The sequence below is a fragment of the Aeromicrobium sp. genome, from assembly GCF_014378035.1.
Classification (GTDB): domain Bacteria; phylum Actinomycetota; class Actinomycetes; order Propionibacteriales; family Nocardioidaceae; genus Aeromicrobium.
This window is the reverse complement of record NZ_JACMOM010000291.1, coordinates 1-55,744: the sequence shown is the minus strand read 5'-3', so window position 1 is coordinate 55,744 and position 55,744 is coordinate 1. Positions and strand designations below refer to the sequence as shown.

The window sequence follows — 55,744 nt, the reverse complement described above, 5'->3', positions numbered from 1 at the left end:
ACGGCTTGCCGACGGTGCGCGCGACGTGGCCAGGCTCGCCGCGATGGCCCGCGAGAGCATCCCTGAGCTGACCGTCGATGTGGCGCTCCTGATGAACGAGCTGCGGTCGGTCGGGGCAGTGTTCGACGCGTCACGGTGGAGCGCCCCCGGTCGTCGCGGCGTCGAGCCGGAGGCACGACACACCGATGTCGGCGGCAACGACCCCGCGCTGCTGCTTCCTCGCGCGACGTTCAGAGTGGCCATCCATCATGACGCTGCCAGCCGGCCCATCGTCGAGGCCGCACAATCGATCCTCACCATGGCGGGTGTCGTCGACCTCGACTCGACAGACCCGCAGCTGTTGGTCATCGCCTCCTGCGGTGAGCCCGCACGCACCGTGTTCGAGCGTCCGATCCTCCACGGTGTCGACCACTTGCCGCTCGTCATCGACGAGGACCGCGTGCGCCTGGGGCCCTTCGTACGCCCCGGCCGCACACCCTGCATCACGTGCCACGACCTGCACCGGACTGACTGGGACCGAGCCTGGCCCGCGATACTCAGCCAGCTCGCCCGACACACCCTCACCATGACTCCCCCGGCCATCAGCGCCACCACGGCCCACGCCGCGGCCCTCGAGCTGGCGGTCGAGGTGCTGGCCCACGTCGATGGTCTGGCGCCGCGCACGCTGGGCCGCTGTCTCGCGGTGGGTCCGGGGCCCGACGACCGCGCCTCATGGCCGATCGCTTTCCATCACCGGTGCACGTGCGATCTGCTCAACGCGGCTTGATCGAGGATCCGGACTATCCTGAAGGGGTGTCCGACACCCCTGAAAAGCCGCCCGCCAAGGCCCGACCGCTCAACGGCAGCGCCTTCCTGCGCACGGCGCGGTTGGCATCGTTGCCGGTCGGATTTGCCGGACGTACGACCCTCGGGCTCGGCAAGCGGATGGTTGGCGCACCCGCCAACGCCGTCATGAGCGAGGTGCAGAAGCGCACGGCAGACCAGATCTTCAGCGTGCTCGGGCAGCTCAAGGGTGGCGCCATGAAGTTCGGCCAGGCCATGAGCATCTTCGAGGCGGCCCTGCCCGAGGAGTTCATCGCCCCCTACCGCGAAACCCTCGTCAGGCTGCAGGACTCTGCGCCGCCCATGCCTGCCGGCACTGTCCACCGGGTGCTGGCCGAGGAGTTCGGTCACGACTGGCGCCAGAAGTTCACCACCTTCGATGACAAGCCCGCCGCCGCAGCGTCCATCGGCCAGGTTCATCGCGCCACGTGGGTCGACGGAACCGAGGTGGCAGTCAAACTTCAGTACCCCGGAGCCGCGAAGGCATTGACGTCCGACCTCAAGCAGATCGCCAGGCTGGCAAGGCTGTTCGGCGTCGTCGCACCCGGCCTTGACGTCAAGCCGCTCGTCCGCGAGCTGCAGGACCGGGTTGCTGAGGAGCTCGACTACTCGCTGGAGGCCGGTGCGCAGAGCGTCTTCGCCACCGAGTTCGACGGTGACCCGGAGATCGTCGTCCCTCATCCCCTTGCCCATACCGAGCACGCGTTGGTCTCGACGTGGCTGGAGAGCGACCACTCTCTCGCGCAGATCATCACCGACGGCACGCAGGAGGAGCGCGACCGCTACGGCGAGGCGTACGTCCGATTTCTGTTCGCTGGTCCGACGCGGGCGGGCATGCTGCACGCCGACCCGCACCCCGGCAACTTCCGCATCATGCCCGACGGGCGCCTCGGTGTCGTCGACTTCGGCGCAGTCGCGCGGCTTCCCGAAGGCCTGCCCGCCTCGATGGGACGGCTTCTCCGTCATGCGGTCGATGGCGATTTCGAAAGCGTGCGCGACGGACTCCGCGAGGAAGGCTTCCTCAAGCGGGGTACCGATCTCGACCCCAACACCATCGAGCGCTACATCGGCCCTTTCGTCGAGCCGGCACGGGTCGAGCGATTCACGTTCAGCCGCGAGTGGATGCGTGAACAGACGTTGCGCGTCAGTGCCCCGACCGCCGAGGGCATGGGCACCGCGATGAAGATCAACCTCCCGCCCCAGTACATGCTGATCCACCGCGTGTGGATCGGGGGCATCGGCGTGCTGAGCCAGCTCGGCGCCACGGCCCCGTTCCGCGAGATCCTGCAGGAGTCGCTGCCGGGGTTCGCCGACCAGCTCGAACACTGAGGCCTGCGCCACGCGTGGACATCGTGCCCCTCGCGACGCTCTGGACGGAGATCTGCTCACGCCCGCCCGTCGACGGTGTACGACTCGTCGGCATCGACGGGGCCGGTGGGTCGGGCAAGAGCACGCTGGCCCGACGCTTGGCGGCGATCGGCGGGGCGCCCATCATCAAGGTCGACGACTTCGTGTCGTGGGGCGACCTCGAGACCTGGTGGCCGCGCTGGGAGGACGAGGTGCTGCGGCCGCTCTCACGAGGGCTGGCCGCCCGGCACGGGGTGCGCGACTGGGCCGGTGACGACCTCGGCTCGTCGGTGCGCGGGGCACGGACGACGCCGTGGGCACCGGTCGTCCTGCTCGAGGGCGTCACCTGCACCCGGGCCGCGGCGACCGAACGGCTGGCTCACCGCATCTGGGTCCAGGCCCCCACCGAGCGACGCCTCGAGCGCAGCATCGCACGCGACGGCGAGTCACACCGGGACCTCTGTTTGCAGTGGATGGACATGGAGAACGAATTCTTTGCCCGCGACGGAACGCGCGATCGAGCCGACCTGATTGTCGACGGTGCTCCGCAGGTGGAGCACGACCGACAGACGTCAGTCGTGACGGTGCGGCCTCGCCCTACGGTCTAGGCCCGGACTATCGCCAGCACCGAGTCGGCGTACTTCTCCATCTTGGCCGGGCCGATGCCAGGCACCCGCGCAAGCGCGTCGGAGTCGGACGGCTTGACCTCAGCGATCGACTGCAGGGTGGCGTCGGTGAAGATGACGTAGGCGGGCTTGCCCTGCTCGGTGGCCTGCTCTGTGCGCCAAGCGCGGAGAGTCTCGTAGAGCTCTTCGTCGTAGGTGGCGGGACAGTCTTCGCACCTGCCTCGCTTGCGGTCGACGACGGCGAGGACGGTGTGGCAGACCCGGCACTTGGCGACCTTGCGTTGGCGTGGCTGCCCGGCGGTCTCACGCGCTTCATGGCCCGCGGGGAGCAGGGAGTCGAGGAACCTGGTGGGCCTGCGATGGCCGCGGCCCCCGCGGTTGCGGGTGACGGCCCACGAGATCATCAGGTCGTGGCGCGCACGGGTGATACCGACGTAGAACAGGCGCAGCTCCTCCTCGACGGCCTTCGGAGTGTCGGCGTGGACGCTGGGCATCATGCCCTCGTGCATGCCGATGCAGAAGACCGCGTCCCACTCCAGACCCTTCGCGGAGTGCAGCGTCGCGAGCGTGACGCCGTCGGCGGCGGGTGCATGGGCCTGGTCGGAGCGCCGGTCGAGATCGGCCACCAGCGCTGTGAGATCGGCCGCCGGGTTCTCGAGCACGAGGTCGGCGGCCATCGACACGATGGCGTGCAACGACTCCCAACGATCGCGGACTGCTCCGGCCCCGGTCGGCGGGGTGTCGCTGTGCGCCATGCTGGCGAAGATCGAGCGCACCTCGGCGACAAGCTCACCTCCACCCTCGCCACCGCGGGCGGCGCCGCGCAGCAACGCGACGGCCTGGCGCACCTCGGCTCGGCGGAAGAACCCCTCTACCCCACGCAGGACGTAGGGAATTCCGTGCTCTCCGAGCGCCTCCTCGAAGGCTTCGGACTGGGCGTTGATGCGGAACAGGATGGCCATCTCCTTGTAGGAGACGCCTCGCCGGCGAAGCAGTGCGATCTCGCTGGCCACGGCGTTGGCCTCGGCCTGCTCGTCGGGGTAACCCGTGTAGCTGACCGGGTCGCCGGGCTCCTGCTGCGACTGCAGGCGGACACCGTCGGTGGGCCCGACCTTGCTGAAGACCGCGTTGGCCGCGGCGACGATCTGCGGGGTGGAGCGGTAGTTGCGCACCAGCTCGTAGCGCTCGGCACCCTCGTGGCGGCGTGCGAACGACGTGAGGATCTCGGGCGAGGCTCCGGCGAACGAGTAGATGGTCTGGCGGGGGTCGCCCACGACGCAGATGTCGTTGCGGCCGCCCAGCCACAGCTCGAGCAGGGTCGACTGCAGCGGGTTGACATCCTGGAACTCATCGACGACGAACCAGCGGTACTGCTGGCGCACCTGGGCAGCCACCCGCTCGTCGTCGGCGAGGATCGCAGCGGTGACCAGGAGGATGTCCTCCATGTCGATGCGGCCGCGGTCGCGCTTGACGTCTTCGTAGGCCGTCATGAGCGTGGCCACGGTCGAGTGGTCGAGATCGGTCACCTCGCGACGCGCGGGACCGGCTGCCGCGGCGTACTGGGACGGACGGATGTTGGAGACTTTGGCCCACTCGATCTCGGACGAGAGGTCGCGCAGCAGGGGCGTGTCGGTGCGGAGGCCGAGCCGACGGGCCGCCTCGGCGACGAGGCCGAACTTCGACGCTGTGACCTCGGGGAACTCGCCACCGTAGACCTGCGGCCAGAAGTAGCGTGCCTGCCGGAGAGCGGCCGAGTGGAAGGTGCGGGCCTGGACCCCCTCGGCCCCCAGCTGGCGCAGCCGGGTGCGCATCTCGCCGGCCGCCCGGGTCGTGAACGTCACGGCCAGCACCTCGGTGGGCTTGTAGACCCCGGTGGCCACGCCGTAGGCCATGCGGTGCGTGATGGCGCGCGTCTTGCCGGTGCCTGCTCCCGCGACGACGCTGACCGGCCCGCGCAGAGCCTGCGCGACCTCACGCTGCTCGGGGTCGAGTCCGGTCAGCAGGTCGTCGGCGTCGGGCACACGCGCTCCTCGAAGGAAAGGGGGTGGTGGAATGAGCGGATCAAGCGTGATGTTGAGATGATCAAGACTAGTCGTCGAAGGAGACACTCCATGTCCGGCACGTTCACGATGTACTCCACCCCTTGGTGTGGCTACTGCCACCGCCTCAAAGGTCAGCTCAAGCGCGAGGGCATCGACTTCGAGGAGGTCGACATCGAGGCGCAGCCCGAGGCCGCGCTGATCGTCGAGAAGGCCAATGGTGGCAGCCAGACTGTCCCGACCCTGGTCTTCGCCGACGGCACTGCGTTGACCAACCCGTCAGTCGCGCAGGTCAAGGCGCAGCTCGCCTCGTAGGCGCTCGGCAAGGGTACGTCGCGCATGAACCTCCCCACCGTGCTCCGGTCCGGATCGCACAGCATCAGCCCAACGGCGCACTACACCGGCTATGTCTGGGCGCGTCACGCGTTCGGTCCGCCCGAGCTGGCGACGCCGGCAGGCCATGTCATGTTCCATGCGCTCCGCCCGTTGATGGCGGCCGGAAGGGCCCTCGGACCCGGCTCCCTCGAGGACGTCCTGCTCGCCCGTCACCGGCTGATCGACGCGCATCTCACCTCCGCCATCGAGACGGGCCGGGTGTCGCAGGTCGTGGAGATCGCGGCGGGCATGTCGCCGCGTGGGTTGCGTTACGCACGGATGCACGGCGACCGGATCACGTACATCGAGGCCGACCTTCCAGGCATGGCCCGTCGCAAGCGGTCGGCACTCGCGTCGATGGATGCCCTCGGGCCGCACCACCGGGTCGTCGACATCGACGCCCTCAGTGAGGTCGGCCCGCAGTCCCTGGCCTCTGTCGTGAGCGATCTCGATGCCACCAAAGGTGTCGCCATCATCACCGAGGGCCTCCTCAACTATTTGTCACGCGCGGACGTCGAGGGGCTCTGGGCACGCATCGCGGAGGCGATCGGCACGTTCGACGCCGGTGGGGTCTACCTCTCCGACCTGCACCTCGCGAGCGAGAACGACGGTGCAGTCGAACGGCTCGCGATGGCCTTGGTTGCACCGTTCGTGCGTGGTCGCATCCATCTGCACTTCGCCGATGCTGTCGAGGCCACCCAGGCCCTACAGACCGCCGGGTTCGACACCGTTGCGCTGCACCGACCGCCGGGGTTCCCCGGCGTGCGTGTCGTCGAAGCCCTCATCGCCGGCAGGTGATGAGCCAGACTGCTGAGCCAAGCCGATGAGCTAGGCCCAGGTGCCGTGGATCGTCCCGCCATGCCACTGCTGCAGCAACCACCGCGAGATGGAGACGTTGGGCGGCAGCAGGAGCTCGCTCGACGCCGTCATCTCCGTGACCTCCTCGCGCGTGAACCAGTGGGCCTCCGCGATCTCGTCCTGGTCGACGGTGATGTCGGAGGTCAACGCTTTGCCGAAGAACCCGAGCATCAGGCTCGACGGGAACGGCCAGGGTTGGCTTCCGGCGTACTCCACCTCGCCCACCTGCAGGCCGACCTCCTCCATGACCTCACGGCGCACCGCGTCGTCAAGGGTCTCGCCCGGCTCGACGAAACCGGCGAGGGTGGAGAAACGACCCTCGGGCCAGCTCGGCTGTCGGCCCAGCACGGCGCGGTCCTGGTCGTCGGTGATGAGCATGATGACGGCCGGGTCCGTACGGGGGAAGTGGTGCGCCCCGCAGACCGGGCAGAGGCGCTGGTGGCCGGCCTCGACGATGTTGGTGACGGATCCGCACCTCGCGCAGTGCCGGTGGATCTGGTGCCAGCGCGCGATGCCGACGGCATGCACCGCGAGGGACGCCTCGTCGGGCGTGATCGACGGGCCGAGGACCCGCAGGCTGACGGGCTCGAGCTCCGGAGCCACGGTCTGCACCACCACCGCGGCATATCGCACGTCGTGCTTGATGCCGAGGAAGATCCAGTCGCCTTCAGGGGCTTCGGACATCGTGACCCAGCGCAGACCCTGACCGCCGACGGTCGCCACGTGCTCCCCACCGATGACAAGCACCCGGGTGTCAACGTCGGCGGCACGCCAGGCGTCGTCCTTGCGGAGGTGCGCAGCTCGGTCGTGCTGGGCGTGATCGAAGGCGTAGTCCACCACGTCAGGCTAGTCCGAGTCGCCGCTCAAGCTCGGCTCGGCCGGGCAGCTGGCCGAACCGCTTCACGTCGCCGAGTCGAACGTAGTAGAACGCGCCGGTGACCTGTGCCGGGTCGAGGTCGTTGAGCTCTGCCCAGGCCAGTCGGTAGATCGCCAGCTGCAGCGGGTCAGCGTTGGCCTGCTGGTTGGTCTTCCAGTCGACGACCTCGAACGTGTGACGCCCGTCGGCGGAGGTCGTGCGATAGACCGCATCGATGCGTCCGATGACCTGCTGCCCACCGAGGACTATCGAGAAAGGCGCTTCGACCGCAAACGGTGAGCTGCCGCCGTAGGGCCCGTCGACGAAGCTCTGCTTGAGGGCCTCGAGCTCTGGGTCGGACTCGATGCCAACGACGTCGCGGTCGCCGGAACCGGGCAGGTCGGTGGGATCGAACAAGCCACGCTGACCGAAGTGCTCCTCGACCCAGGCGTGGAACCTGGTGCCGAAGCGCGCGGCTGTCGAGGGCCGGCGCGGCACAGGTCGGGCGAGCTCTCGTATGAACGCGTCCCGGTCGTTGGCCAGAGCCATGGCGTTGGTGGCCGACAGCGTGCCGGGCAGCCGGACGACGCGCGTGTTCACGGCAGCCACAGCAGCCTCCAGGAGCAGGTCGTCGATCTCGGTGGAGATGGCACCGAGACGGTCGAGTCCGGCCTGCTCGTCGGCCTGTGCCGCCTCCGTGTCGGCCGGCGGCGGCGTGGCCGGGTCTGCGCCGAAACGCAGGGCACGCACTAGTGCCGCGACCTCCCGGCGGCGGTCGAGACCTGTGAGGGGCGCCGGCCACGGCACCACGTCGAGGAGTGCCGCGTAGGGATTGGTGTCGTCGAGCGGCTCGGGGGCCCAGACGAGGGGCAGCCGATCACGGACGGCGAGCCACGAGGTGACCGTCAGGAGGAACTCCGACTCCTCGCGGGGCTTCTTCTGGGTACGGCCCCAGCGATGGCCGCTGACGTGGAGGCCGTGCCGGGCTCGGGTGAAGGCCACATAGGCAAGGCGACGCTCTTCCATGAGCGCCTCGTCGGCGGTGGCCTGCTTGTAGGCCGCAAGGCCTGCGGACGTCCAGTCGTCGATGTCTGCCAGCCCTTCGCGGTCGCCGCGCAGTGACACCGGTAACGCTGACGCCACCGACACCCAGCGTGATCTGCCCTTCGCGTCGGGGAAGATGCCCTTGGCAAGGAACGGGACGAACACCTCGTCCCACTCCAACCCCTTGGACTTGTGCGCCGTGAGCAGCTTGACCGAGTCTGCCTCCGACGGCGCCGAGACCTCCATGCCCTTGTTGTACTGCTCCTCGGCACCGAGGTAGGCCAGCAGCCCCGACAGGGAAGCGAAGCGGTCATTCTCGGCGTAGCCTGCGATGGCCTCGAAGAGCAACCCGAGATTGTCCATACCGCTCGGCGACGAGCCGGACTGCAGCTCGAGGTCGAGGTCGAGGGTCGTCATGGCGCGTCGGGCGAGAGTGTGCAGCGGCTCGCCCACGTGGCGCCGCACCGACGCCAGGATGCCCGCGAGCTCGCCGAACCGGTGCCGCGCGTCGGCGGAGTAGGGCAGAGATCCGAGATCGTCGAGGGCGTCGGCGAGCGACACGATCTCGGTGGGATCGGTGCCCGCCACGGCTCGCTCGAGCTCGCCTTCGAGGGTGACCTCGGTGCCCGTGTCGTGATGCCCGCCGCTGAGGGTGGAGGCGCGTCGCCCGAGGAGGGCGAGGTCGCGCGGACCGATGCGCCAGCGCGGACCGGTCAGGAGCCTCAGCAGGGACGGGTTGGCCGTGACGTCCTCAACGACCTCGAGCAGCGCCAGCAGGTCGCGCACCTCGGGCTGTTCGAGGAGCCCGTTGAGGCCGACGACCTCGACCGGCACCTCCATGTCGCGCAGCGCCGTGACGATGGCCCCGTTCTCGGCACCGATGCGCACGAGGATCGCGATCTCCTTCCATGGTGTGCCAGCAGCATGAACCTCGAGCACTCCGTGCACGATCGCGTCGATCTCGTCGCCGACGGTGAGGTGGAGGGCAGCGTCGACGTGGCCGGGGCCATTTTCCGCGGCCGCACGGAGTGGACGGACGACCGTCGATGTCGCGTAGTAGGGCGAGGCGACCTCGTTGGCGATGTCGATGATGTCAGCTCCGCACCGCCGGCTGACGTCGAGCGAGTGCGGCTCGCCGGGCGGGCCGACGGCGGGCGGGAAGTCGTGCAGGAAGTCGGCGAGGTTGCTGGCGGCAGCACCTCGCCACCCGTAGATGCCCTGCGCCGGGTCGCCGACCGCCGTGACGCTGTGCCCGCGTCCTGACTCCGGATCGGGGCCCGAGAAGAGGTTGGCCAGCAGGTCGCGCTGGGCGACAGAGGTGTCTTGGTACTCGTCGAGAAGGACCACCTTGAATCGTTCGCGCAGTGCCGCCCCGACCCCGGGCACCATGGCGATGCTGGCACCCCACGCCATCTGGTCGGAGAAGTCCATGACCCCCGCCTCGACCTTGGCCTGGCGGTAGCGGTCGACGAGATGGCTGAGCTCGGTGCGCTTGCGGGCCGTCGCGATGGCGTCGACGTGCATCTTGCGAAGCGTGGGGCCGCTCTCGAGCTCGACGATGTGGGCGAGGTCGAACTCGCGGAGGGCCTCCGTGGTGATGAGGTGCTCGGACAGCTGGCCGTCGAGCGCCATGACGTCCTTGACGAGCGTCGGCACATGGGTGCTCACCTCGACGAGGGGAAGGTCGTAGACGGAGATTGTGCGGGCGAGCAGCTGGAACCGGGTGGCATCGGACAGGATGCGCAGGTCGGGCTCGATGCCGATGCGCAGACCGTGCTCGGCGATCAGCGAGCCGGCGAACGCGTGGTACGTCGAGACGGTGGGCTCGCCCTGCTCCGACCAGTCGCCCACCAGTGCGAGCGAGTCGCGCACCTTGACGCCGAGCTCTGCCGCCGCCTTGTTGGTGAAGGTCAGGCCGAGGACCGTGGCTGGGTCGACCTTCTCGTGGCCGGCCAGCCACACCACCCGGGCGGCCATGACGGTGGTCTTGCCCGATCCGGCTCCGGCGATGATCGACTGCGGGGCGGTCATCGGTGCGGTGATTGCAGCGAGCTGATCGTCGCTGAACGGCACCTTCAGCACTTCGCAGAGGCGCTCGACGTCAGGAATGAGCGGCACGTGGCTCACTGCCCACCACCGACGACGGCCGCACCGGCGGGCCTGGCCGGGCACGCCTGGGCGAACTCGCAGTAGCCGCAGGCGGTCGGGCTCGGAGTGGCCGGGAACTGCTCACCGCGGATGACCGTGACCGACTGCCTGATCTGCTCGAGGGCGAAGAACGGCTCGACCCCGTCGGGTGGGGCCTGGGACTGGACCTTGGGGTCGTCAGGATTGCGCGCACCGGCCGGTTTGCGTAGCTGGACCAGCTCGGCGCCGCCCGACAGGGCGCCGGGTGCAAGGTCGGCGGTGGCGCCCTGGTCGACCGCCACCTGGTAGAAGCCGAGCTGGGCGTGCTCGGCAATGCCCGCGAAGGAGGGCACGGTCTTGCTGGTCTTGAGGTCGACCACGTGCACGAGGCCGTCGACGTCGAGCTCGACGCGGTCCATCGACCCGCGGAGGATGGTCTTGACGCCGTCGATCTCGAGCTCGGTGACGAACGAGTGCTCTGCGGCAAGCGTCTGACGACCGTGGGTGGCGTGCCAGCGCGCGAAGCGCTCGAGAGCCCGGTGGGCCTCGACCCGCTCGCGTTCACCCACCCATCGGGCCGGGAACTCCAGCCGCCGCCACACCTCGTCGAGGCGGGCTCCCATGGCCACAGGGTCGGCGTCGGCGTCGCGACGGACGACGTCGGCGGCCAGTGCGTGCACGATCGAGCCGAAGCCTTGCGCCGAGGTGGTGCCCGAGGGCCCGTTGGCCTCATGAGACAGGAACCAGCTGAGCGGGCAGCTGACGATGGAGCTCACCCTGCTGCCGGAGAGGCGCACCGGCGCGTCGGGGTCGGTGATCGGCTGCTCAGCCTCGGACAGCTCGGCGACCCCCCACCACGTGCCGGGGTCGGCGCCCCTGGTGCCCCAGAGATCGCGGGCGGCGAGTGCTGCCAGCATGCGCGATGCCTGCAGGCGCACGCGCGGGCTGGTGGTCGACTCGGCCAACGAGCGCAGCTCGGCCACCGTGCCTCGCAATGACATGGGCCGAGGTGGACGTGTGCGCCGCCTGACGTTCGGGACGGTGGCATGGCGTGCCAGCTCGATGACGAACCTCGACGGCTGGTCGCCGCTCTCCGACCCGCTCTCGACGGCGGTGACGACAAGCTGATGGGTCGCCCTGGTGCAGGCGACGTAGAAGAGGCGACGTTCCTCGGCGGCCAGGCTCGCCGGCGAGGCTGGCGGACGAACGCCGTCCGGACCGAGACGGTCGGACTGCAGCAACGATCCGCGGTAGCGGACGTCGGGCCACGCACCATCCTGCACCCCGGCGACCACCACGATGCGCCACTCGAGGCCCTTGGACCGGTGAGCTGTCATGAGCCGCACGGCCTCGCCACGCACGCCGGTGTCGGCCAGGGTGTCACCGGGGATCTGTTGTGACTCCAGATCGGCGACGAAGCTGGCGATCGTGCGATGACCCTGCTGTTCCTCGGTGCGCGCCGCCCGTTGGAAGAGGGCGCACAGCGCATCGAGGTCGTGGTCGGCGCCCGGAGCGCTCTCACCACCTGACTCCCACTCCGCTCGCAGGCGGGAGGGCCAGTCGGTGCCCGTCCAGAGTGTCCAGAGCACCTGTTCGGGCGCTTCGCGCCCGACGATCTGCACTGCCGCGCGGGCGAGGAGGGCCGCCACGTCGGCCGTGCGCCTGATGGCCTCGGCGGTCGCGGGGTCGTGACCCTCGGGAGCGGGCAGCTCGATGGGCGCGGTCAGCGCAGTGGCGATGAGCTCGGCGGAAGGCTTGGGGCCTCCCTCACGATCGGCGTCGGCGCGCCGCAGCGCGCGTCCGAGCCGCCGAAGTGCCGGGGCGTCGAGGCGTCCGAGTGGGCCGGACAGCACCGCGATGGACTGCTCGACGTCGATGGGGGTGCCCTGGCTGACTCGCTCGGCGACCCACAGCGCTGACAGCAGGGTGCGCACGGCTGGCTCTGCAGCGAGCGGGACCTCGTCGCCGGCGACCTCGACCGGCACGCCGGAGGCCGACAGCGTGCGCTGAAGCCTGGCGAGGGCGGCGCTGGACCGCACGAGCACCGCCATCTGGTTCCACGGCACCTTGTCGCCCGTGACGGGGTCGCCAGTGAGGTGCGCTTCTCGCAGACGCAAGGCGATGTGCTCGGCCTCGGCGGCCGCCGTCGCGTAGGTCTCGACCACCACCTCGCCGTCGATGTCGGACTCGGACGCGACGTGACGGAACGCCTCGAAGGCGACACGGTCGAGACTGCCGACGACGCCGATGCGGTCGATGATGGACCTCGTCGCTTCGAGGATGTTCTTGCCGAACCGGCGGGTCGACCCCAGCGCCAACGTCGGCGCAGGCCCGGCCGGGGTCGCGAACCGGCGCGGGAAGTCGAGGATGCCCGAGACATCGGCACCACGGAAGGCGTAGATGGACTGGTCGGGGTCGCCAACCACGATGAGGTCGCGACCGTTGCCGGCGATCGCCGCCAGCAGCTGCACCTGGAGCGGGTCGGTGTCCTGGTACTCATCGACGACGACGAGGCGGTAACGCCCTCGCAGGACGTCGCCATGCTCAGGGTCTGAGGCGATGCCGAGCGCCTGGAACACCAGATCGGCATAGTCAATGGTGTTGGCGAGGGCGCTGGCGCCGATGTACTGGTCGAAGAACCGCGCTGCCGCGAGCCAGTCGGGGCGGGCGGCCCGTCGCGCCACGGCGTCGAGGTCGACGGCGTCCATGCCGAGGGAGCGCGCCGTGGCCATGATCTGCTGCAGCTCACGGGCAAAACCGCGCGTACGGAGGCCGGCGTGCAGTGCCGCCGGCCACTCGTCGACGCCGGTGCCCTTGACGAGCTCGGCGATCGTGGCGTCCTGCTCGGGCGCGCTCAGCAGCTGCACCGGCCGGGCATAGGACTCGGGGTCGGCGAACTCGCGCACCAGCCCGTAGCAGAAGGAGTGGAAGGTCATGGCGGACGAGACCGCGCTGGCGCGCGTCAGCCGGCGTGCGATGCGCGAGCGGATCTCGTCGGCGGCCTTGCGGCTGAACGTGAGGACGAGAACCTCCTCGGGCCGGTAGCCGTGGTTGTCGATGCGACCGACGACCACTTCGACGAGCGTCGTGGTCTTGCCGGTGCCGGGGCCCGCGAGGACGAGCAGGGGGCCTGAAGCGTGATCGACGACGGCCTGCTGGCTGGGGTCGAGCACGGGAGCGACGAGGGGTTCGGCGCTTGGCTTTTCCAGGAGGTACTCGACGGGCATGACCCCATCCCACCAGAGAGGGGTGACAGTCAGGCGCTGAAGTCCCACAGAGCCGCCGGCATGTCGACGGCGGAGCCGCGCGAGCGCATCGGTGTGCCCTCGTCGACGTAGTGCTCCTGCGCTCCGACGCCGTGCGCAGCCGTCAGGCTTCCGTCCGCCCGCACGACGCGCCACCACGGCACACCGCCTCCCTCGAGCGCCATGACGCGACCCACCTGTCGTGGCCCACCAGCGCCGAGGAACTCAGCGATGACGCCGTAGGACAGCACTTTCCCCGGTGGGATGCGCTCCACCAGGGAGAGCACCTGTTCGGCGAAGACGTCGTCCACGCGTCGCTCCTTCGTCCAGCCCTGCTCCCCCACCTCGCCCCCGCGCCGTGACAGACGTGGGGGTGAGCTGGGTTCTCGTCAGTAGGTGGGCTGGCTGGGGTCGATCTGGTTGACCCAGGCCACCACGCCACCGCCGACGTGCACCGAGTCCTTGTAGCCCGCACCCTTGAGCACCGCGAGCGCCTCCGCCGAGCGGACGCCCGACTTGCAGTGCAACACGATCTGCTGGTCGTCGGGCAGCTGCCCGAGCGCCTTGCCGTTGAGGAACTCGCCCTTGGGAATCAGGATCGATCCGGGGATCTTGTTGATCTCGTACTCGTTGGGCTCCCGGACGTCGACCAGGACGAAGTCGCGTCCACCGTCAGCACGCTCCTTGAGCCAGCCATCGAGCGTCGCGACTGAGATCGTCGAGCCGGCTGCCGCATCGGCCGCATCCTCGCTGATCGCGCCACAGAACGCCTCGTAGTCGTCCATCAGCGCCGTGATCGGCTCACCGGTGGGGTCGCGACGGATGTTGAGGGTCGAGTAGCGCATCTCGAGTGCGTCGTAGACCATCAGTCGGCCGATCAACGGGTCACCGATGCCGGTGATGAGCTTGATGGCCTCGGTCACCATGATCGAGCCGATCGATGCGCAGAGCACACCGAGAACACCGCCCTCGGCGCACGACGGGACCATCCCGGCCGGCGGCGGCTCGGGGTAGAGGTCGCGGTACTGCGGCCCTTCCTGCGCCCAGAACACCGACACCTGGCCCTCGAACCGGTAGATCGAACCCCACACGTAGGGCTTGCCGAGCAGGACTGCCGCGTCGTTGACGAGGTAGCGCGTCGCGAAGTTGTCGGTGCCGTCGACGATCAGGTCGTAGTCGGCGAAGATCTCGAGGACGTTGTCGGTGTCGAGGCGCACGTTGTGGACGATCGTCCTGACGTGCGGGTTGATCTCGGCGACCGACGCGGCGGCCGACTCAGCCTTGGGCTTGTCGATGTCGTACTGCCCGTGGATGTCCTGGCGCAGCAAGTTGGGCTCATCGGCCACGTCGTCGTCGATGATGCCGAGCGTGCCGACTCCTGCTGCCGCCAGGTAGAGCAGCGCTGGGCTGCCCAGACCGCCGGCTCCGATCACGAGCACCTTGGCATTCTTGAGGCGCTTCTGACCTGACATGCCGATGTCGGGGATGATGAGGTGGCGGCTGTAGCGGCGCACCTCGTCGATCGTGAGTTCTGCGGCGGGTTCCACGAGTGGGGCGACCACGGGTTCTCCTTTGGTGCGGTTCTTTGTCTGCAGTCCGAACGGGGACGGTGGCATAACAACGCGCCCGGCTCCCATTGTTCCCGCTGGGGGCCGTCGCCGCGCCGCCCGTCCGCATGTCGGGCACGACCTACTAGGATTCAGGGTGTGACTGAAGCCATCCCGCTACGACCGCGTACGAGCCGCCTGCCGCGGACCGCGCGTCGAGCCCAGCTTCTCGACGTCGCGCTCGAGGTCTTCGTCGAGCAGGGCTACCACTCCGCCTCGATGGACGAGATCGCCGAGCGGGCCGGAGTCTCCAAGCCAGTGCTCTACCAGCACTTCCCCGGCAAGCTCGACCTCTACCTCGCGTTGCTCGAGACGTCCTGCGACACCGTCATCGCCGGGGTCAAGACGGCGCTGGCCAGCACCAACGACAACCGCAAGCGCGTCCGGGCCACGATGGAGCTGTGGTACGACTATGTCGCCGACCAGGGCGCGGCGTTCCGGTTGGTCTTCGAGTCTGACCTCACCAGCGACCCGTCGGTTCGCGAGCAGATCGACCGCGTCATCGAGGAGTCGGCCGCCGCCATCGCCGAGGTCATCCATGAGGACACCGGCCTGCCCAGTGCCTCGTCGCACCTCCTGGCCGTGAGCCTTGTCGGCATGGGTCATGTCGGCGCCCGCAACTGGCTGTCGCAGGACTCGACCCTCACCCGCAGCGAAGCTGTCCAGCTCGTCGCCGGCCTCGCGTGGCGAGGCATCGGCGGTTTTCCCCGAGACAAAGATGACGACAACATTCAAGGAGATGAGTGACCGTGGAGGTCAAGATTGGCGTGCAGTACGCCGCCCGTGAGCTGTCAGTGGCAACCGAGGCCGAGCCTCAGGCTGTGCTCGACGCCCTGAGCAAGGCCCTCAAGGACGACTCGGTGTTCATCCTCACCGATGACAAGGGACGCACCGTCGCGGTGCCGGCTGCGAGGGTCGCCTACCTCGACTTCACGTCCGACTCCGAGCGCAAGGTCGGCTTCGGTCTCAACGCTGCTGCCGCGAAGTAACCCCAACCCTGCGGCGGCGATCCACCGCCCACGGGGGGTTAGGCGGCGAGGCCGAGCTTGGCCATGCGTTTGGCATGGGCCTCGGTGATGCGGGTGAACATCCGCCCGATGCCGGCGAGGTCCATGCCCGGGTGGTCGACACCGCCGACCAGCACGACGCTCAGTGCGTCGCGTTCGGCGACGACCATCTGCGCCTGGCTCAGCGCCTCGCCCATCAACCTGCGACCCCACAGCGCCAGCCTCCCGCCGACCCGCGGCTCAGAAGCGATGGCGCCGCACACGGCGCCGACCACGAAGTCGGAGTTGCCGGTACCACTCAGCGTGTCGAGCACCAGGGCGCGTGTCTCCGCGTCGAGGTAGGCGGCGATCTCGCGGTAGAAGTCTGCGGCCAGGCCGTCGCCGACGTAGGCCTTGACGAGTCCCTCCAGCCAGTCGGACGGCGCGGTCTGCCGGTGGAAACGCTCGAACGTCGCAGCAAACGGAGCCATCGACTCGTACGGGTCCTCGCCCAGCTCAGACAACCGGTCGCGCAGAAGCAGGAAGTGGCCGAACTCGCCCGTGGCCATCGCCACGATCTCGACCTTGGTCGGCAGGTCGGGTGCCATCTTGGCATCCTCCGAGAGCCGCTCGAAGGCGCTCATCTCTCCGTAGGCGAGCAACCCGAGCAGCTCGATGACCCCGGTCCGGTAGACCGGATCGTCGATGGTGAATGGTGTGGATCTGCCCTTGGAAGCCATGACTCCGCAGCGTAGCGCGGGAGCGGCAGGTGCAGACGTTAGAATGAGACCGGTACATCCACGAATCTGAAGAATTCGAGAAGACCCTGACTACGTTCAAAGATCTGGGCGTCATGCCCGAGATCGCCGACGCATTGATTGACGTTGGCATCGAGAACCCGTTCCCGATCCAGGAGATGACCCTCTCCGTGGCACTGATGGGCACTGACCTCATCGGTCAGGCGCGCACCGGAACCGGCAAGACACTTGCCTTCGGCATCCCGGTCATCCAACGCACCGTCGCCCCGCACGACGCCGACTACGACCAGGTCGTCGCCGGCAAGCCGCAGGCCCTCATCGTCGCGCCGACCCGAGAGCTCGCGATCCAGGTCGCCAGTGACATCGCCGTCGCCTCCAAGCGACGCGGCACCCGCAACCTCACGATCTACGGCGGCGTCCCCTACGAGTCACAGCTCGACGCACTCGAGTCCGGAGTCGACATCGTCGTCGGCACCCCCGGTCGGCTGCTCGATCTGGCCAATCGCGGCGCGCTCGACCTCTCGCACGTCAAGTCGCTGGTGCTCGACGAGGCCGATGAGATGCTCGATCTGGGCTTCCTGCCCGACGTCGAGTCGATCCTCGCCAAGACGCCCGAGACCCGCCAGACGATGCTGTTCTCGGCGACCATGCCGGGCGCGATCGTCGGGCTGGCCCGCAAGCACATGCGCCACCCCATGAACATCCGTGCCGAGTCCGGCGAGGACACCCAGATGGTGCCGGCCACGGCACAGTTCGTCTGGCAGGCACATGAGATGGACAAGGCCGAGATCGTCGGTCGCATCCTGCAGGCCGACGACGTCGGCAAGGTCCTGGTGTTCACGCGGACCAAGCGCACCGCCCAGCGCGTCGCCGACGAGCTCATCGACCGCGGATTCCCTGCGTCTCCGCTGCACGGGGACATGGCGCAGCCTGCCCGCGAGAAGGCGCTCACCCGATTCCGCGAGGGCAAGATCAACATTCTCGTCGCGACCGACGTCGCGGCTCGCGGCATCGATGTCGCCGGCATCTCGCACGTCATCAACTACAACTGCCCCGAGGACGACAAGACCTACGTCCACCGCATCGGCCGCACGGGCCGCGCGGGCGCCACCGGCATCGCCGTGACGTTCGTCGACTGGGCCGACCTCGCGCGCTGGAAGATGATCAACACCGCTCTCGGCCTTCCGTTCGACGAGCCGCTGGAGACCTACTCGACATCCGACCACCTGTTCCACGACCTCGGCATCAGCCGCGACGACAAGGGTCGGCCCAAGGCGGCATCACCCCGCGAGCCCCGCAAGGACGACGACCGTGGAGGCCGTGGCCGCTCCGGCGGCGGCAGCGGAAACAGCGGTGGCCGCGGCGGCGACCGTGCGGGCCGTGGCGGCGAGCAGAAGTCAGCGCAGTCCGGCGGTGGAGACGGCAACAGCGCCGGGTCGGGCGACAAGGGCAGCGAGTCTGCACAGCGTCCGCGTCGCAACCGCAGCCGCACACGCTCACGCGGCGGGGCCCCGGTCGCCAAGAACGACTGACCTCCCCCAGCCGTGCTGATGGCGGCCTTGCAGGCCGGTGGTTCTAGTCCGTGACGACGACGGTGGTGCCCACCGGCGCGAAGTCCCACAGGGCTATCGCGTCGGGTCTCCATTGCCGGACGCAGCCAGCCGACAGCGGTGTGCCGAGCTGGGCCTTCGTCTGCTCGAGGGTGCCGGCGTTGTCGCGAGGCACCGCGTGGAAACCGATCGGCGCGGAGACGCCGGTGGCGAATCGGACGAAGTACTCGAGGCTGCCCGAGTAGTCGTACGAGACAGCGTGGCGGCTGCGCGACTGCACCGAGAACATACCCGGACGCAGATTGTCGAATCGGCTGCCCGAGACCCGGTAGGTGCGCTTGACGACGCCGCCGCTGCCGACGAGCCACACGCGCTGGTCACTCTGGTCGAACACGATCCGTCGGCCGCTGCCGGAGCCGTCGGGGAGGGCAGCGACCTTCGTCGCGCTCATGGCAGCGCGCGGTGATGTTGTCGCCTCCGTGGGCGTGGAGCCCTGGGGCTTCGCCCTGGGCACTGCGATGGCGTCGAGCGTTGCCGTCTCGATCGAGGCGGGACTCGCGGCCGACACGGTGTCGGCCGGCGCCCGGGCGGCCTTCCGCTGTGGCCGGGGGCGGGACGCCCCGGCCCCCCCCGCCGGCCGCGGCCCCGCACGCCCGGTCGGCCTTCAGCTGTGGCAGGGCGCCGATCGCCGTGCCACCCACGGCGATCGTGACCCCGAAAGCCAGCGCGAGCACACCGATGCGGCCGCGACTGCGGACCTGTTCTAGGAGCGGGCGGTGCCTGGCCATGCCAGCCATCTTAACGGCGACCGCTCCACCGTCTGGTGATCTCGCCATTGCGTTCGGGCAGTTCTACGGTGATGCAGGTGAACGACTCCGCTGGCGAGATTGCGTTCGAGGCGAGGCGTGCCGCGGATCAGCGCCCGCTACTTCTTTCGGGACGTCGCGCTGGCCGCCAGGATTCCGGCGGCCACCTGTCGGTAGGCCTCGGCGCCCTTGTGGTTCTTGGCGGTGGACAACACCGATCGGCCGATCGCCGGCGCCTCGGCGAACCGAATCGTCTTGGGGATCGGCGGCGTCACGATCGGCAGGTCGTACGTGTCGCGGATCGCCTGCAGGACGTTCTGGGCGTGCTTGGTGCGGCCGTCATACATCGTGGGCAGCACCCCCATGATCTCCAGCGAGGAGTTGATGAACTGGCGCACGTCATAGATCGTGTCGAGCAGCTGGCCCACGCCCCGGTGCGACAGCGTCTCGGCCTGCAGCGGGATGAGCACCTTCTGCGCCGCCGAGAGGGCGCCGACCGTGAGCACACCGAGCGTCGGCGGGCAGTCGATCAGGATCCAGTCGTAGTCGTCGGCGACCTTGTCGAGCGCCACGCGCAGGCGCTGCTCCCGACCGGTGCGACCCACGAGGCTCTCTTCGGCCTGGGTGAGGGTGATGTTGGCGGGCAGCAGGTGCATTCCATCATCGGTGATGACGATCGCGTCGTCGGGGCGCGCGGTGCCCAGCAGCACCTCGGCGATGGTGATCTCGAGGTCTTCGGGGTCGATGCCGAGTGAGAATGTGAGGCTGCCCTGTGGGTCGACGTCGACCAGCAGGACCCGCTGCTTCAGCTCGGCGAGCGCTGCTCCGAGCGACACCACGGTGGTCGTCTTGGCGACTCCGCCCTTTTGGTTGGCCACCGCAATCGTCGTCGTCACGGGGCCTATTGTGCCATTGACCTGCGGTTCACCTGTTCGCCCGACCGACCCCCGTCCCCGGTTGTTTGGCATGCTTGGGCCATGACACGTCGCGCGCTGGTGACCGGGGCAACCTCAGGGATCGGCAATGCGTTCGCGAGGGAGCTCGCGAAGCGCGGTTTCGACCTGGTCATCGTGGCTCGTACGACCGACCGGCTGGAGTCTGTGGCGGCACAGATCCGCAGCAAGCACGACGTCACCGTCGACGTCCTCACGGCCGACCTCGCGGCTCCCGAGGGCGTCCGAGCGGCGGTCAACGTCGTCACCGACACGACTCGACCCGTCGATCTCCTCGTCAACAACGCCGGGGCCTCGCTGGCCGGCTGGTTCGGCACCACGGACGTCGCCGCCGAGGACGGCCAGCTCGACCTCCTGGTGCGCGCGCCGATGCACCTGATGGACGCGGCGATCAAGACGATGGCCGGGCGCAAGGGCGGGCAGATCATCAATGTCGCCAGCGTCGCGGCATTCACGCCCCGCGGGGCCTACTCCGCGCACAAGGCGTGGCTCGTCAACATCTCGCGCTGGGCCAACATCCACTACGCCGACGTCAACATCTCGGTGCAGGCCCTCTGTCCGGGCTTCGTGCGCACCGAGTTCCACCAGCGGGGTGAGATGGACGTCTCGGGTGTACCCAGGTGGATGTGGCTCGACGCCGACAATGTCGTCAAGGCCTCTCTCAAGGATCTCGACAAGCGCAAGTCCGTCTCCATCCCGTCGCTCCGCTACAAGGTGCTCGCCGGCCTCGCCCAGTACCTCCCCAAGACCTTGGTGACCCGGGTCGCCAGGCGCGGCCGCTGATGAGCGTCCCACGGTCCCTCGAGCTGCCTCCCGGCGTCGAGGCCACCACGATCCAGACGTCGCGAGGACCGTTCGCCGCGCACGTCATCCGCGCCGACGACGCTTCGGGCCACGTCCTGCTGGTGCCCGGCTGGACCGGCAGCAAGGAAGACCTCACCCCAGTCCTCCCCCTCCTGGCTGCGGCCGGGCTCGATGCGACCGCATATGACCAGCGCGGACAGTTCGAGACCTCCGGCACCGCCGAGGACGATTACTCCCTGGCCGGCTTCGCTGCCGACGCGCTCGCGGTGCGAGCCACATCCCGTTTCGCCGTATCGCACCTCCTCGGGCACTCCTTCGGGGGGCTCGTGGCGCAGCGCGCGGTGCTCGACTCCCGGGAGTGGTGGACCTCCTTGAGCTTGCTGTGCAGTGGTCCTGGCGCGCTCGGTGACACGCCCACCCGTCCCCTCAGGCGCATCGCGTCCGCGATCGGCAAGGTCCCGCTGCTGCAGATCCACCAGCTTCGCGAACAAGGTGTCAAGCGACCCGCACAGATCACCCGGTTTCTCGCTCACCGCTTCACCAGCAACTCCGCCGCCTCGCTGAAGGCCATGACCCTTCTCCTGCTCGATGCCCCCGACGTCATCGACGATGTGGGGGCTCTCGGCCTGCCGTGCTGGGTGGGTCGAGGGGTTGACGACGACGCGTGGCCCCATGACCTGCAGGCTTCCATGGCACGCCTGCTCGGTACCGAGATTCACCTTGTTCCCGACGCAGCGCACTCCCCTGCCGTCGAGAACACGCAGGGCCTGATGGACGCCTGGCTCCCCTTCCTCCTCACTCACACCCAGGAGCGTTGATGCCGGGCTTCACCCGCGGGTTCACCGGTGGCGCCCGCCGCGGCGGCGACGACCGTCTGGCGCCCGGGCAGTACGACACCGGCAGCGGCTGGCCGGTCCTGTCGGCCGAGCTCACCCCGGTCGTCGACATCGACACGTGGTCGCTCACCGTCGACGGCTTGGTGCAGACTCCCACCACCTGGGACTGGCGCGGCATCCACGCCCTCCCCGCATCGAGCTACCACGGTGACATCCACTGCGTCACGACCTGGTCCAAGTTCGACACGACGTTCACGGGGGTCAGCGTCGACACGCTGCTCGCCCTGGCGCAACCGAAGTCCGAGGCGACGCACGTCCTGGCGACGTCAACGACCGGCTACACGACCAACCTGCCGATCGACGACGTCCGCGACGGCAAGGCATGGGTCGTGTGGGAGTTCGACGGCTCACCGCTCACGGCCGAGCATGGCGGACCTGTGCGGATGCTGGTTCCGCACCTGTACTTCTGGAAGTCGGCCAAGTGGATCACCCGGATCCAGCTGCTCGACCACGACGAGCAGGGGTTCTGGGAGCGCAACGGCTACCACGACCGCGGTGACCCGTGGCTCGAGCAGCGCTACCAGGGCGACGCGTGACCACAGCGTCCGACGCCGCCGCCCCGGCCGGCGGCTGGACCACCGGCATCGTCCGCGAGATCTCGCGACCAACCGGCTCCCTCGTCATGATCCGCCTGGAGGTCGCCGACCGGGTCGCCCACCTGCCGGGGCAGCACTACGTCGTCCGCCTGCGCGCACCCGACGGGTACACCGCCCAACGGTCGTACTCGATCGCCTCCGATCCTGACGACCCACTGCTCGAGCTGATGATCGAGTGCCTGCCGCGTGGTGAGGTTTCCGGCTTCCTGCACGACGTCGCCGACGTGGGCGATGAGCTCGAGCTGCGCGGGCCCATCGGCGGATGGTTCGTCTGGGACGGGCAGGTGCCGTCGATCTGCGTCGCTGGCGGCTCGGGCGTCGTGCCGTTCATCTCGATGATGCGGTTCGCCCGGCGCACCGGTGCGACCCCGCTGCTCACGGTTGTCGCGTCGGCGCAGACCCGTGCCAAGCTTCCGTACGTCGACGAGCTCGAGGAGTATGGCGCCTTCATCGCGCTGACCCGCGAGAACCAGCCTCAACCAGACGGCACCGAGCGCGTCGCGGCGCACATCTACCCCGACGAGCTGGCCGAGCTCGCCGTCGGCACCGAGCGGGCGTACGTCTGCGGTTCGGTCGGCTTCGTGAGCTTCGTCGGACGCATCCTCGGTGAGGCGGGGGTACGCAGCGACACGGTCCGCGTGGAGCAGTTCGGCCCCTCCGCCTAGCCCCTCCGCCTAGCCCCCACGCGATCGCCTCATCAGGAATTGGCGCCCGGGGCACTCGATTTCTCGAGATCTGGTCACCGTCAGGTGAGACACGCGCCGAATGGTGGGGGTCAGCGGCTGAGGAGTCTCTCGAACTGGTCGCGTGCGGTGGTGTGGCATCCGAGGCTGAACCTCGCCGACTTGCCCGTGCCGTGGTAGTCGCTCGAGCCCGTGTGGACGAGGCCGAGCTCGCGGGCCAGCTGGCCGAGGCGCGCACGGGCCTCGAGCCCGTGGTCGTTGTGGTCGACCTCGAGACCGTCGAGCCCGAGGTCAGCGAGCTCCGCGATGCGGGCCGGGGTCAACACCCGATCACTCCCGCGCGACCACGGGTGCGCCAGCACCGTCTTGCCACCGGCGGCCTTCAGGAGCCTGATGGTGTCGGGCAGGTCTGCGGCGTAGCGGTGCACATAGCCCGGACGTCCGGGCATGAGGTAGAGGTCGAACGCCTCGTCGCGGTCAACGACCACCCGCTTGTCGACCAGGACGTCGGCCACGTGCGGACGACCCGATGCCTTGGCGTTGCTGGCCTTCGCGTCGACCTCGGCGGCCGTGATGTCGATGCCGATCGCGTTGAGGTTGGCGATGATCCCGGGAAGCCTGCTGTTGCGCCCCGTGAGCACCCGGTCGAGCTCGGCGAGCAGCGGCACGTCGGTGGGGTCGAACTCGTAACCGAGAAGGTGGATGCTCTTGCCGTCGAGCTTGGTCGACACTTCGATGCCCCGCACCAGCTCGATGCGCCCGACGTCCATCGCCGCCTGCTCGGCCTCCTCCCACCCGGCAGTGGAGTCGTGATCGGTGAGAGCCACCACGTCGAGTCCCGCGGACACGGCCTTGGAGACCAGCTCGGACGGGCTGTCGGTGCCATCCGAGCGGTTGGAGTGGGTGTGGAGGTCGATACGCACGCGATCAGGCTAGTCGGTCGACGTGGCGTTCCAGAGACGGATGACGGGCGTCCCCCTGTCGACCGCGAGAACGGAGATCGTCGCGGTGTCGAGGAGGAAGATCCTGCCGTCCGGCACCGGCAGCCCGAGCCACCGCGCTGCAAGCACTCGCAGCGAGTGACCGTGCGCGAACACGAGGGTCTTGCCGTCCTCGGCCCTCGCTCGGGTCACGATCCGGTCGAGCCTGGCGCCAATCTGGTCCGCCGTCTCGCCTCCCGGGCTGGGGTGCGTCCAGACTGACCAGCCGGGCACGGTCTCCCTGATCTCGGGGGTCGTCAACCCCTCGTAGTCACCGTAGGCCCACTCGGCAAGATCGTCGTCGGGCTCAGCCTCGGGGAAGCCGGCGAGTGCGGCGGTGTCGCGCGCCCTACGCCGCGGACTCGTCAGGACCTGGACGAAGTCGACGCGGGCGAGGCGCTCGGTGAGCGACCGCGCCGACGTCTCACCGTCGACCGTCAGCGCGAGGTCGGTGGTCGACGTGTGCTGCCCGCGCGCACTCCACTCAGTCTCGCCGTGGCGGACGATCCACAGCTCGTCGCCATCTCTTGAAGCGGCTGCTGTCCCCGCCGGGCTCATGCCTGCGGGCCGGCCCAGTTCTTGTCCGGCACCGGCACCGGTCGGCCCGGCTGCTCCCCGCCACGCTCGGTCAGGTAGCTGTCCTTGGGGACCATGACCTTACGACGGAAGACGCAGACGATCGTCCCGTCCTGGTTGTACCCGATCGTCTCGACGTAGACGATGCCCCGGTCGTCCTTGCTCCTGCTCTCGGTCTTCTCGAGCACCGTGGTCTCGCCGTAGAGGGTGTCGCCGTGGAACGTGGGGGCGACGTGGCGCAGCGACTCGACCTCGGGGTTCGCGATGGCCTTGCCGGAGACGTCGGCGACGCTCATGCCGAGCAGGATCGAGTAGACGTAGTTGCCGACCACGACGTTCTTGCCGAACTGGGTGGTCTTCTCGGCGTAGTTCGCGTCGAGGTGAAGGGGGTGGTGGTTCATCGTCAGCAAGCAGAAGAGATGGTCGTCGTACTCGGTGACGGTCTTGCCGGGCCAGTGCTTGTAGGTGGCGCCGACCTCGAACTCTTCGTAGCTACGACCGAACTGCATGGGGGCTCCTCGGGAGGCGGGGTTGATCGCCCACCATCATGTCCGACGCGAACCCCGGCCGGCTTCGAGGGTCAGCTGACGAGAGGGCCCTCACCGGGCATCGTGGCGAGCATGTCCTGGCCGGCGGCGAGGTGCTTGTGCTCGACCAGCACCTCGTACTTCGTCGCGACCACCTTCTGCACCGAGCTGAAGTCGCGCTGGCCGCGCGTGGCGGCGTAGCCGACCAGTGACCACACCACGCCGAACACCAGCCCGATGGCCATCGTGCTCAGGACCGTCGACAGCCAGGCGTTCTCCTCGGCGAAGAGGCCGAACAAGATGCCGATGAACAGGCCCATCCACAGGCCCGACATGGCGCCCGCCGCAGCGACCCGGCCATTCGTGAGACGACCCGTGACACGCTCGATCTGCTTGAGCTCGGTGCCGACGATCAGGACGTTCTGCACGGGAAAGTCATTGTCCGACAGGTAGTCGACGGCCTTCTGCGCCTGCGCATACTTGTCGAAGACGCCGAGCGACTGCGGGTATTCCAACGAGAAGATCTCTGCCATGCCTCGACCCTATCCCGCACCTCCCCGGCGCCGTGTCGACAACTCAGAGCTTGTAGTCCTTGAGCAGGCTACGACCGATGATCATCTTCTGGATGTCAGCTGTGCCCTCACCGATCAGGAGGAACGCGGCCTCGCGGTAGAGGCGCTCGATCTCGTACTCCTTGGAGTAGCCGTAGCCGCCGTGGATGCGGAACGAGTCGGCCACGACCTCGTTGCAGAACTCCGCGGCGATGTACTTGGCCATGCCGGCCTCGACGTCATTGCGCACGCCGGAATCCTTGAGCCGTGCAGCCTTGACGACCATGGCGTGAGCGGTCTCGACCTTGGTGCCCATCTCGGCCAGACGGAACAGGATGGCCTGGTGCTCGGCGATCTTCTTGCCGAACGTCTCGCGCTGCTGCGCGTAGGCGATGCCGAGCTCGAAGGCGCGGTTGGCCACGCCGACGGCACGGGCGGCGACGTTGACGCGACCCACCTCGACGCCGTCCATCATCTGGTAGAAGCCCTTGCCCGGCTCGCCACCCAGGATCTGGTCGGCCGAGATCTTGGCGCCCTCGAAGATCAGCTCGGTGGTGTCGACACCCTTGTAGCCCATCTTCTCGATCTTGCCGGGGATGGTGACCCCCTGGGCGGTCTCGCCGAAGCCGACCTCCTTGTCCACCAGGAACGCCGTCATGTTCTTGTAGACCGAGTCGTTGCCCTCGTCGGTCTTGACCAGCACGGCGACCAGGTTGGACGAGCCACCGTTGGTCAGCCACATCTTCTGGCCGTTGATCGTGTAGTCACCGTCGTCGCCCTTGACCGCCTTGGTCTTGATGGCGGCAACGTCAGATCCCAGTGACGGCTCCGACATCGAGAACGAGCCGCGGATCTCGCCGGTGGCCATCTTGGGGAGATACTTCTGCTTCTGCTCCTCCGTGCCGTGGTGCATCAGCATGTAGGCCACGATGAAGTGCGTGTTGATGACGCCCGACACGCTCATCCAGCCGCGAGCGATCTCCTCGACCACGAGCACGTACGTGAGGAGAGACTCGCCCAGACCCCCGTACTCCTCGGGGATCATGATGCCGAAGATGCCGAGGTCCTTGAGGCCCTCGACGATGTCAGTCGGGTACTCGTCCTTGTGCTCGAGCTCCGTCGCGACCGGAAGAATCTCCTTCTCGACGAACGTGCGGACCGTCTTCAGGATCTCTTCCTGGATGTCGGTCAAGCCTTCGGTGGAAACAAGACGACCCATCATGGGCTCCTCAACGGTTGCTGCGGGGGTGACCTCCTGACTCTACCGAGAGGTAACCACGACGTCTTGTCGAGGCCCTGGTGACCGACCTCTCACTCCGCGAGGACGACGTCCGGTGCCGGGCGTCGAACCACGACCACGACCAGCCCGGACAGGATCAGCGCGAGGCCGAGGTAGATGCCCGCTGGCGGGGTCTGGTCGAGGAAGATTCCGGCCAGCAGGGCCGCGCCCGGCACCTCGAGGAGCAGCAGGAGGGAAATCAGACCGGGGCTCATCACGGCGAGCAGGTGGTTGAGCAGTGAGTGGCCCAACAGCTGGGCGCTGACCGTCACGGCGGCGATGAGCAGCCACGTCTTCGTCGAGAACCCGCCGAGCCCGACGCCGCCGACGAGGCACACCAGGGCCAGCAGGACTGCGCAGACGCCGTAGCAGGTGAATGTGTAGGCCGTCGTCGACCACGACTCGCGGATCTCGCTGCCTGCCATCAGGTAGAGCGCCGCGAACAGTCCTCCGGCAATCGCCAGGAGGTCACCCGTCAGGGCACGGGTCGAGATGGTGAAATCGACCCCGGAGATGACGAAAACCCCTGCGACCGAGAGCGCCATCCCGAGCAGCACGGATCGCGTCGTGCGGATGCCGCGCAGCCGGTCGATGAGCACGACCCACACGAGCTGCGTCGTCACCAGCGCAGTGGCGGCCGCGACAGTGGTGAGCTTGAGCGCGCTGACCCAGGTGGCAAAGTGTGCGGCCAACATGGCCCCTGCGAAAGCAGTCGTGAGCCAGCCGCGCCGCGTCTGGGTAAACAGCTCGCCGCGGTTGCGGGTCAGTGCGAACGGAGCGAGCACCAGGGTCCCGGCGGCATTGCGCCAGAACGCGATGGCCAGGGCAGGGGCGGCCGTGCCGGCCATCAGCGGCCCCGAGGCCGAGACGCCGAGGATGGCCACGACGGCAAGGAAGGCGTTCACCCCGACAGTGTGCCGGTCGTCAAACCTCCCGTCCGCGCTGGGAGTGACGCTCTTGTGGCGACGCGCGGCGCATTTCCTCAAGAGCGTCCCTGCCAGCGGGGGCGCTGGAGCGCGGACGCTGGGAGGGGTCAGCCCCAGGCGGTCTCGAGCTCGGCCAACGAGGACTCGAGGTGGATCAGCAGCCGTTGCAGGTGCGGGACGCTGCGGCGACAGCCAATCAAACCGAAGTCGAGGTACTTGTCACGGCTGGTGAGAGTGATGTTGAGGGCCTGTCCGTCGAGCACGATCGAGACCGGGTACATGCCGTCGAGGCGGGAGCCGTTGAAGTACATCGGTTTTTTCGGCCCCGGCACGTTCGACACGACGACGTTGAACGGCGGGCGGGTGAACCGGACGAAGCCGGGCACCGGCGTCAGCGCGATGGGCAGCATCTGCAGCGCGGAGAAGGCCAGGATCTGCGTCGGCGACAGGTCTCCCATGATCTTCTTGGCCTGCCGCGAGGAGTAGGCGATCTCCTCCAGACGAGTCGGTCCGCTCTCGCGGTCGGTGGCGAGGTTGACCACGATCGCTCCGACCGAGTTGCCCCCGCCGCTCTCGGTGCCGGCTGACTCTGCGCGCAGAGCGAGTGACACCGGCACCATCGCCGTCATCGGTTCATCGGGAAGCGCGTGCTGCTCCAGGAGGTACGCGCGCAGGGCCCCGGACACCATCGCCAGCACGACGTCGTTGAGGGTCGTGGCCGACGACTTGGCGACCCGCTGGATGCGCTCGATCTCCCACGACTGAGCGGCGAAGCGACGCGCGCCGCCGACCGGACCGTTGAGAATCGTCTTGGGCGCCCGGGGCAGCGTGATGTCACCATCGCGGATGATCTGGTTGGCGATCTTGAACGACGCCGGCACGAGACCCGCGATGTCTCCCGCGGCACCGGCTCCGGCGCGGATCAGGCCCCACGGGTCGAAACCGCCGCCACCACCCGCCGTCTTCGCCGACGGCAGCGCCCACGGGGGGACGCAGTCGCGTGCCTCCGGGTCTTCGCTGAGCGCTCGCTGCATCAGCCGCAGGGCCGACACTCCGTCGACCATCGAGTGGTGCACCTTGGTGTAGACCGCGACGCGCCCGTCTGCGAGCCCTTCGACGATGTGGGCCTCCCACAGCGGCCGATGGCGGTCGAGCAGAGAGCCGTGCCAGCGCGACGTCAGCTGGAGCAGCTCGCGGATGCGACCGGGCTGCGGCACGGCCGAGTGCCTCACGTGGTGGTCGTAGTCGATCGTCTCGTCGGTCTTCCACCACGTGTTGCCGAGCGACCCGACCGGATCGGCCGGACGCCTGCGGAACAGCGGCGAGACATTGTCTGTGTGACGGAACGCCTGGATCATGTCGCGCACGAACTCGGGCCCCACACCCTCGGGCGGGACGAACAGCTGGAGGCCACCGACATGCATCGGATGCTCCCGGGACTCGGCGAGCAAGAACATCGAGTCCGTGGGTGGCATGAACGACATCGGCAATTCCTTCAGCGCTGGGGGGATGCTGGCAGTACGCTAACGCCCACATGTGGCGCACGTCACTCTAGGTGAAACACTGGCAAATGATCGTCGCACCGTGCAAGGAGGGGACCACCATGGCGTCACACCTGACACTGGCCGCCGAGCCGCGGTACTTCCGCGGCGCGAGCATCCAGTCGCGTCTTCTGGGTTTCGGCCTCCGTCACACCGTGCGGCCGCTGCTCGGTGCCTGGGCGCACCTGCCCTTTGACATCTTTCCTCCCAACGTCATCGAGCATGCGGCTCGGCTGCTGCCTGTCCACGAGGGCACGATGTGGCGCTCGATCGAGCTCGCAACCTCCTCCAGCGAGTGGCTGCAGGCCAAGGGCGTCTCCGACATCCACGGTGGCAACGACGGCGCGATCCTGTACTTCCACGGGGGCGCATTCCTCACCTGCGGCCTCAACACCCACCGCCGCCTGGTCTCGCGCATCTCGTTCGCCGCGAAGCAGCCCGTCCTGAACGTCGGCTACCGCCAGATGCCGTACGAGCCGATCTCCGAGTCGGTCGCTGACGGCGTCGATGCATTCCGCTGGCTCCTCGACCAGGGCTATCGTCCCGAGAACATCACCATTGCGGGCGATTCGGCCGGGGGCTACCTCGCCTTCAGCGTCGCGCGTGCCGTCATGGACAAGCACTGGGGACAGCCCGCCGGCGTCGTGGCCATCTCACCGCTGCTCGACTTCGACTCCACCAACAAGCAGGAGCACCGCAACGCCGACCGTTGCCAGACGTTCCCGATCCACGCGCTCGCCAAGCTCACTGACGTCTCGCTGCGCATGGACACCCGCCGTGGCGTCGAGGGCACCCGCGTCTGCCCGGTCAACATGCCATTGGCCGACATGCCCCCGGCACTGATCCACGTCGGTTCGCGCGAGGTGCTGATGGCCGACGCCGAGCTGATGGCCAACCGCCTCGTCGCCGCCGGCGTCGCGTGCGAGCTGCAGGTGTGGGATCGCCAGGTGCACGTCTTCCAGGCCGCGGCCGCATGGGTGCCCGAGGCCCGCGCGGCCATCGAGGAGATCGGGTCGTTCGTCCGCGGTCTTGCTGCGCGGGAGGCTGCGGCCACGCCGCCGGTCGCCGCGCCGGCTCGGTCGTCACACCGCCCCCGGGCAACCAACGTCACGGCAGCCCAGCTCTGAACGGATCCGGCGGTGACGCCGCCACTGCCCTGATCGCCGAGCTTGCCAAGAAGTCCGGCCTCGTCTGGGTGTCGTACGCCGGCCACACCCAGCCCCTGTGGCACGAGTGGGTCGGCGACGCGGTGTGCTTGGTCACGGGTGGCACCGAGCAGCCACTGCCCGGTATCACCGACCAGCACGTTGTCACGCTGATGCTGCGCAGCAAGTCGACCCGAGCCCTCGTCGCCGAGGCGGAAGCACTTGTGGAGGTCGTCGCCCCGGGCTCGGAGCACTGGGACTCCGTCACGACGGCGCTCAGGACGGGACGCCTCAACCTCGGCGACAAGGACCATGCCGTCGAGAGATGGAGTCGCGAGTGCATCGTCATTCGCCTGGTGCCCACCGGTCAGGTGACGGTGGCGGGCGCCATCGACAGCAGCATCGGCCACACCGCACCCCTGCTCTCCTCCTGAGTGGGCCGCCGCAAAATGCGTCCGGCGCCCGACCGGGCAAGAATGAGGGATGACGAGGAGAATCGGATAATGGCCAAGAACACGGACGAACGCGAGCTCGAGGTGCACGAGCCCAAGAACGCTGCGGCAGGCGTCACCGCCGTAGGGGTGTCCATGAAGCGTGCCATCACGCAGATGGGCGTGAAGAACACCGCCAAGACGCTGCTCAAGCTCAACCAGGCCGATGGCTTCGACTGCATGTCGTGCGCCTGGCCCGATCCGGACCCCGAGAACCGTCAGACCGCGGAGTTCTGCGAGAACGGTGCCAAGGCCGTGGCCGAGGAGGCCACCAAGAAGCGCGCCACACCGGCATTCTTCGCCCGTTACAGCATTGCCGAGCTCGAGGCGCACGACGAGTACTGGCTCGGCCAGCAGGGCCGCATCACGCACCCGCTCGTCAAGCGTCCCGGTGGCACGCACTACGAGGAGATCGAGTGGGACGACGCCTTCGCAATGATCGCGGAGCATCTCAACGGCCTCGACTCCCCCGACGAGGCGATCTTCTACACGTCCGGTCGCGCCTCGAACGAGTCGGCGTTCGCCTACCAGCTGTTCGTCCGCGCGTTCGGCACCAACAACATGCCCGACTGCTCGAACATGTGCCATGAGTCAACGAGCATTGCCCTGCAGGAGTCGATCGGCATCGGCAAGGCCAGCATCACGATGCGCGACATCTACGAGGCTGACGTCATCCTGATTGCGGGACAGAACCCCGGCACGAACCATCCCCGCATGCTGTCGGCGCTCGAGATCGCGAAGCGTCGCGGCGCGAAGATCATCGCCGTCAACCCGTTGCGCGAGGCCGGGCTGCACAACTTCCGCAACCCCCAGCTGCCCCGCGGCATCGTCGGCAAGGGCACCGACATCGCCGACCTGCACCTGCCGATCAAGCTCAACGGCGACCTCGCACTGTTCCAGGCTCTCGGCTCGCTCTTCGTGGAGTGGGACGCCCTCGACCACGACTTCATCGACACGCACACCACCGGCTTCGAGGAGTGGGCCAGGCACGTCAGCGACGTCGACTGGGCGCAGGTCGAGAAGGCCACTGGCCTGAGCCGCGCACTGATCACCGAGGCCGCTGAGATGATCCGCGGCTCGAGCAAGACGGTCTACTGCTGGGCGATGGGCCTGACGCAGCACCGCAACTCCGTCGCCACGATCAAGGAGGTCTGCAACCTGGCCTTCGCGCGCGGCGACATCGGCAAGATCGGTGCCGGGCTGTTCCCCATCCGCGGTCACTCCAACGTGCAGGGCGACAGGACGATGGGCATCTGGGAGCGACCGCCCGCGCACTTCCTCGACGCCATGCAGAAGGAGTTCGGATTCGACCCGCCGCGCGAGCACGGTCTCGACACCGTCGACTCGATCCGTGCGCTTCGCGACGGCAAAGCCTCCTTCTTCATGGGGCTCGGCGGCAACTTCGTCCACGCCTCCCCCGACACCGACGTGACGTCCAAGGCCATGCGTCGGGCGGCGCTGACGGTGCAGGTCTCGACCAAGCTCAACCGCTCGCACCTCGTCTGCGGCGAGGCAGCGCTGATCCTGCCGACCCTCGGACGCACCGAGCAGGACATCCGCGGCGGCAAGGAGCAGTTCGTCTCGGTCGAGGACTCGGTGTGCGCCGTGCACGCGTCACGAGGCCCGCTCGACCCCGCCAGTCCGCACCTTCGCTCCGAGACCGCGATCGTCGCAGGCATCGCCGAGGCGACTCTCGGTGACCGCCACGGCATCCGGTGGGCTGCGATGCGCGACGACTACGACATCATCCGCGACCACATCTCGCGGGTCGTTGCCGGTTGCGAGGACTACACCGCCAAGGTCGATCGGCCCGGCGGTTTCGTCCTCGCCCACCCGCCACGCGACTCGCGGACGTTCAAGACCAAGTCGGGCAGGGCCGAGTTCGTGGCTGTGCCGATGGAGGTGCTGCACGTGCCGGAAGGCCACCTCGTGCTGCAGACGTTGCGCAGCCACGACCAGTTCAACACCACGATCTACGGGCTGAGCGACCGTTACCGCGGCATCAAGGACGGGAGGCGTGTCGTATTCGTCCATCCGGACGACATCACCGCCCTCGGCTTCCACGACGCCGACCACGTCGACCTGGTGGCGAAGTGGGACGACGACGACGTCGACCGGGTTGCCGAGAACTTCCGCATCGTCGCCTACGACACGCCTCGAGGGTCGGCAGCTGCCTACTACCCCGAGACCAACCCGTTGGTGCCGCTGGACTCGACCGCGACGGGGAGCAACACCCCGACGTCGAAGTCAGTCATCATCAAGCTCGTACCACTCGGCACAGGTCGTTCCGCGCCTGGTGGCGGTCAAGATGGCGTGGGAGCCGACGACGAGCACAAGAAGCACCCCCAGCCGAAGCACCTGTCCTGACCAGCCTTCTCGCCACCTGACGGCGCCAGGTCCGTGAGTCAGAACAGGTTGGCCGCCTTCACGACCGTCTCGTACACCCCGTACGCCAGCGGTATGCCCACGACGATCCACGCGACGAACATCAGCGCTCCGAGCTTGACCGGCTCGACATCGTGCTCGGCAACGGCCTGCGAGGAAGTGCCAGACATGGTGCCGGACGAGGTGCCGGCGGTCGGCGTCCCCTCCTCATGGAAGCGGTCGGCAACCGGACGGATCAGCAGGTTGGCAACGAAACCGACAGCCAGGATCACGACCATCGTGAGGAGCGCCGGACGGTAGTCGGACGCCGTCAGCTTGCCGGGGGTGCCCTTCGAGTCCAGGATCCGGTTGACGATCAACGGCCCAGCGACGCCCGCGGCCGCCCACGCGGTGAGCAGACGCCCGTGGATGGCGCCGACCTGGTACGTCCCGAACAGATCGCGGAGGTAGGCCGGGGCGGTCGCGAAACCACCGCCGTAGAAGCTCAGGATGACGCCGGCGACCAGTGCGAACAGTGTTGTCGAGGTCGACCCCTTGTAGGCGAGGACGACGTAGAGGATCAGACCGACGCCGAGGTACACGACATAGATGTTCTTGCGGCCCACGACATCGGAGGTCGTTGACCACAGGAAGCGTCCGGCCAGGTTGAACAGCGACAACAGACCGACGAAACCGGCCGCCGAAGCAACCGTGACCGTCGACGTCGAGCCCTCGCGGAAGAAGTCCTGAATCATCGGCGAGGCCTGCTCGAGGATGCCGATGCCGGCGGTGACGTTGCAGAACAGCACGACCCACAACATCCAGAACTGCGGCGTCTTGATGGCGTTGGCGGCCGACACGTTCCCGGTGGTCACCAGCGCCTTGACCTTGACCTTCGACGGGTCGAAGCCGCGAGGCTTCCAGCCGTCAGCAGGCACCCTGATGAGCCACGCGCCGAACAACATCACGACGAGATAGATGACCCCGAGGGTCACGAAGAGCTTGGCGACAGCCGATCCCGAGGCAATGCCGGTGGCGGTGTCGTAGGAGTCGTCGAACATGCCGAGGAGCTTGGAGGAGAGCGGGCTCGCGATCATCGCGCCGCCGCCGAAGCCCATGATCGCCATGCCCGTCGCCAGGCCGGGTCGGTCGGGGAACCATTTGATCAGCGTCGACACAGGCGAGATGTAACCGATGCCGAGGCCGATGCCGCCGACGAAGCCGTAGCCGAAGTAGACGAGCCACAGCTGGTCGGTGGCGATACCGGCCGCCCCGATCATGAATCCGCTCGCCCAGAAGAGTGCCGCGGTGAACATTGCCCGGCGTGGTCCGCCCGAATCGACCCACGTGCCGAAGATCGCGGCCGACACCCCGAGCATCACGATGGCGATCGAGAAGATCACGCCCACCTTTGTCAGGCTCGAGTCGAAGTTCTGGACGAGCGACGTCTTGTAGACGCTGGTCGCGTACACCTGTCCGATGCACAGGTGGACGGCAAGCGCGGCCGGCGGGATGAGCCAGCGGTTGAACCCCGGCTTCGCGATGGTGTGCTGCCGGTCGAGTAGTGCGATGGTCATGTTGCCCCTTGAAAACGGTGTGTGATTCACGTCTCACGGTAGGGCGATCAGGTCCCGTTTGCACGCTGGATGTGACTGTAGAGTTCGACCGTGAGCGTCACCCCGAGCCGTGTCTTCCTGTCCCGCATCGTCGGTCAGGCGGTCTTCGATCCCGCGGGCGACCAGGTCGGAAAGTTGCGCGACGTCGTCGTCGCCGTGCGCTCGCCCACCCAACGACCACGTGTTCTGGGCATCGTCGTCGAAGTGCTCGGACGCCGCCGCGTCTTCCTCCCGATCACCCGCGTCACCTCGCTCGACTCGGGCCAGATCATCACCACCGGCGTCCTGAACGTTCGCAAGTTCGTGCAGCGACGCACAGAGACCCTCGCCATCCACGAGCTGCTGGATCGCACCGTGACGCTGCCCGACGGGTCGCCCGGCACGGTCTACGACCTCGCCATGGAGCAGAACCCGCGCCACGACTGGTTCATCAGCGATCTCGCGGTGCAGGGCGGCGGCAAGCGCTTCGGACGTCGCGGACCACACCAGGTGCTCGAGTGGGACCAGGTCACGGGTCTCACGTCCGAGGAGACAGGCCAGGGCGCCACCCACCTGCTTGCCACGATGGACGAGATGCGGGCTGCCGACCTCGCCAACGCGCTGCGCGACCTCACCCCGAAGCGTCGCATGGAGGTCGTCACCGAGCTCGACGACGAGCGTCTGGCCGACGTCCTCGAGGAGCTGCCGGAGAAGAACCAGGTCGAGATCCTCGGGGTGCTCGACCCCGACCGCGCCGCCGACGTCCTCGAGGAGATGAATCCTGACGACGCTGCCGACCTGCTCGCCGAGCTGCCACCGGCCACCGCCGAACAGCTGCTCGCCCTGATGGAGCCCGAGGACGCCGAGGACGTCCGCCGGCTTCTCACCTACGAAGAGCGCACCGCCGGCGGCATGATGACCACCGAGCCGATCGTGCTGTCCGCCGATGCAACGCTGGCGGAGGCTCTCGCCCGCGTGCGGGAGCCCGAGATCATTCCGGCGCTGGCCTCCATGGTCTACGTGTGCCGCTCGCCGCTCGAGACGCCGACCGGCAAGTTCTTGGGTGTCGTGCACTTCCAGGCGTTGCTGCGCGAACCGCCCTCGACCTTGGTCGGCACGATCGTCGACAACGACATCGACTGGCCTCGTCCCGACGCGAGCCTCGAGCACGTGGCCAACCTGCTCGCCGCCTACAACATGGTGGCGCTGCCGGTCGTCGACGAGAACGCCCACCTCCTTGGGGCGGTGACCATCGACGACGTGCTCGACCACCTGCTTCCTGAGGGCTGGCGCGAGCAGGACAGGGAACAGCAGCCGGGAGACGACACGGCGGGGGTGGTCGCCCATGGCTGAACGCGCACGCCTCGACCAGCCGCGCGAGGTCCGGCGCGGCATCCGCACCCGTCCCCGGCGGGAGCCCGACCCCGAACGGTTCGGACGATTCGCTGAGTCCACCGCTCGATTCCTGGGCACGGCCACGTTCATCGCGTGGATGACGGTCTTCGTCGTGATCTGGGTCGGTTGGAACGCATCCTTTGGCCCGGACCGGCCGCGTTGGGACGCCTATCCATTCATCTTCCTCACGCTGATCCTGTCGCTCCAGGCCTCGTACGCCGCGCCGCTCATCCTGCTCGCGCAGAACCGGCAGGAAGCCCGCGACCGGGTCACGCAGGAGCAGGAACGCGACGCCACCGCGCAGGCCAATGCCGACATGGAGTTCCTCTCCCGCGAAGTGGCGAGCCTGCGCATGGGCCTCGGCGAGGTCGCCACGCGCGACTTCATCCGTTCCGAGCTCCGCAACCTCGTTCAGGAGCTGAACCCCGACTCCGACAAGACCTGACCCCCCCCTCGGCGGTGGGTCAACGGGCGCGATCGACCCGCGGTTCGTCCCACACGGGCTCGTCGGTCTCGCGGAGGATGCCGTCGGCACCGAACACCAGAAAGCGGTCGAAGCCTCGGGCGAACCATCTGTCGTGGGTCACGGCGACGACGGTGCCCTCGAACCGTGCAAGAGCATCCTCGAGCGCCTCGGCGGACTCCAGATCGAGGTTGTCGGTCGGCTCGTCGAGCAGCAGCATCGTCGCGTGTGACAGCTCGAGCAGCAGGATCTGGAATCGCGCCTGCTGCCCACCCGACAGCTGCTCGAAGACTTGGTCGCCGGCCTTGGCCAGGCCGTATCGGTCCAGGGCCTTGGCCGAGCCCTCGTGTCCCATTCCCCGACGATGCCCGTCACCGTGGTGCAGGATGTCGAGCAGCGTCCGCCCCAGCAGCGACGGGTGCTCGTGGGTCTGGGCGAACCAGCCCGGACGGACGCGCGACCCCAGCCGGGCCATTCCTGTGTGGTCGACAGGGGGCGGCACGACGTCGCCGACCGGCTCGTGCTCGAGGTCAGGACGCGACCCGCCCGCTGCCAGCAGCCGCAGGAAGTGCGACTTGCCCGAGCCGTTGCTGCCGAGCACCGCGACCCGTTCACCGAACCAGATCTCGAGGTCGAACGGCTGCATCAGCCCGCTCAGCTCGACGTGCTCGGCGACGACGGCGCGCTTGGCCGTGCGGCCGCCCTCGAGCTTCATCCGCAGGTTCTGCGCAAGCGGCACGGCCTCGGGCGGGCCCTCCCGCTCAAAGCGTTCGAGTCGGGTCTGCGCAGCCTGGTAGCGCGCCGACATGTCAGAGTTGTAGGCAGCCTTCTGCCGGTACATCAGGACCAGCGCCTTGAGCTTGGCGCGCTCCTCGTCCCAGCGGAGGCGACGTTCCTCGAGCTTCGCGTTGCGATCGATGCGCGCCTGGAGGTACGTCGAGAATCGTCCCGGGTGCACCCACAGGCTGCTGCCGGCCGCGCCGGGCTCGAGCGTCGCGATCCGCCCGGCAACTCGCTCGATGAGCTCGCGGTCGTGGCTCACGAAGAGGACGGTCTTGCTGGTGTCGACGAGCTGCTGCTCGAGCCATCGCTTCGCCGGGACGTCGAGATAGTTGTCGGGCTCATCGAGCAGCAGCACCTGTTCGGGTCCCCGGAGCAGCGCCTCGAGGACAAGCCGTTTCTGCTCCCCACCCGACAGCGTCGTGACCTGCCGCCACTGGGCCTGCTGGAACGGGATCCCCAGAGCCGAGACGGTGCACATGTCCCACATCGCCTCGTGCTCGTAGCCACCGGCGTCACCCCAGTCGACGAGCGCCTGCGCGTACGCCATCTGGTCGCGTTCCTCGTCGCGCTCCATCATCAGCTGTTCGGTGCGGTCGACCTCTGACGCCGCCGCGCGCACCGGCTGAGGCGCCACCGACACGAGAAGGTCACGGACCGTCGTCTCGTCACGCACCGACCCGATGAACTGCCGCATCACCCCGAGCCCACCGCTGACGGTCACCGCCCCAGCGTGGGGGTCGAGGTCGCCCACCGCGATACGGGTCAACGTCGTCTTGCCGCTGCCGTTGGGCCCGATCAGCGCGACCTTCGCTCCCTCGCCGACCCGGAGGCTGACGTCGTCGAGCACGGGTCGTCCGTCGGACAGGACGTAGCCGATCGTGTTCAGGTCGAGGTGTCCCACCCGGACATCCTTCCACCCCTCCAGAACCGTCAGACAGACTGCCATCGTGGCGCGGCACCCCGTCTCATCCTCGTTCGCGAAGATGCCTGACTCTGGCGGAGCAGCTGCGCACCGACCGCGACGACACGGTGCTGCGCCAGCACCGTGAACCACCGCTTCGTACGCGATCGACGATGTTGGCCCAGGGGTTGGCGCCCTCCACACCGTGAGGCAGCACCGTCGGGCCCCACTCCGGGCGCTGCGCACAGACCACCCGCGTACGATGAAGGCATGGCAGTGGTAACCGAAGAACAGATCCGCGAAGCACTTGGCACGGTCAACGATCCAGAGATCAAGCGACCCATCACCGAGCTCGGCATGGTCGACGTCATCACGATCGAGGAAGCGCAGATCACGGTCCGTCTTCTGCTCACCGTCTCGGGATGCCCGCTCAAGGACACTCTCACCCGCGACATCACCGCCGCAGTCGCGACCGTCGCTCCGGCCCACGCCGTCGTCGTCGACATGGGCGTCATGACCGACGAACAGCGCAAGAGCATGCAAGAGCTGCTGCGCGGCGGGCGCACCGAGCGGGAGGTCCCCTTCGCACAGGCCGGCTCGCTCACCAAGGTCTTCGCCATCGCCTCGGGCAAGGGCGGGGTCGGCAAGTCGACTGTCACCGTCAACCTCGGCTTGGCCATGGCCAAGCGCGGGCTCAAGGTCGGTATCGTCGACGCCGACATCTACGGCCATTCCATCCCTGACATGCTCGGCGTCGGCGACCTCCGCCCCACCCAGGTCGAGGACATGATCATGCCCGTCCCGGTCAAGGGCATGAAGGTCATCAGCATCGGCATGCTCAAGCCCCGTCGCGACCAGGTTGTCGCGTGGCGCGGGCCGATGCTCGACCGTGCGCTCGTCCAGATGCTGAGCGACGTCTACTGGGGCGACCTCGACGTCCTGCTGCTCGACCTGCCGCCCGGCACCGGCGACATGGCCATCAGCCTCGGCCAACACCTGCCCAACGCCGAGGTCCTCGTCGTCACGACACCGCAGCCCGCCGCCGCGATCATTGCCGAGCGTGCCGGCACGATGGCCTCGATGATGCATCAGCGTGTCGTCGGCGTCCTCGAGAACATGTCGTACCTCCAGGTCCCCGGCGGGGAGCGCATGGAGATCTTCGGATCGGGCGGAGCTGCCAAGGTTGCCGAGACGCTGACGGCCCGCTTCGGTTACGACGTCCCGATGCTCGGCCAGATCCCCCTCGACGAACACCTGCGTGAGGGCGGAGACTCCGGCGATCCGATCGTCGAGACCGACCCCGACTCCGAGGCCGCCAAGATCCTGCAGGGAGTCGCTGACCAGCTCAGCGGTCGCTCCCGTGGCCTCGTCGGCATGCAGCTCGGCCTCGCACCTGCCGGACGGTTGTAGGAGCCTCCCATGTTTGGCATGGGATGGCCGGAGATGTTCGTCATCGCCGTTGTCGCCATGCTCGTGTTCGGCCCCGAGAGGCTTCCCGAGCTCGCCAAGCAGGCAGGGGGATTCGTACGCACACTCCGCCGCATGGCCGACAACGCCAAGGACGACCTCGGTCGCGAGATCGGCCAAGACCTCTCAGGGCTCAACCTCAAAGATCTCGACCCGCGGGAGATGGTGCGCCGCAACTTCCTCGACGAGGACACCACCCCGGCCGCGACCAAGGAAGCCCGCATCCTGCGGCCCGGCGAGACACCGCCGTTCGATCCTGAGTCGACCTGAGTCAGCCGTCCGGGGTCACGCCACTTCGTGTTCGTGCGTCAGGCCGCGTCGGCCCACGCCGTCATGCGGGTGAGCCCGTCACCGATGCGGTCGACAGGTCCCTCGTCGTATGCGCCCTTGGGCAGCTCGGCCACCGCACGCGCGACCCGATCGCGTCGGGCGTCGGTCACGATGGTGTAGACGACACCTTCGTCGTCCCACGTGACGAGCATCGGGTCACCGTCACGGACCCAGACCTGCGAACCACCCATCCTCGCCATCCTGAAGCCGTCAAGACCCTCCCGGTCAAGGGCGCCGCTCTGCTCGTAGAGATTGAGCTTCGCGATGCCGTCTGAGTAGGTCAGGGCGACGACCTCGTCGTGATCGGTGTACGACGCCGCCGTCCGGCGCAGGCTCCCGGCCAGCGTCACGTGGCAGGGCCAGCCAGCGCCGCCGAGGTCACTCATCGTGGACTCGCTGATGACGTTGCCGGCCTGGACCGTCGTGCCACCGTGGAAGTCGGTGACGTAGCGATCCATCGGGGGCGACACCTGGTCGCCGATGCGGTGGTCGGCACCTCCCACCGCATACGCGGCGACAACGACGGCGAATGATGCCCCGGCGAGCACGAACCCTGCGCGGAAGAAGGTCGAGCGGCGCAGGCGCGACCACCAGCCGTCGCGGGCGGGCGGGGCGCAGGCAAGCCCGGCGAGCGAGGCCAGGAGGGCCGCTGGCGGCTCGGGCGCAGCGACGGTGCTCATGCGCGACTTGACCATACGTTGCTGCCGCACCGCCTTGCGGCACTCGTCGCACGACTCGAGGTGGGCTTCGGCGTCCTGCATCGTGGCAACGGACAGCTGTCCGTCCACGAATGCGGCAACGTCGGCGCCCAGGTGAGCCATCAGATGCCGACCGGCCCCACAAATCGCGTGCGGCCCTTGCGGGGGGCACGGTGGGCGAGTGTCTCGCGAAGCTGTGTGCGGCCGCGGTGGATACGGGAGCGAACGGTGCCGAGCTTGATGCCCAGGACATCGGCGATCTCCTCGTAGGACAGACCCTCGATGTCACAGAGGACGACAGCCACCCGGAACTCATCGGACAACGACGCGAGCGCCGACTCGATGTCGGGGTCGAAGTTGGCGTCGTGCACTGCCGACTCCGGCAGCACCTCCGAGCTCAGCAACCGGTCCTCGGCGCCCTCTCCGAAACCGTCCATGCGCAGGCGGGTCTTGCGACGGACCCGGTCAAGGAACAGGTTGGTCGTGATGCGGTGGAGCCAGCCGGGGAAGTTGCCCGGTTCGTAGGTGTCGAGCGATCGAAACACGCGGATGAACACATCTTGGGTGAGGTCTTCGGCGTCCTGCCGGTTGCCGGTCAGGCGGTAGGCGAGTCGGTAGACCCGGGCGGAGTGATCCGCGACGATGTCGTTCCAGTCGAGTGTTGCCGTGTCCACGTCTTCTACCTTCATGACTCAATCGTCGACCTTTCACCTGAGAGAACGCACAGAGCGGACTGACTGTTCCCGTATCTCTTGCGCGTCGCCTCCCCGGTCTGCCGCACGAGCACCACTAGTCTGTGATGAGAGCCCTGCGCGACGTCGTGCGGGAGACGAACCGACCAAGGAGCCCACGATCACCACCTCAGCCAGCCTGGCCTACGCCGAGGACTACCTGAGCGAGGACGACAACCTCGCGGCGGCCCGCCGTCGCGCCGACCAGGTCGGCGTCGTGCCGGTCGGTACGGGCGCCGGAGCGGTACTCGCCTTCCTCGCCTCGGCCTTGCAGGCCAGGTCGGTCGCCGAAGTCGGCACCGGTACGGGCGTTTCGGGCCTGTGGCTCCTGCGGGGCATGCAGCCCGACGCGGTGCTCACCTCGGTCGACCTCGAGGCGGAGCACCAGCGCCTTGCCCGCGAGACCTTCACCGAAGCGGGCTACGCGCCGCAGCGCTTTCGGCTCATCGCCGGTGCCGGGCTCGACGTCATGCCGCGCCTCACCGACGGCGGCTACGACATGGTCTTCCTCGACGGTGACAAGGTCGAGTACGGCGAGTACCTCGAGCAGGCCCTGCGGCTCGTCAGGCCCGGCGGCATCGTGGTCTTCGACAACGCGCTGTGGCACGACCGTGTCGCCGATCCTTCGCAGCGCGATCCAGAGACGACGGCGATCCGCGAGGTCGTGCAGCGGGTCTCCAACGACGATCGCCTGCGCAGCGTGCTGCTGCCCATGGGCGACGGGCTGCTCGCCGCACAACTGCTCTGACGGCACCCTGCACCGCCCACCGGCTCACGGCCGCGGGCGTCAGTCCTTCGAGTCGTGCTCGAAGTGCGATGAGGAGCGGAAGCCCGAGGGACCTCTCACGACGCCCACGATCTCGCACGCCTCGATGAGGATGGGCGCCGAGCCGATGATCTTGGATCCGGGCGACTTGGCGGCACGTTTTTCGAACTCCGCCTGGAAGGCCGCGCGGGTGGCGTCGGACACGAAGACGTAGGACCCCTCGAACCACTCACCCTTGTGGGCGCGCCACATCTTGAACCGCAGCCCTTCGAGTCCGGCGAATTTGGCAAATGACTCGTCTTCGACGTATGCCCTCAACGCCCTGAGCGTGCCCTTGGGGGCGTCCACGAGCGACCAACGGACGGTCAGCCCGTACATCAGACCGCTTTGAGCGCGTCGCCCAACGTGGCGGCTTCCTCGTTGTTGAGCTCGACCACGAGGCGACCGCCCCCTTCGAGCGGGACGCGCATCACGATGCATCGTCCCTCTTTGGTGACCTCCATCGGCCCGTCTCCGGTCCGTGGCTTCATGGCGGCCATCAGTTCCCCTCTCGTCCTGGGGCTCCAGCCGCTACGGCGTGAAGCATGTCTTCTATTATCGCCTATGGCTTTGCGGCATCCGACCGCAGCCCACAGGAGGCACGCCATGAGCGATCCCAGTACACCCCCGGTCACCTACGAGGTGGCCGATGGTGTGGGCACGGTGACGTTCGACCGACCCGATTCGATGAACAGTCTCACGCTCGCGACGAAGGTGGCGCTCCGCGACGCGATGCACGAGGCCGCGGCCGACAGCGCGGTGCGTTGCGTCGTCCTGACAGGCACCGGACGGGCCTTCTGCGTCGGCCAGGACCTCAAGGAGCATGTCGCCGAGCTCACCGGCGACGGCGCCGGCGGCCGGCTCGACACCGTCGCCGAGCACTACAACCCCACGGTCACCGCGATCGCGACGATGCCCAAGCCCGTCATTGCCGCCGTCAACGGCATCGCCGCTGGTGCCGGGGCGTCGCTCGCGTTCGCCGCCGACTTCCGCGTGCTGCGTCGCTCCGCCGGCTTCAACCTCGCCTTCGCCGGTATCGCACTGTCGTGCGACACCGGCGCCTCCTGGACGCTGCCGCGGCTCGTCGGGCACGGCCGAGCCACCCAGCTGCTGATGCAGCCTCGCACGATCGGTGCCGACGAGGCACATGCCCTGGGGCTCGCCACGAAGGTCGTCGACGACGCCGACTTCGATGCCGAGGTCGCAACGCTGGCGCGGGCGCTCGCTGATGGGCCGACGCTGGCCCTTGCCTCGATCAAGCGCGCACTCGCCTTCTCCGCGACGCACGACCTGCCGTCGTCACTGGAGAACGAGGCGCAGAAGATGGCGTTGACCGGGCAGTCTGACGACCATCTGGCTGCCGTGAAGGCCTTCCTCGCCAAGGAGAAGCCCACCTTCACCGGTCGGTGACGCGGGAGGCTTCTCCGGGTGTCGGTCAGGCGTATCGGCGGCCGGGTTGACGGCTGGACTCGGCAGCCGACTCTTCCCACGCGAGGATCTGTGCCTGGGCTTGCAGCTGAGCACTTTCGCTGTCGGCGAGCGCATCGGTCGCCGACCTCAGGTCGACACGCGCCGACTCGAGGTCGGACCGAGCGGAGTCGGCGTCTGACTCCAGCGCCGCGGACCGGGCACGCTCTGCCGACAGACGCTCGCGTGACCTGGCAAGGTCGATCTCAGTCGTCAGGAGGCCCTCGCGCAGCTCGGCCAGCTGTGCCTCGCGAAGACGGATGCGGGAGCCCATCTGGGTGGCGAAGGCAGCGTTCTCCTGCGAGCGTACGACCGCGGTGACGCGGTTGTCCTGGGCCAACGTGGCGCGGTCATGAGCCCAGTCGAGCCGCAGGTGCGCCACCTCGCTGGACAACAGACGAGCCGCCACGACGCCGCTGATCACGGCATAGATGGTGGAGACGATGAGCATCGGGACGGAGGCGGCAACGAGGCCGACGGTCGCGACAAGGACGGCAGAGACGAGCAGCCCGACTGCGCCGAGTGCTCTGCGGGAGCGGGGAATTCTCCTGTGGGGGGCCATGGAGGAAGCGTAGGCGTCACACAGACCGATTCTGGTGAGCCACGCCTGACGAGTGGTGCAGATGTGGCTGGAGGGGCTCACCCACCCGTGTAGGAGCCGTGGCGCGCAACGCACTGCTCGAGATGGTCGTTGACCATGCCGGTGGCCTGCATCAGGGCGTAGGCGGTCGTGGGCCCGAAGAAGCGGAAACCCCTCTTCTTCAGCGCCGTGGCCATGGCGATCGACTCTGCCGTGGTCGAGGGGACGTCGGCGAAGGTCTGCGGGGCAGGGCGAGCCGGCGGCGCGAACGACCACAGCAGGTCGGTGAACGACTCGCCGAGATCGAGGAGCGTGCGGGCATTGCTGATCGTCGCCTCGATCTTCATGCGGTTGCGGACGATGCCGGAGTCGTCGAGCAGCCGCGTGACGTCGTCGTGGTCGAAGCTCGCGACCACGTCTGGGGCGAAGTCGGCGAACACCTCACGGAACCGGTCGCGCTTGCGCAGGATGATCAACCACGAGAGACCCGATTGGAAGGCTTCGAGCGACATCCGCTCGAACAGCTCGCGGTCGGCACGGAGCTCGCGACCCCACTCGGCGTCGTGGTAGGCGGTCATGGCCGGATCGTCGCCCCAGGGGCAACGCACGACGCCGAGACTCGCAGAGGGGGCCATGCGTGGATCGTGCCACCCGCCAAGGACAGTCTCGGACTCGGCACTCGCACGTGGAGTCGTCGGCAGGTGGACTACACGTCCTGCTCGATGAACCACGACACGGCTTCGTCGACGTCGTCCGTCAGGTGCAGCATGTCGATGTCATGTGAGCCGACCTTGCCGTCGGCGAGCATCGTCGACCGGAGCCAGTCGATCAGCCCACCCCAGTACTCGGTGCCGAACAGCACGATCGGGAAGGACGTGATCTTGCCGGTCTGCGCAAGCGTCAGAGCCTCGAAGAGCTCGTCCATGGTGCCGAAACCGCCCGGCAGCACGATGTAGCCCTGCGCATACTTCACGAACATCGTCTTGCGCACGAAGAAGTAACGGAAGTTGGTGCCGATGTCGACCCAGTCGTTGAGTCCCTGCTCGTGCGGGAGCTCGATGCCCAGGCCGACCGACACACCGCCGCACTCGCTGGCACCGCGGTTGGCCGCCTCCATCGCTCCAGGCCCACCGCCGGTGATGATGGCGTAGCCCTGTTCGCACAGCTTCGCGGCGATCTGGCGCCCGGCCTCGTACATCGGGTCGTCAGGCTTGGTGCGGGCCGAGCCAAAGATGCTCACCGCGGGGCCCAGCTCGGAGAGCGCACCGAAGCCCTCGACGAACTCGGCCTGGATGCGCAGCACCCGCCACGGGTCGGTGTGGACCCAGTCGGTGGGGCCGCGGGAGTCGAGCAGCCGCTGGTCGGTCGTGCTGTCGGGCATCTGGTCGCGCTTGAGGCGCACCGGGCCCTTCTGATGGGTCTCGGGACGCTTGCTGGTGTCGGTCATGCTGTCTCCCTCGTGAAGGGCCAGAGATACGAACGAGGCCACCTGTTGTCCACTCGATGTTGCTCGCTCATGCTGTCAGCCATCTGGTGAGTCGGTCGTGCACCCGGTGGAGGTGCTCGACGGGAACGTGCTCGTCGGCCTTGTGGGCGTACAGGGGGTCGCCGGGCCCGTAGTTGACCGCCGGGATGCCCAGCCGGGTGAACTGCGCGACATCGGTCCAGCCGAACTTGGGGTGCACCTCGGCACCGACTGCGTCGACGAACGCCGCTGCGGCGGGGTGCGAGAGGCCGGGCATCGCGCCCGGCGCCGAGTCGGTGACGGTGAGACCGAATCCCTCGAAGATCTCTTGCAGGTGCCGGTGGGCCTGTTCTTCGGTGCGGTCGGGCGCGAAGCGGAAGTTGATGGTGACGACCGCCTCGTCGGGCACGACGTTGCCCGACACGCCTCCGCGGATGCCTACGGCGTTCAGGCCCTCGCGGTAGACCAACCCGTCGATCTCGACCTGTCGCGGCACGTAGGCGTTGAGGCCGTCGAGCACCGGGGCCAGAGCGTGGATGGCGTTGCTGCCCATCCAGGCGCGCGCCGAGTGCGCGCGCTCGCCGGTGGTGCGGATGTCGACGCGCATCGTGCCCTGGCAGCCGGCCTCGACGCCCGCGTTGGACGGCTCCATCAGGATCGCGAAGTCGCCGGCGAGCAGATCGGGTCGCTCGCGGGCGAGGCGTCCCAGGCCATTGAACTCGGCGGCAATCTCCTCGGCCTCATAGAACACGAAGGTGATGTCGCGGCTCGGCTCGGTGACCGATGCTGCCAGCAGAAGGGCGATGGCCACGCCTCCCTTCATGTCGCAGGAGCCGAGCCCGTGCAGGATCTCGCCCTCGAGCCGCGAGGGCAGGTTGCCATTGACCGGGACGGTGTCAAGATGTCCGGCGATGACGACGCGCTCCGGGCGTCCGAGCGACGTGCGGGCGACGATCGTGTGGCCATCGCGGATGACCTCCAGATGCGCGAGCCCACGCATGGCCGACTCGACCGCGTCGGCTATCGCCTGCTCGTCCAGGCTCTCCGAGGCGATGTCGACGAGCGCCGCGGTGAGGCTGACCACATCGGAGGTCAGGTCGATCTCGGGCGGTGGGGCGGGGTTCACTGCTTCATTCCATCACGCGACGAGCGGCGCCGCGGTCACGTCCGGGGGAAGACGCAGAACTCGTTGCCCTCGGGGTCGGCCATGACCGTCCAGCGCTGCCCGTCGTCGGGCGGCCGGAGCAGCGTGGCACCAGCGGCGACCAGATCATCGACAGTGGCGTCGCCGGTCAACGTGACGTCCCAGTGGATGCGGTTCTTGACGGTCTTGGGCTCCGGGACCGGCACGAAGTCGAAAGACTCGAGGGTGGAACCGGGGATGTCGCTGAGTGATGAATAGCCGTCATCGTCGTGGCTGAGGACGCCACCGAGAAGACCCTCCCACCACCCGGAGATGGCCACGTGGTCGACGGCGTCGATTCCGACGGCCTTGAGCAGGACGGACGGAGGGTCGTCGTACGTGAACACGCAGAGCTCGCCACCCTCGGGGTCGGCGAACACTGTCCAGGCGAACTCTCCGGCCCGCGACAGCTGCTCGAGGCCCTCGAACGCCTCCAGAGATGCGGCCCGGAAATCGAGGTGCACCCGCTGCTTGACGGTGCGCGCCTCCGGGACGCAGTTGATCCAGAACTCCTCACCCGGACCGTCGCCGCGCAGTACCGCCTCGTCGTCCGCGAGCTCTTCGAGCGTCCAACCGAGCACCTCAGCCCAGAATCCTTGTACCGCGGCCACATCGTTGGCGTCGAGGCACAGATTCTTGAACGTCACGAGAGGCATGGTGAGACCCTATTCGCCACTCCCGACACGTCACACCCGTGGCGTCGGGCCTGGGTGAGTGGGTCGGTCAGAGCTTGCTCTGGACCCCGTTGAGGAGCTGGCGGGCCATCACGACGCGCTGAACCTGGTTGGTGCCCTCGTAGATCTGGGTGATCTTGGCGTCGCGCATCATGCGCTCGACGGGGTAGTCGCGAGTGAAACCGTAGCCGCCAAGCAGCTGCACGGCGTCGGTCGTGACCTGCATCGCGGTGTCGGACGCGAATGCCTTGGCCGCGGCGCCGAAGAAGGTCAGGTCCTTGTCGCCGCGCTCCGAGCGGCCGGCGGCCGCGTACGTCAGCTGCCTCGCCGCCTCGACCTTCATGCCCATGTCCGCGATCATGAACTGCAGCCCCTGGAAGTCGGCGATCTTCTTGCCGAACTGCTTGCGCTCCTGCATGTAGCCGAGGGCGTAATCAAGAGCACCCTGCGCGACGCCGACGGCCTGCGCGGCAATCGTCACCCGGGTGTGGTCGAGGGTATTCATGGCGGTGGCGAACCCCGTGCCCTCCTTGCCGATGATGCGATCACCCGGAATGCGGACGTTGTCGAGGTAGACCTCGCGGGTGGGCGACCCCTTGATGCCCAGCTTCTTCTCCGGCGCGCCGAACGAGACGCCCTCGTCGGACTTCTCGACGACGAAGGCGCTGATGCCCTTGGTGCGCTTGTCGGGGTCGGTGACTGCGAGGACCGTGTAGAACTCCGAGACGCCGGCGTTAGAGATCCAGCGCTTGACGCCGTTGAGCACCCAGTCGTCGCCGTCGCGGACTGCCTTGGTCTTCTGGTTGGCCGCATCACTGCCGGCGTCGGGCTCGGACAAGCAGTAGGAGAAGCCCTCCCCTGCGGCCAGGCGCGAGAGGTAGGTCTTCTTGATCTGCTCGTCGCCGCCGATCATGACGGGCAGGGAGCCGAGCTTGTTGACGGCGGGGATCAGGGACGACGACACGCAGACGCGCGCGATCTCCTCGATGACCAGCACGGTGGCAAGAGCATCGGCGCCCGCTCCCCCGTACATCTCGGGCACGTGCGGGGCGTGGAAGTCGGCGGCGAGAAGCGCCGCGGCAGCTTCCTTGGGGTAGCGAGCTTGCTCGTCGACGTCGGCGGCGAACGGCGCAATCTTGGCTTCGGCAACCGCGCGAACGGCCTCACGAATGGCTTGGTGCTCTTCGGACAGGACGAACATGTCGGACATGAGGACTCCATTTAGTAGGACGACCTACTAATTCTATCCCTCCTCACGAAATACCCGCACCAGATCTTTCGTGTGATCGGACACACTGGAGACATGATCCGCACCTTCACCGGCCACATCGCCGGAATCGGTACGACGTCCGGCACCCGGATCGTGGTGGGCATCTGGGACGACACGCCGTTCGGGTCCTTCGCCGACGTCATGGTCGAGGACGCCGACAACCACCGCATCCTGCTCGCGCCCCGCCAGGAGATCGCTGACTACGTCGCCTCGACCTACTCCTTCGACGAGGTGCGCATCGAGCCCGTGTCGGTCGAACGAGGCGATCACTGGTCGGTGCACACCCGATCGATGCAGCTGCGTTTCACCCCCGGCAGCAGGCTCTGGGTTGCGCCGCTGCTGCGCGCCGTGCCGCCGCCGCTGCGCCGCACGGCCGCGTGGGCTCGAGTCTGCAGCCCGGTCGCGAGCCGGCTGATGCCGGGCGTGCAGACCTACGGATCGGCCGGCAACGGGCGTACTGAGTGGTACGCCGCCCGCGATGTGCACAAGCTCCGCGATGCTCGTGCCACTTGGGAGGGTGACGAGCTCGGCGAGCTCGCACCGGTGACTCCCGCCGTGCGTTTCGGCTTCGCCTCGTCGCCCGCGCAGCCGACGCTCACATCCCTGAGCTCCTACGTGCAGGAGGCCTGACGATCGCGCGGAGCCTGCTGGCATGCACATCGAGATCACGACTGACGCCGCGTTGCGCGAGCTGCTCGGCACCCCGATCCAACGGGTCCTCGACAAGGACCGCCGGATGTTCACGTCCGAGCACCGCGACTGGATCGCTGCCTCCCCGTTCTGCATGGTCGCGACGTCCGACGCCGACGGCCGCTGCGACGTCTCGCCGAAGGGCGACCCGTCCGGCTTCGCTGTCGTCGTCGACGACACGACGGTCGCCATCCCTGAACGACCGGTCAACCGCAGGGCCGACGGGTTTGCCAACATCCTGAAGAACCCCCACGTCGGGCTCATCTTCCTCATTCCCGGACGCGGCGACACCTTGCGCGTCAACGGGCGCGCAACCCTGCTGGCCGATGCGCCCTACGCCGATCAGATGGTCGTCAAGGGGCACCGCCCCGCCATCATCCTCGAGGTCGCGGTCGCGCAGATCTTCTTTCACTGCTCGAAGGCATTCCTGCGGTCTACTGACCCGTCGCCGCGGACAACAGGCGCCTAGCGGAACCCGAGACCCTTGCCGGTGGGGTTGCGGACCTTCTCGCCCTTGGCCCGAGCGGTGTCGGCAAGATCCTTCTGGAACGTCAGCATGCGGGCGGTCAGGTCGGCATCGCCGGCGGCGAGGATGCGCACGGCCAGCAGACCGGCGTTCCGGGCGTTGCCGATCGACACCGTCGCCACCGGCACGCCGGCCGGCATCTGGACGATCGAGAGCAACGAGTCGATGCCGTCGGGGTGCTTGGGCGCGACCGGCACGCCGATGACCGGCAGGGGTGTGACCGCGGCGATCATGCCCGGCAGGTGCGCGGCACCGCCCGCGCCCGCGATGATGACCTCGATGCCGCGGGCATGCGCATCGCGCCCGTAGGCCAGCATCTCCTCTGGCATGCGATGCGCAGAGACGACGTCAGCCTCGTAGGCGATGTCGAACTCTGCGAGGGCCGTCGCTGCCTCTTGCATGGTGGGCCAGTCCGAGTCTGATCCCATGATGATGCCGACGCGGGGAAGATCTGTCATGAGGCGCTCCTGTTCCGTGGGTGCCGTTCAGACTATCGGCGCAGCAGCCCGAACCTGCCCGGCCCGACGACGCCGAGAGCGAACATCGGCACCGACGGCTCAAGACTGCGGGGCACCGTCGGTGAACATCGCCGCGGCACGTCTGGCCCGCGCTGTGACGATGTCGAGATCGTCGCCGTAGGCCGTGACGTGGCCGACCTTGCGTCCAGCCTTCACCGGCTTGCCGTAGAGGTGGATCTTGATGTCGGGCTCGACCGCGAGCACCGACGCGCGCTGGGCCTCGAGGTCCGCCACGGAACCGCCCAGGATGTTGACCATGACCGACCAGGGCGCGCGAGCACCTGTCGGGCCGAGGGGCAGGTCGAGCACGGCCCGCAGATGATTCTCGAACTGGCTCGTGCGGGCACCGTCGATCGTCCAGTGACCCGTGTTGTGCGGACGCATCGCGAGCTCATTGACCAGAAGGCGACCGTCGGCGGTCTCGAACAGCTCGACCGCCAAGATGCCGGTGACATCGAGCTCGGCGGCAAGGCGTTCGGCGATGCCCCGTGCCGCGGCGTCGAGCGTCGGGTCGAGTCCCGGGGCCGGGGCGACGACCTCGGCGCACACGCCGTTGGCCTGGCGCGACTCGACGACGGGGTAGCTGGCCATCTCCCCGGACGGCGACCTCACGACGAGGGCCGACAGCTCACGGCGGAAGTCGACGAGCTCCTCGGCGAGCAGCACCCGTCCCGATGCGAACGCCTCGTCAGCATCAGCTGCCGTGTGCACGACCCACACACCCTTGCCGTCGTAGCCGCCGCGGGTCGTCTTCACGACCGCGGGGTAGCCGAACTGGTCGAGGTCGGCCCTGGTGCTGATCGCGGCGTTGCGCGGGCAGGGCACCCCCAGCGCTCCGAGTCGTTGACGCATCGCAGCCTTGTCCTGGGCGAAGAGCAGCGCGTGCGGGCCGGGGCGGCACGCGTGCCCCTCGGCCTGCAGCGCGCGCAGATGCTCTGGCGGGACGTGCTCGTGGTCGAACGTCACCACCGGCGCCTCCGCGACGACCGACCGCAGGGTGTCGAGGTTCGTGTAGTCGCCCACGACGTGGTCGGGGACCACCTGTGCGGCAGAGACGTCAGGCGCCTCGGCCAGCAGACGGATGTGGATGCCAAGGCCGATCGCGGCCTGCTGCATCATGCGGGCCAGCTGGCCTCCGCCGATGACCGCGAGCTGTGGTGAGGGCACCCCCTCAGCCTATCTGGACCGGAACGCGCGGCGTTCACTCACCGTGATCGGCGAGAGGTTGCCGAAACCGCGCAGGGGCCGCGGCGGCAAGGTGCGGAGGTCGAACTCATCATCGAGGGTCGACGCCGTGGCGGCATCGATCAGCACCCGGTTGCTGCGGGCAACGTGGGAGAGCCGCGCCGCGAGGTTGACCGGCGGCCCGAACACGTCACCGAGCCGGCTGATGACCGATCCGGTTGCCAGGCCGACCCGGATGTCAGGAAGGTCATCGCGCAAGGCGATCTGGTTGACGAGGTCGAGCGATGTCCGTGTGCCCTCGGCGGGGTCGTTGCACACGAACAGCACGGCGTCGCCCATGGTCTTGATGACCCGCCCGCCGTGCGCCGTGACGATGTCGGCGCAACGGGTCTCGAAGTTCTCGACGAGCGCACCGAGACTGCTGTCGTCGAGGTCGTTGGACAGCGAGGTGAAGCGTGTGAGGTCGGCGAAACCCACCGTCATGATCGTGGAGAGGAGTTCTTCATCGGCCGCACCGAGGGCCTCGATACGGGCCGCGGCGGCGGCGAGGTGACGACGCCACGAGTAGATCATCAGCTGCTCGAAGCCGGGGGCTGCGTTCTGGGCGAGGTCCAGCGCCGCCTCGAGCCGGCTGCCGGACTTGCCTCCCTCGACGTCGTGCTCGACCTGCTCGACGAGAGTCGAGACCTGCCAGTCGGCGAGCCTCGACATGGTGTTTCCGAGTGCCCGGGTCATGCGGAAGACCGTCTGCTCGTCGAGGACGCCGACGTCGATCGCCGCGACGACCGACGCCACCGCTGCGACGTCTGACTCTCCGTACGCCACCGCGTCGCCGGTGTCGGGGAAACCCAGCGCCCGCCAGAGTCGTTGGCCCTCCTCGAGGCTCAGCCCGCCTCGAGCGACGACTTCGCTGCTGGTGAGCGTGAGGTCACTGCCGAGGATCTGGCGGGCCAGGTGGTCGCGCAACTCAGACCGATTCATCACGTGCCGTCTTGTCATGCATCTCGAACACGAGATTGGTGACGGTGCGGTGGAAGGCCTCGATGTGTGGGATGTCCCTGAGCTCGAGCCCGGCCTGCTCACTGGCGTCGTGGATGATCAGCGTCCCGCATCCGAGGATGCGGTCGTTGAGGTTCTTCTCGAAAGCAACATCATTGATACGACTCAACGGGATGACCCGTCCGGTGCGGGTCAGGAGGCCCTTCTGCTCGACGATCCGCTTGTTGGTGAGGGTGTAGGTCCAGGCGAGCCACGTGGCGAACGGCACGATCGAGCCGACGACGATCAGCACGAGGCCGATCGCGAGGATCGCCCACCTGACGTAGCCGCTGCCCGAGTCGCCGGCCTTCGCTGCCAGGAACCCACCGACACCCGCGACGACGAGCAGGATCAGGAACGGGATGAGCAGCACCTTGACGTGCGTGCGGGTCGTCGCGACGGTCTGTTCACCGTCGATCATCAGCTTGCGTGGAAGGCTCATGTACCGAATGTTGTCACGTCGCGGAGCGGACATGGGTGATGTCACCGGCGCTGACAGCCGTTCCGCCGACCAGCAGGCGCCCGGCGTCGTCGATGCCGGTGGCCATGCCATCGAGCGCGCCACCGTCCGGGAGGCTGACGCTGACCCTGGTACCGATCGTCAGGCACCTGCGGACGTACGACTCTCGGATGCCTGACGTCGGGTCGCCCTCGGCAGCGGACCAGGCCCGGTACAACGCTTCGAGGTTGCGCAGGAACGACCGCAGCACGATGGTTCGGTCGGTCTCGGACGCGCCCTCGAGCTCAAGCGACGTCGCGGTGTCGACCGGCAGCTCGTCGCGGCGAAGCGTGACATTGAGACCCACCCCGATGATGGCGGCGGAGCCGGTGGGAGTGTCGATGCGCTCCAGCAGGATGCCCGCGAGCTTGCGACCGTCGACCATGACGTCGTTGGGCCACTTCAGCCCCGACTCGACCCCGCATCCACGCACCGTCGCGTCGACCGCGAGTCCGACGAGCAGCGGGAGCCACACCCAACGGCCCGCCGGCACCGAATCGGGTCGCAGCAGCACCGAGACGATGACCCCGGACCCCGCAGGCGACTGCCATGACCTGTCGAGCCGACCGCGGCCGGCGGTCTGCAGATCAGTGGTGTGCACGGTGCCCTCGGGCGCCCCGGCCCGCGCCGCGGCGGCGACGTCGGCGTTGGTGCTGCCGGTCTGGGCCGTGACGACCACGTCTGCCCAGAACCGGCCCGGACCGACCAGCGCCGCCCGCAGCACCGAGGCGTCGAGCGGCGGACGATCCAGGTCGCGATAAGGCATGGGAACAGCCTCACATACCGGTCCGCACCACCAATCGTTACGCTGACCCCCGTGACTGAAGAGCAGATCGAAGCCCACCCCGAGCTCCACACCACCGCCGGCAAGCTGGACGACTTCAGGCGCCGGCAGAGCGAGGTCCTCGTCGATGTTGCCGGCCGGGCTGCCGAGAAGCAGCACGCGAAGGGCCGCCAGAGCGCCCGTGAGCGGGTCGAGCAGCTGCTCGACGAGGGGTCGTTCGTCGAGCTCGACGCCCTCGCACGCCACCGCAGCACGGCTTTCGGGCTGGACAAGAACCGCCCGCTCGGCGACGGCGTCATCACCGGCTACGGCACGATGGACGGCCGTCAGGTCTGCGTGTTCAGCCAGGACTTCAGCATCTTCGGCGGCAGCCTCGGCCAGGTCTACGGCGAAAAGATCACCAAGGTCATGGACCTCGCTCTCAAGTCCGGGTGCCCCATCATCGGCATCAACGAGGGGGCGGGCGCACGCATCCAGGAGGGTGTCGTCTCTCTGGGGCTCTACGGCGAGATCTTCAAGCGCAACGTGCACGCCTCGGGCGTCATCCCACAGATCTCGCTGATCATGGGAACCAACGCCGGCGGTCACGTCTACTCCCCCGCCGTCACCGACTTCACGATCATGGTCGACCAGACCTCGGCGATGTTCATCACCGGCCCCGACGTCATCAAGACAGTCACCGGCGAGGACGTCTCGATGGAGGACCTCGGCGGCGCGCGCACCCACAACACCAAGTCGGGCAACGCCCACTACCTGGCCACCGACGAGGACGACGCGGTCGACTACGTGAAGGCGCTGCTGTCCTACCTGCCGCAGAACAACCTCGACGAGGGCGTCGTCCATGACTCCCCCAACGGTGGCAGTGCCGACATGGAGATCTCCGAGCTCGACCGCAGCCTCGACACGATCATTCCGGACTCGCCGAACCAGCCCTACGACATGCACGACGTCATCACCGCGGTCCTCGACCCTGATGGCGACGAGCCCGGCGAGTTCGTCGAGGTCATGGAGCTCTTCGCCCCCAACGTGATCATCGGCTACGGCCGGGTCGAGGGGCGTCCGGTCGGCGTCGTGGCCAACCAGCCGATGCAGTTCGCCGGCTGCCTCGACATCGACGCCGCCGAGAAGGCCGCGCGCTTCGTGCGCACCTGCGACGCCTTCAACATCCCGGTGCTCACCTTCGTCGACGTGCCGGGCTTCCTGCCGGGCACCGACCAGGAGTGGAACGGCATCATCCGCCGCGGCGCGAAGCTGATCTACGCCTACGCCGAGGCCACCGTCCCGCTCGTCACCGTGATCACCCGCAAGGCCTACGGCGGTGCGTACGACGTGATGGGCT

58 protein-coding genes (1 of these 58 cut by a window edge) are annotated in these 55,744 nt (G+C 68.1%); 25 read left to right on the top strand and 33 right to left on the bottom strand.

The window, feature by feature from the left end; genetic code table 11:
• The 3 genes in view from H7290_RS15250 to H7290_RS15240 are tightly spaced (at most 26 nt apart) and all read left to right on the top strand, a layout consistent with a single transcriptional unit that may run on beyond the window.
• On the top strand, positions 1-766 hold the 3' portion of the coding sequence (locus tag H7290_RS15250) for a hypothetical protein (RefSeq protein ID WP_290514873.1). 122 nt of this gene lie to the left of the window's left edge; 766 of the gene's 888 nt are visible here — the last part of the coding sequence; its start codon lies beyond the left edge, outside the window; the stop codon is at positions 764-766.
• A 26-nt stretch (positions 767-792) separates the two neighbouring features.
• Positions 793-2,151: an AarF/ABC1/UbiB kinase family protein gene (locus tag H7290_RS15245; protein ID WP_290514872.1), complete on the top strand. Its 1,359-nt coding sequence runs from the start codon at positions 793-795 to the stop codon at positions 2,149-2,151.
• A gap of 14 nt (positions 2,152-2,165) precedes the next feature.
• Positions 2,166-2,777: an AAA family ATPase gene (locus tag H7290_RS15240; protein WP_290514871.1), complete on the top strand. Its 612-nt coding sequence runs from the start codon at positions 2,166-2,168 to the stop codon at positions 2,775-2,777.
• On the opposite strand, the gene H7290_RS15235 is transcribed toward H7290_RS15240, so the two are convergent.
• Positions 2,774-4,816, bottom strand: coding sequence for an ATP-dependent DNA helicase UvrD2 (locus H7290_RS15235; protein WP_290514870.1), 2,043 nt, complete (start codon positions 4,814-4,816; stop codon positions 2,774-2,776). The two genes, H7290_RS15240 and H7290_RS15235, sit on opposite strands and share 4 nt — an antisense overlap.
• Before the next feature lie 90 nt (positions 4,817-4,906).
• Between H7290_RS15235 and H7290_RS15230 the strand changes: the two genes are divergently transcribed.
• Positions 4,907-5,149, top strand: a complete 243-nt coding sequence (locus H7290_RS15230) for a mycoredoxin (RefSeq protein WP_290514869.1) — start codon at positions 4,907-4,909, stop codon at positions 5,147-5,149.
• Positions 5,150-5,173: 24 nt separating this feature from the next.
• Positions 5,174-6,007, top strand: coding sequence for a class I SAM-dependent methyltransferase (locus H7290_RS15225; RefSeq protein WP_290514868.1), 834 nt, complete (start codon positions 5,174-5,176; stop codon positions 6,005-6,007).
• Positions 6,008-6,037: 30 nt separating this feature from the next.
• Here the strand turns inward: H7290_RS15225 and nudC are convergent, their stop codons facing one another.
• The 5 genes from nudC to moeZ all read right to left on the bottom strand — a co-directional run bounded on the left by nudC (position 6,038) and on the right by moeZ (position 14,901).
• Positions 6,038-6,904: an NAD(+) diphosphatase gene (gene nudC, locus H7290_RS15220; protein ID WP_290514867.1), complete on the bottom strand. Its 867-nt coding sequence runs from the start codon at positions 6,902-6,904 to the stop codon at positions 6,038-6,040.
• Between the two features lie 4 nt (positions 6,905-6,908).
• A complete protein-coding gene (locus H7290_RS15215) occupies positions 6,909-10,085 on the bottom strand; it encodes an ATP-dependent DNA helicase (RefSeq protein ID WP_290514866.1) in 3,177 nt (1,058 codons plus the stop codon).
• A 5-nt stretch (positions 10,086-10,090) separates the two neighbouring features.
• Positions 10,091-13,321: an ATP-dependent DNA helicase gene (locus H7290_RS15210; protein ID WP_290514865.1), complete on the bottom strand. Its 3,231-nt coding sequence runs from the start codon at positions 13,319-13,321 to the stop codon at positions 10,091-10,093.
• Between the two features lie 29 nt (positions 13,322-13,350).
• On the bottom strand, positions 13,351-13,650 hold the full coding sequence (locus tag H7290_RS15205) for an MGMT family protein (protein WP_290514864.1): 300 nt from the start codon (positions 13,648-13,650) through the stop codon (positions 13,351-13,353).
• 78 nt (positions 13,651-13,728) lie between these two features.
• A complete protein-coding gene (gene moeZ, locus H7290_RS15200; RefSeq protein WP_290514863.1) occupies positions 13,729-14,901 on the bottom strand; it encodes an adenylyltransferase/sulfurtransferase MoeZ in 1,173 nt (390 codons plus the stop codon).
• A gap of 144 nt (positions 14,902-15,045) precedes the next feature.
• Here moeZ and H7290_RS15195 point away from each other — a divergent pair, with 144 nt between their 5' ends.
• Complete coding sequence (locus tag H7290_RS15195) at positions 15,046-15,693, top strand: TetR/AcrR family transcriptional regulator (RefSeq protein WP_290514862.1); 648 nt, start codon at positions 15,046-15,048, stop codon at positions 15,691-15,693.
• A complete protein-coding gene (locus H7290_RS15190) occupies positions 15,690-15,935 on the top strand; it encodes a DUF3107 domain-containing protein (RefSeq protein WP_290514861.1) in 246 nt (81 codons plus the stop codon). The genes H7290_RS15195 and H7290_RS15190 overlap by 4 nt, the downstream gene beginning before the upstream one ends.
• Positions 15,936-15,973: 38 nt before the next feature.
• Here H7290_RS15190 and H7290_RS15185 read toward each other — a convergent pair whose 3' ends face one another.
• Positions 15,974-16,672, bottom strand: a complete 699-nt coding sequence (locus H7290_RS15185) for a ferritin-like fold-containing protein (protein ID WP_290514860.1) — start codon at positions 16,670-16,672, stop codon at positions 15,974-15,976.
• 113 nt (positions 16,673-16,785) lie between these two features.
• Here H7290_RS15185 and H7290_RS15180 point away from each other — a divergent pair, with 113 nt between their 5' ends.
• Complete coding sequence (locus tag H7290_RS15180; RefSeq protein WP_290514859.1) at positions 16,786-18,222, top strand: DEAD/DEAH box helicase; 1,437 nt, start codon at positions 16,786-16,788, stop codon at positions 18,220-18,222.
• Positions 18,223-18,265: 43 nt separating this feature from the next.
• Here the strand turns inward: H7290_RS15180 and H7290_RS15175 are convergent, their stop codons facing one another.
• Positions 18,266-18,691, bottom strand: coding sequence for a L,D-transpeptidase (locus tag H7290_RS15175; RefSeq protein ID WP_290514858.1), 426 nt, complete (start codon positions 18,689-18,691; stop codon positions 18,266-18,268).
• Here H7290_RS15175 and H7290_RS15170 point away from each other — a divergent pair.
• Positions 18,690-19,007, top strand: a complete 318-nt coding sequence (locus tag H7290_RS15170) for a hypothetical protein (protein ID WP_290514857.1) — start codon at positions 18,690-18,692, stop codon at positions 19,005-19,007. The two genes, H7290_RS15175 and H7290_RS15170, sit on opposite strands and share 2 nt — an antisense overlap.
• Before the next feature lie 158 nt (positions 19,008-19,165).
• Here H7290_RS15170 and H7290_RS15165 read toward each other — a convergent pair whose 3' ends face one another.
• Positions 19,166-19,942, bottom strand: coding sequence for a ParA family protein (locus H7290_RS15165; protein WP_290514856.1), 777 nt, complete (start codon positions 19,940-19,942; stop codon positions 19,166-19,168).
• 81 nt (positions 19,943-20,023) lie between these two features.
• On the opposite strand from H7290_RS15165, the gene H7290_RS15160 reads away from it, so the two are divergent.
• The 4 genes from H7290_RS15160 to H7290_RS15145 are packed head-to-tail and all read left to right on the top strand — an operon-like array spanning position 20,024 to position 22,960.
• Positions 20,024-20,782 (top strand): SDR family NAD(P)-dependent oxidoreductase, encoded by a 759-nt coding sequence (locus H7290_RS15160; RefSeq protein ID WP_290514855.1) that lies wholly within the window; start codon positions 20,024-20,026, stop codon positions 20,780-20,782.
• Positions 20,782-21,621 (top strand): alpha/beta hydrolase, encoded by an 840-nt coding sequence (locus H7290_RS15155; RefSeq protein WP_290514854.1) that lies wholly within the window; start codon positions 20,782-20,784, stop codon positions 21,619-21,621. Before H7290_RS15160 ends, H7290_RS15155 begins: the two co-directional genes overlap by 1 nt.
• Positions 21,621-22,235, top strand: coding sequence for a sulfite oxidase-like oxidoreductase (locus H7290_RS15150; RefSeq protein WP_290514853.1), 615 nt, complete (start codon positions 21,621-21,623; stop codon positions 22,233-22,235). The genes H7290_RS15155 and H7290_RS15150 overlap by 1 nt, the downstream gene beginning before the upstream one ends.
• Entirely contained in the window at positions 22,232-22,960 is a 729-nt protein-coding gene (locus H7290_RS15145) for an FAD-binding oxidoreductase (protein WP_290514852.1), read from the top strand. The genes H7290_RS15150 and H7290_RS15145 overlap by 4 nt, the downstream gene beginning before the upstream one ends.
• A 110-nt stretch (positions 22,961-23,070) precedes the next feature.
• Here the strand turns inward: H7290_RS15145 and H7290_RS15140 are convergent, their stop codons facing one another.
• The 7 genes from H7290_RS15140 to H7290_RS15110 all read right to left on the bottom strand — a co-directional run bounded on the left by H7290_RS15140 (position 23,071) and on the right by H7290_RS15110 (position 29,301).
• Positions 23,071-23,901 (bottom strand): PHP domain-containing protein, encoded by an 831-nt coding sequence (locus tag H7290_RS15140; RefSeq protein WP_290514851.1) that lies wholly within the window; start codon positions 23,899-23,901, stop codon positions 23,071-23,073.
• A 9-nt stretch (positions 23,902-23,910) separates the two neighbouring features.
• Positions 23,911-24,516, bottom strand: coding sequence for a histidine phosphatase family protein (locus tag H7290_RS15135; protein WP_290514850.1), 606 nt, complete (start codon positions 24,514-24,516; stop codon positions 23,911-23,913).
• Positions 24,513-25,043 carry a MaoC family dehydratase gene (locus tag H7290_RS15130; RefSeq protein ID WP_290514849.1) on the bottom strand — a complete coding sequence of 177 codons (531 nt, stop codon included), beginning with the start codon at positions 25,041-25,043 and terminating at the stop codon, positions 24,513-24,515. The genes H7290_RS15135 and H7290_RS15130 overlap by 4 nt, the downstream gene beginning before the upstream one ends.
• A gap of 71 nt (positions 25,044-25,114) precedes the next feature.
• Complete coding sequence (locus tag H7290_RS15125) at positions 25,115-25,594, bottom strand: general stress protein (RefSeq protein WP_290514848.1); 480 nt, start codon at positions 25,592-25,594, stop codon at positions 25,115-25,117.
• Between the two features lie 43 nt (positions 25,595-25,637).
• Positions 25,638-26,831 carry an acyl-CoA dehydrogenase family protein gene (locus H7290_RS15120; protein WP_290514847.1) on the bottom strand — a complete coding sequence of 398 codons (1,194 nt, stop codon included), beginning with the start codon at positions 26,829-26,831 and terminating at the stop codon, positions 25,638-25,640.
• Positions 26,832-26,923: 92 nt separating this feature from the next.
• Entirely contained in the window at positions 26,924-27,796 is an 873-nt protein-coding gene (locus tag H7290_RS15115) for a DMT family transporter (protein ID WP_290514846.1), read from the bottom strand.
• A 128-nt stretch (positions 27,797-27,924) separates the two neighbouring features.
• The gene (locus tag H7290_RS15110) at positions 27,925-29,301 is read right to left on the bottom strand and encodes a wax ester/triacylglycerol synthase family O-acyltransferase (protein ID WP_290514845.1); all 1,377 of its coding nucleotides are present in this window, start codon (positions 29,299-29,301) and stop codon (positions 27,925-27,927) included.
• A gap of 119 nt (positions 29,302-29,420) precedes the next feature.
• Here H7290_RS15110 and H7290_RS15105 point away from each other — a divergent pair, with 119 nt between their 5' ends.
• The 3 genes from H7290_RS15105 (at position 29,421) to H7290_RS15095 (ending at position 33,361) form a co-directional block, all read left to right on the top strand.
• Positions 29,421-30,485 carry an alpha/beta hydrolase fold domain-containing protein gene (locus H7290_RS15105; protein ID WP_290514844.1) on the top strand — a complete coding sequence of 355 codons (1,065 nt, stop codon included), beginning with the start codon at positions 29,421-29,423 and terminating at the stop codon, positions 30,483-30,485.
• A gap of 68 nt (positions 30,486-30,553) precedes the next feature.
• Positions 30,554-30,937: a hypothetical protein gene (locus H7290_RS15100; protein WP_290514843.1), complete on the top strand. Its 384-nt coding sequence runs from the start codon at positions 30,554-30,556 to the stop codon at positions 30,935-30,937.
• 69 nt (positions 30,938-31,006) lie between these two features.
• Positions 31,007-33,361 carry an FdhF/YdeP family oxidoreductase gene (locus H7290_RS15095; protein ID WP_290514842.1) on the top strand — a complete coding sequence of 785 codons (2,355 nt, stop codon included), beginning with the start codon at positions 31,007-31,009 and terminating at the stop codon, positions 33,359-33,361.
• Between the two features lie 38 nt (positions 33,362-33,399).
• On the opposite strand, the gene H7290_RS15090 is transcribed toward H7290_RS15095, so the two are convergent.
• Complete coding sequence (locus tag H7290_RS15090) at positions 33,400-34,935, bottom strand: OFA family MFS transporter (RefSeq protein WP_290514841.1); 1,536 nt, start codon at positions 34,933-34,935, stop codon at positions 33,400-33,402.
• Between the two features lie 90 nt (positions 34,936-35,025).
• On the opposite strand from H7290_RS15090, the gene H7290_RS15085 reads away from it, so the two are divergent.
• On the top strand, positions 35,026-36,306 hold the full coding sequence (locus tag H7290_RS15085; protein WP_290514840.1) for a CBS domain-containing protein: 1,281 nt from the start codon (positions 35,026-35,028) through the stop codon (positions 36,304-36,306).
• Complete coding sequence (locus H7290_RS15080) at positions 36,299-36,793, top strand: DUF1003 domain-containing protein (RefSeq protein ID WP_290514839.1); 495 nt, start codon at positions 36,299-36,301, stop codon at positions 36,791-36,793. The genes H7290_RS15085 and H7290_RS15080 overlap by 8 nt, the downstream gene beginning before the upstream one ends.
• Positions 36,794-36,812: 19 nt before the next feature.
• Here H7290_RS15080 and H7290_RS15075 read toward each other — a convergent pair whose 3' ends face one another.
• The gene (locus H7290_RS15075) at positions 36,813-38,495 is read right to left on the bottom strand and encodes an ATP-binding cassette domain-containing protein (RefSeq protein ID WP_290514838.1); all 1,683 of its coding nucleotides are present in this window, start codon (positions 38,493-38,495) and stop codon (positions 36,813-36,815) included.
• A 270-nt stretch (positions 38,496-38,765) separates the two neighbouring features.
• Between H7290_RS15075 and H7290_RS15070 the strand changes: the two genes are divergently transcribed.
• Both H7290_RS15070 and H7290_RS15065 read left to right on the top strand, forming a co-directional pair.
• A complete protein-coding gene (locus tag H7290_RS15070; RefSeq protein ID WP_290514837.1) occupies positions 38,766-39,905 on the top strand; it encodes an Mrp/NBP35 family ATP-binding protein in 1,140 nt (379 codons plus the stop codon).
• Between the two features lie 9 nt (positions 39,906-39,914).
• A complete protein-coding gene (locus H7290_RS15065; protein ID WP_290514836.1) occupies positions 39,915-40,232 on the top strand; it encodes a sec-independent translocase in 318 nt (105 codons plus the stop codon).
• A gap of 38 nt (positions 40,233-40,270) precedes the next feature.
• Here the strand turns inward: H7290_RS15065 and H7290_RS15060 are convergent, their stop codons facing one another.
• Positions 40,271-41,113, bottom strand: coding sequence for an anti-sigma factor (locus tag H7290_RS15060; protein ID WP_290514835.1), 843 nt, complete (start codon positions 41,111-41,113; stop codon positions 40,271-40,273).
• Positions 41,113-41,679, bottom strand: a complete 567-nt coding sequence (gene sigE / locus H7290_RS15055) for an RNA polymerase sigma factor SigE (protein ID WP_290514834.1) — start codon at positions 41,677-41,679, stop codon at positions 41,113-41,115. The genes H7290_RS15060 and sigE overlap by 1 nt, the downstream gene beginning before the upstream one ends.
• Here sigE and H7290_RS15050 point away from each other — a divergent pair.
• Positions 41,678-42,469: an O-methyltransferase gene (locus H7290_RS15050; RefSeq protein WP_366927644.1), complete on the top strand. Its 792-nt coding sequence runs from the start codon at positions 41,678-41,680 to the stop codon at positions 42,467-42,469. The two genes, sigE and H7290_RS15050, sit on opposite strands and share 2 nt — an antisense overlap.
• Positions 42,470-42,508: 39 nt before the next feature.
• Here H7290_RS15050 and H7290_RS15045 read toward each other — a convergent pair whose 3' ends face one another.
• Positions 42,509-42,865 (bottom strand): hypothetical protein, encoded by a 357-nt coding sequence (locus H7290_RS15045; RefSeq protein WP_290514833.1) that lies wholly within the window; start codon positions 42,863-42,865, stop codon positions 42,509-42,511.
• Positions 42,865-43,026, bottom strand: coding sequence for a DUF3117 domain-containing protein (locus tag H7290_RS15040; RefSeq protein ID WP_019145023.1), 162 nt, complete (start codon positions 43,024-43,026; stop codon positions 42,865-42,867). Before H7290_RS15040 ends, H7290_RS15045 begins: the two co-directional genes overlap by 1 nt.
• A gap of 106 nt (positions 43,027-43,132) precedes the next feature.
• Here H7290_RS15040 and H7290_RS15035 point away from each other — a divergent pair, with 106 nt between their 5' ends.
• Positions 43,133-43,936: an enoyl-CoA hydratase-related protein gene (locus H7290_RS15035; RefSeq protein ID WP_290514832.1), complete on the top strand. Its 804-nt coding sequence runs from the start codon at positions 43,133-43,135 to the stop codon at positions 43,934-43,936.
• Between the two features lie 25 nt (positions 43,937-43,961).
• Here H7290_RS15035 and H7290_RS15030 read toward each other — a convergent pair whose 3' ends face one another.
• From H7290_RS15030 to H7290_RS15005, 6 genes are all read right to left on the bottom strand, one after another.
• Positions 43,962-44,555, bottom strand: a complete 594-nt coding sequence (locus H7290_RS15030) for a hypothetical protein (RefSeq protein WP_290514831.1) — start codon at positions 44,553-44,555, stop codon at positions 43,962-43,964.
• Positions 44,556-44,632: 77 nt separating this feature from the next.
• The gene (locus tag H7290_RS15025; protein ID WP_290514830.1) at positions 44,633-45,208 is read right to left on the bottom strand and encodes a DNA-3-methyladenine glycosylase I; all 576 of its coding nucleotides are present in this window, start codon (positions 45,206-45,208) and stop codon (positions 44,633-44,635) included.
• A gap of 71 nt (positions 45,209-45,279) precedes the next feature.
• The gene (locus H7290_RS15020; RefSeq protein WP_290514829.1) at positions 45,280-46,020 is read right to left on the bottom strand and encodes a TIGR00730 family Rossman fold protein; all 741 of its coding nucleotides are present in this window, start codon (positions 46,018-46,020) and stop codon (positions 45,280-45,282) included.
• A gap of 67 nt (positions 46,021-46,087) precedes the next feature.
• The gene (dapE, locus tag H7290_RS15015; RefSeq protein WP_290514828.1) at positions 46,088-47,164 is read right to left on the bottom strand and encodes a succinyl-diaminopimelate desuccinylase; all 1,077 of its coding nucleotides are present in this window, start codon (positions 47,162-47,164) and stop codon (positions 46,088-46,090) included.
• Between the two features lie 35 nt (positions 47,165-47,199).
• Positions 47,200-47,877, bottom strand: coding sequence for a VOC family protein (locus H7290_RS15010; protein WP_290514827.1), 678 nt, complete (start codon positions 47,875-47,877; stop codon positions 47,200-47,202).
• Between the two features lie 67 nt (positions 47,878-47,944).
• Complete coding sequence (locus H7290_RS15005) at positions 47,945-49,105, bottom strand: acyl-CoA dehydrogenase family protein (RefSeq protein ID WP_290514826.1); 1,161 nt, start codon at positions 49,103-49,105, stop codon at positions 47,945-47,947.
• A gap of 93 nt (positions 49,106-49,198) precedes the next feature.
• On the opposite strand from H7290_RS15005, the gene H7290_RS15000 reads away from it, so the two are divergent.
• Both H7290_RS15000 and H7290_RS14995 read left to right on the top strand, forming a co-directional pair.
• Positions 49,199-49,795, top strand: a complete 597-nt coding sequence (locus H7290_RS15000; RefSeq protein ID WP_290514825.1) for a hypothetical protein — start codon at positions 49,199-49,201, stop codon at positions 49,793-49,795.
• A gap of 22 nt (positions 49,796-49,817) precedes the next feature.
• Complete coding sequence (locus H7290_RS14995) at positions 49,818-50,324, top strand: MSMEG_1061 family FMN-dependent PPOX-type flavoprotein (protein ID WP_290514824.1); 507 nt, start codon at positions 49,818-49,820, stop codon at positions 50,322-50,324.
• Here H7290_RS14995 and purE read toward each other — a convergent pair.
• The 5 genes from purE to H7290_RS14970 form a co-directional block, all read right to left on the bottom strand.
• A complete protein-coding gene (purE, locus tag H7290_RS14990) occupies positions 50,321-50,839 on the bottom strand; it encodes a 5-(carboxyamino)imidazole ribonucleotide mutase (RefSeq protein WP_290514823.1) in 519 nt (172 codons plus the stop codon). The genes H7290_RS14995 and purE overlap by 4 nt on opposite strands.
• A gap of 99 nt (positions 50,840-50,938) precedes the next feature.
• On the bottom strand, positions 50,939-52,066 hold the full coding sequence (locus tag H7290_RS14985) for a 5-(carboxyamino)imidazole ribonucleotide synthase (protein WP_290514822.1): 1,128 nt from the start codon (positions 52,064-52,066) through the stop codon (positions 50,939-50,941).
• Between the two features lie 9 nt (positions 52,067-52,075).
• Positions 52,076-53,065, bottom strand: coding sequence for an adenylate/guanylate cyclase domain-containing protein (locus H7290_RS14980; RefSeq protein WP_290514821.1), 990 nt, complete (start codon positions 53,063-53,065; stop codon positions 52,076-52,078).
• Positions 53,052-53,564 carry a PH domain-containing protein gene (locus H7290_RS14975; RefSeq protein WP_290514820.1) on the bottom strand — a complete coding sequence of 171 codons (513 nt, stop codon included), beginning with the start codon at positions 53,562-53,564 and terminating at the stop codon, positions 53,052-53,054. Before H7290_RS14975 ends, H7290_RS14980 begins: the two co-directional genes overlap by 14 nt.
• Positions 53,565-53,577: 13 nt before the next feature.
• Positions 53,578-54,387: a biotin--[acetyl-CoA-carboxylase] ligase gene (locus H7290_RS14970; RefSeq protein ID WP_290514819.1), complete on the bottom strand. Its 810-nt coding sequence runs from the start codon at positions 54,385-54,387 to the stop codon at positions 53,578-53,580.
• 51 nt (positions 54,388-54,438) lie between these two features.
• Between H7290_RS14970 and H7290_RS14965 the strand changes: the two genes are divergently transcribed.
• On the top strand, positions 54,439-55,744 hold a 1,306-nt coding region (locus H7290_RS14965; protein ID WP_290514818.1), incomplete at its 3' end, for an acyl-CoA carboxylase subunit beta.

What these genes read in the sequence shown, in the direction of transcription:
- H7290_RS15040 (WP_019145023.1), bottom strand. Translation starts at nt 43,026, where the DNA reads ATGGCCGCCATGAAGCCACGGACCGGAGACGGGCCGATGGAGGTCACC.
- H7290_RS15170 (WP_290514857.1), top strand. Translation starts at nt 18,690, where the DNA reads ATGGCAGCGCGCGGTGATGTTGTCGCCTCCGTGGGCGTGGAGCCCTGG.
- H7290_RS15020 (WP_290514829.1), bottom strand. Translation starts at nt 46,020, where the DNA reads ATGACCGACACCAGCAAGCGTCCCGAGACCCATCAGAAGGGCCCGGTG.
- H7290_RS15130 (WP_290514849.1), bottom strand. Translation starts at nt 25,043, where the DNA reads ATGCAGTTCGGTCGTAGCTACGAAGAGTTCGAGGTCGGCGCCACCTAC.
- H7290_RS15010 (WP_290514827.1), bottom strand. Translation starts at nt 47,877, where the DNA reads ATGCCTCTCGTGACGTTCAAGAATCTGTGCCTCGACGCCAACGATGTG.
- H7290_RS15155 (WP_290514854.1), top strand. Translation starts at nt 20,782, where the DNA reads ATGAGCGTCCCACGGTCCCTCGAGCTGCCTCCCGGCGTCGAGGCCACC.
- H7290_RS14975 (WP_290514820.1), bottom strand. Translation starts at nt 53,564, where the DNA reads ATGAGCCTTCCACGCAAGCTGATGATCGACGGTGAACAGACCGTCGCG.
- H7290_RS15050 (WP_366927644.1), top strand. Translation starts at nt 41,678, where the DNA reads ATGACTCAATCGTCGACCTTTCACCTGAGAGAACGCACAGAGCGGACT.
- H7290_RS15150 (WP_290514853.1), top strand. Translation starts at nt 21,621, where the DNA reads ATGCCGGGCTTCACCCGCGGGTTCACCGGTGGCGCCCGCCGCGGCGGC.
- sigE (WP_290514834.1), bottom strand. Translation starts at nt 41,679, where the DNA reads ATGAAGGTAGAAGACGTGGACACGGCAACACTCGACTGGAACGACATC.
- H7290_RS15035 (WP_290514832.1), top strand. Translation starts at nt 43,133, where the DNA reads ATGAGCGATCCCAGTACACCCCCGGTCACCTACGAGGTGGCCGATGGT.
- H7290_RS15210 (WP_290514865.1), bottom strand. Translation starts at nt 13,321, where the DNA reads ATGCCCGTCGAGTACCTCCTGGAAAAGCCAAGCGCCGAACCCCTCGTC.
- H7290_RS15065 (WP_290514836.1), top strand. Translation starts at nt 39,915, where the DNA reads ATGTTTGGCATGGGATGGCCGGAGATGTTCGTCATCGCCGTTGTCGCC.
- H7290_RS14970 (WP_290514819.1), bottom strand. Translation starts at nt 54,387, where the DNA reads ATGCCTTATCGCGACCTGGATCGTCCGCCGCTCGACGCCTCGGTGCTG.
- H7290_RS15045 (WP_290514833.1), bottom strand. Translation starts at nt 42,865, where the DNA reads ATGTACGGGCTGACCGTCCGTTGGTCGCTCGTGGACGCCCCCAAGGGC.
- H7290_RS15125 (WP_290514848.1), bottom strand. Translation starts at nt 25,594, where the DNA reads ATGGCAGAGATCTTCTCGTTGGAATACCCGCAGTCGCTCGGCGTCTTC.
- H7290_RS15070 (WP_290514837.1), top strand. Translation starts at nt 38,766, where the DNA reads ATGGCAGTGGTAACCGAAGAACAGATCCGCGAAGCACTTGGCACGGTC.
- H7290_RS15000 (WP_290514825.1), top strand. Translation starts at nt 49,199, where the DNA reads ATGATCCGCACCTTCACCGGCCACATCGCCGGAATCGGTACGACGTCC.
- H7290_RS15080 (WP_290514839.1), top strand. Translation starts at nt 36,299, where the DNA reads ATGGCTGAACGCGCACGCCTCGACCAGCCGCGCGAGGTCCGGCGCGGC.
- H7290_RS15060 (WP_290514835.1), bottom strand. Translation starts at nt 41,113, where the DNA reads ATGGCTCACCTGGGCGCCGACGTTGCCGCATTCGTGGACGGACAGCTG.
- H7290_RS15180 (WP_290514859.1), top strand. Translation starts at nt 16,786, where the DNA reads ATGCCCGAGATCGCCGACGCATTGATTGACGTTGGCATCGAGAACCCG.
- purE (WP_290514823.1), bottom strand. Translation starts at nt 50,839, where the DNA reads ATGACAGATCTTCCCCGCGTCGGCATCATCATGGGATCAGACTCGGAC.
- H7290_RS15175 (WP_290514858.1), bottom strand. Translation starts at nt 18,691, where the DNA reads ATGAGCGCGACGAAGGTCGCTGCCCTCCCCGACGGCTCCGGCAGCGGC.
- H7290_RS15030 (WP_290514831.1), bottom strand. Translation starts at nt 44,555, where the DNA reads ATGGCCCCCCACAGGAGAATTCCCCGCTCCCGCAGAGCACTCGGCGCA.
- H7290_RS15230 (WP_290514869.1), top strand. Translation starts at nt 4,907, where the DNA reads ATGTCCGGCACGTTCACGATGTACTCCACCCCTTGGTGTGGCTACTGC.
- H7290_RS14995 (WP_290514824.1), top strand. Translation starts at nt 49,818, where the DNA reads ATGCACATCGAGATCACGACTGACGCCGCGTTGCGCGAGCTGCTCGGC.
- H7290_RS15005 (WP_290514826.1), bottom strand. Translation starts at nt 49,105, where the DNA reads ATGTCCGACATGTTCGTCCTGTCCGAAGAGCACCAAGCCATTCGTGAG.
- H7290_RS15095 (WP_290514842.1), top strand. Translation starts at nt 31,007, where the DNA reads ATGGCCAAGAACACGGACGAACGCGAGCTCGAGGTGCACGAGCCCAAG.
- H7290_RS15110 (WP_290514845.1), bottom strand. Translation starts at nt 29,301, where the DNA reads ATGTCGTTCATGCCACCCACGGACTCGATGTTCTTGCTCGCCGAGTCC.
- H7290_RS15105 (WP_290514844.1), top strand. Translation starts at nt 29,421, where the DNA reads ATGGCGTCACACCTGACACTGGCCGCCGAGCCGCGGTACTTCCGCGGC.
- H7290_RS15135 (WP_290514850.1), bottom strand. Translation starts at nt 24,516, where the DNA reads ATGAGCCCGGCGGGGACAGCAGCCGCTTCAAGAGATGGCGACGAGCTG.
- H7290_RS14980 (WP_290514821.1), bottom strand. Translation starts at nt 53,065, where the DNA reads ATGAATCGGTCTGAGTTGCGCGACCACCTGGCCCGCCAGATCCTCGGC.
- H7290_RS15185 (WP_290514860.1), bottom strand. Translation starts at nt 16,672, where the DNA reads ATGGCTTCCAAGGGCAGATCCACACCATTCACCATCGACGATCCGGTC.
- H7290_RS15025 (WP_290514830.1), bottom strand. Translation starts at nt 45,208, where the DNA reads ATGGCCCCCTCTGCGAGTCTCGGCGTCGTGCGTTGCCCCTGGGGCGAC.
- H7290_RS15160 (WP_290514855.1), top strand. Translation starts at nt 20,024, where the DNA reads ATGACACGTCGCGCGCTGGTGACCGGGGCAACCTCAGGGATCGGCAAT.
- H7290_RS15120 (WP_290514847.1), bottom strand. Translation starts at nt 26,831, where the DNA reads ATGGGTCGTCTTGTTTCCACCGAAGGCTTGACCGACATCCAGGAAGAG.
- H7290_RS15090 (WP_290514841.1), bottom strand. Translation starts at nt 34,935, where the DNA reads ATGACCATCGCACTACTCGACCGGCAGCACACCATCGCGAAGCCGGGG.
- H7290_RS15225 (WP_290514868.1), top strand. Translation starts at nt 5,174, where the DNA reads ATGAACCTCCCCACCGTGCTCCGGTCCGGATCGCACAGCATCAGCCCA.